Consider the following 54,562-nt stretch of genomic DNA (forward strand, 5'->3'; position numbering starts at 1 on the left):
AACTGTGGTGGCTTCTGGCCCGGTTGCAGCTTCTCCGGTGCGGGCGGCTGGTTGGGCTGCTTTCCGGTGTATGCGGTCGAGCCGTCGCCGATCGGCTTGCCCTTGGCCTTTTCTCCGGGCTTGGTGCCGACCTTGTCGGAGGACGACCCGAAGGGGGTGCAGCCGGCGACGGAAAGGGCGGCTGCGGTTCCTATCCCGAGCCCAAGTATGCCTCGGCGGCTGAATTCGCGCATAACGGTACTCATCGCATTCGTTCGAAGTCTGATATGTGGGGCGTTCCGGAGAAGTGGGATGCCCGCGGTGAGGGGGGAGGGGATGTCGAGGTGCCGTTTCGGCCCGTGAAGGAGAGGCTTAACGGACGGGGTAGGGGGGAGGAGCGGACGGCCCCGCAGCCACTGGCTCCTGAATCCGACTGCGCTTCACGGAGCGGGCGTTGCTGCCCGGCGTGATCTCCAGCACGGTGTATTCCCCCGGTTCGACAGGCGGGCGGAAAGCTGACGGCCACAGCGGCCTCGGCCAATGCCCTTGGACACACCTGAGATTCACAGAGATCGCTAGCGCACCGGTAACGCCTCACTAACAACCTTCGGTTAGCGGTTAGCGGTTAGCGGTGGAACGGTCGTGGGTGTGGAGTAGCGGCATCCGTGGGTGGGCTTCCGGTGGGCCCATGGTTCCGTTTCAGTTCACGGGGGCGAGGGTCAGGTAGGCGAGACCCATGACGCCGCGATAGCCCCGTAGCCACATACTGCGGTGACGATCGACGCGGTCGCAGGTCTCCTTCGCCAAGGGGTGATCGGGATACGCGGCGAGCCATTCCTCGACGTCGGACTGGTAGGCGGACTCGAAGTCCTCCCATTCGTCGTTGCTCGCGGTCTCGATCCAGGCGGGTCGGAAGCCCGCGGCGATGGCGAGGTCGACGAGGCCGGCAAGGTCGTGGAACTCAGCGGCGGAGGCGTCCGGCCACATGGCCGACAACTCGACTGAGGTGGGCGGGCGCTGCCAGAATCCCTCGCCGAGTACGACACGGCCGCCCGGGGTGACCAGGCGGCGGAGAGCGTGCAAGGCGGTTGCGGTGTGCTCGGGCGGCCGGGCATCGCTGAGGGCGTGGCTGGCGCCGAGGCAGAGAACGAGGTCGGCGGGGCCGTGGGCGGTGTCGCCGGCGGGCTCCTGGACGAAGCGGACACGCTCGGCCAACCCGCGGGTCTGGGCGTTGGCGCGCCCACGGGCAAGGTCGTCCTCATTGAGATCGATGCCGACACCGGTCGCGCCGGGTGCCGCCTCCAGGACGCGGAGCATGAACTCTCCCCAGCCACAGCCGATGTCCAGCACAGACATCGGAGCGGTGGGGTCGGCGGCTGGAGCGGTCAGCCGGTGGATCATCCTGGCGGCCCGGCCCTCGGAGAGGGGGCCGTGGAACGTCAATCGGGTCAGCCGCGGCGGGCCGGTGGTGGCATCCATGAGCCTGAACACTAGGGATGGCCCGGATGTCCGCGGTACCGGATTTCATGACGGGGCGCCGGGCGCAGCTGGTCGACGGCTGTCCCGCCCGCACCGGCCCGGTCGGCCCCGGCGTCGGCAGGCGACCGCCCCATGAAAGGGTGCCGCACATCAAGCGCGCAGTCCTCCGGCGGCTTCGGGCCTCATTTCAGGACGCTCAGCGGTGGCAGAACGGCGGAAGCCCCGCGGCCGGCCCGAGCGGTGCGCTCGAACCACGCCGGTGCCGCGGGGCTTCCGGGACGGTTCGGCTGCCGATTACCCCGTGGCGGACGGCTGGGCGGCCGGGGGAGTCGGCCGGTCGGGGGTGTAGCCCTCGGCACCGGGATAGATGTCCCGGTATATGGCGCGGGAAAGGGTCTCTATCGACTCGATGCCGTAGTCCCAGCCTTCCTCGGACGGCCGGCCTTCGGGAACCCTGTTGTTCTCGGTGAGTACGACCAGCCCGGCGTCGTAGGAGTTCCCCGTGAGGGCGGCCATGCTGTTCACCTTCCAGTCCCCCCTGTCGAAGGCTTCGACATCGGGGTTCTGGCTGCGCTGCAGCCAGCCGTTCTTCACATGGGTCATCGAGTCGAGCGGAGCGCCTGCCGTGGCTCCCCACCGCTGGGTGCTCTGGACGCGATTCATCAGGTCCATCGCGTAGGAGCGGGACGTGCTCCCGAGAACCGAGTCGTCGTTGCCCGAGAAGATGCGCAACAGCTTGGCCAGGTCGTCAGCCGTGACCTGACTGATGCCCCAGGAACCCTCCTTGTCGAGGACGGTGTTCCCCATGCCGGCCTTGTCGAGGAATTCCTGAATCCTGACCGGGTTCGGCTTCTCGGGGTCCTGCTGATCGGACAGCTCTTTCCAGAGGGTGGTCGCGGAGCCGTTGTCCGACTCGGTGATCATTTTGCGCGCGAGAGAGTCTTCCGTTTCGGTGAGGTTGCCACCCTTCTGGTACAGCAGGGCTCCGAGGATTATCGCCTTCACAATGCTGGCCGAGTCGTACTGCTTGTCTGCGTCGGCCGTGCATGTCGTTCCGGTGGGCCGGTCGTAGAAGGACACCGATGCCGCGCTGTTCCGGCTGGCCAGGGCGTTGGAGATAGCGCGTGACAGTTTATCGGCCAGCGCTTGGTCCGTGGAGGTGCAGTGCACCGCTGGGCTGGGCGCTCCGGCTTGCTGTCCGGCTGCGACGGAGGGCGTAGCCGCCGCGAGGGGGCCTGTGATCGCTCCGACGCCTATCGCCGCAGCGGTGACCGTGGAGACCCACCGCATATCTGATCACTGTCCTTTCGGGATGCCTGAATCATCGAGGGGAGGGGATCGGGACCGGTGCTAGGGAGGGGGACATTCCGCTGTTCAGCCGTACGGCTGAGGGCCTGTCGAAAGGCGGCAGTGCGGTAAAAGCCGGGTAGGTCTACTTCACTGTGTCTCCTGGTACTTGACGTAGATGACCGGTGTGCTCGACTGGGGAGACCGGACGAAAACCCGGGCAGGGACCGTGAACAGGCGCTCCTTGTTCGCTGCACCGGACGCCGGGTCCCCGACGCTGCCGACGACGAGGTAGCCGACGCAGTACGCGCTGACGCGCCGGCCCTGGCTGGCAACGGGACGGGACCGGCAAGAAAGGCTCCTGGAGCGTGATTGCGCGCGCCTTGCACGCTGTTCGCCATCGAAACCCGCAGGTGACGCATTGTCGAGTTCACCGGCCACACTCTGCGGTCGACCACGAGGAAGCCGGCGGTCTACCACGAGAACAAGGGAACGCGCCGTAAGGGAAAGCAGGCGGACGAGTAGGTCGACGAGCAGGCGTGGCGCGTCAGCCATACGCTGCGGGGATACCCAGGCTCCGGACGTTCATCTGCCGGTGGCGGCTGCCCGCCCCGGATCAATACGGCTCACCGACTGAACCGAACTCCAGAGCCTTCCGTCTTCCTCCCTGAAGGCAGGAGAGTCACCGGCCTGGTGGATTCCACGCACTGAACCGCACTTATCCGTGCGTTGAGCACCCCACCTGCCGAAGCTTCCTGAGCGCCCGCACGCCGGACGAGGTATGGGAGTTCGGCATGACACGATGAGACGATGCCGCGCCAAAGCACCACCGAGATAAGCCATGATGCTCCGAGCGCATCACTCGGGCGCCCCAGACTCCATGTGCTGGACGGGCTGCGGTTCGTGGCATCGCTGATGGTCCTGGGTTATCACTACCTCGCCCTTCGCGACGGGTGGGGCAACGATCCCGAGGCGTTCTCACCGGCGCTGTACCGCGTCGCGCAGTTCGGCTGGCTGGGCGTGGAAGTCTTCTTCCTCATCAGCGGATTCGTGATCTGCATGAGCGCTTGGGGGCGGCCGCTCGGAGATTTCGTGAAATCCCGGGTCTCCCGTCTCTATCCCGCGTACTGGGTCGCCGTTCTCCTGACGGCCGCCGTCCTGGCGCTGTGGCCCCGAGTACGCAGTGTGGACAGTCCGGAGACGGTGCTGACCAATCTCACCATGCTGCAGCAAGGCGTGGGAGTGTCCGATCTCGACGATGTCTACTGGTCGTTGTTCGTCGAGCTGAAGTTTTACCTGCTCTTCGCGCTGGTCGTCTACAAGGGTGTCACCTACCGCAGATGCGTGATGTTCTGCGGGCTCTGGACCGTCGCCGGTGTGGTCGCTTTCAAGGCCGACAGCGACTTCCTTTCGGTATGGGCCGTCGCCCCGTACTCTCCCTACTTCATCGCGGGGATCGCCTTCTATCTGATGTACCGCTTCCGGCCCACTCTGCTGCTGTGGGCGATCGTGGCGGGCGAATTCCTGCTGGCCCAGCACTACGTACGGGGCCGCGTGGTGATGAACCTCGGGGAGAAGGCCGCGTCCGCGCACGACTGGCCGGCGCGCCTCGGAATCCTGCTGGCCTTCGCCGTCATGGCGGCCATCGCACTGGGCCTGTTCGACGGGGTGGGGTGGCGCCGGCTGAGCCAGATCGGCTCGCTGACGTATCCGCTCTATCTGCTGCACATGTACATCGGTTTCACGCTCATCGACCTCCTGCGAAATCGCCTGCCGGCCCCTGTGCTGCTCATGTTGGTCACCGGACTCATGCTGGTGCTCTCGTACGCCGTCAACAGGTGGGTGGAACGGTATGTGGGGGCCTGGCTGCGCAACGGGATCGACAAGGGATTGCGGGAGATGCGTCGGGGAACGCGGAGCGAGCCGACGGCGGAGCGCTCCGTGGTCTGCCGCCCGCGGCGAGCGGGCCGGCCGTACGGAGAAGGAGCGGGACCGGGTGGGGACACTCCGCTGATCCCAGCCGCCCGTGGCCCCGCCCGACGCCGACTATCCATCCTGGTCGGCCGAGGGCGAGGGCGGGAGGCGGAGTTCGGCGAGGGCTCCGCCGTCGGGGGCGTTGGTGAAGCGGAGGGTGGCGCCGAGGACTTCGGCCTGACCGGCGGCGATGGTCAGACCCAGGCCGTGGCCGGTCCGCCGGCCGGAGTCGGCCCCGCCCGACTGGCTGCGGAAGCGCTGGGGTCCCTGGTCGAGGAGGTAGGCGGGGTAGCCGTCGCCGTGGTCCCGGACGGTGATGGCGGGGGCGTCGACGGTGACCACTACGGGCGCACGGCCATGCTTGTGCGCGTTCGCGACGAGGTTTCCCAGCACTCGTTCGAGCCTGCGGCGGTCGGTCTCGACACGGTCGTCCCCGACGACGCGGACCTCGGTGGCCGTTCCGGTGGCCCGTACCGCGCGCTCGGTCAGTGGTCCCAGTTGGTGCATATCGAGGTCGGCGCTTTCGACCCGGGCGTCGAGCCGGGAGATTTCCAGCAGGTCTTCGGTCAGCCCGCGCAGGGCCTGGACGCGGTCGCGCACCATCTCGGTCGGGCGTCCGGGCGGCAGCAGCTCGGCCGCGGAGTGCAGCCCGGCGAGGGGGGTACGCAGCTCGTGGGAGACGTCGGCGGTGAAGCGCTGTTCGCTGTGGAGCCGGGTCTGGAGGCTGGCGGCCATCGCGTCGAGCGCGGTTGCGACGGCGGCGGCCTCGTCCGGGGGCCGGTCGGTGCGCCGGGCGCGGGGGTCGTTCACGCGGGCATCGAGGTCGCCGGTGCTGATGCGCCGGGCGACGCGGGCGGTGTGGTGCAGCCGGCGGGTGATGCGGGAGACGGAGACCAGCCCGGCCGCCAGGGTGAGGCCGATCGCGGCCGCCGAGGAGCCGATGATGGCCCGGTCCAGCCCGTGGAGGGAGGCGGCCTGTTCGCTGTAGTCCAGCCGCAGGGCGAGCACGTTGCCCCCGGCGACCGGGGTGGTCGCCCACATCACCGGCCGGCCCTGGTGGGAGCCGAGTTGGGTTCCGCGCTCGTGCTGTCGCACGGTCATCTGGCGGAGCGGAGCGGGGAGGTCGGGCGGATTCACCGAGACGTTGCGTTCGACGGGGTCCCCGGCGACGTACGCGGACGTGCTGCGGTCCAGTTCGGCCAGCGCCGTGTGGCGCGCACGGTCCTGGGTCTGCCGGTCGACCAGGACGTGCACCAGGCCGCCGAGCACGGTGGCGAGCAGGCAGCACATGACGGTGATGAAGACGGCGGCCTTCCAGTGGAGCGTCGCCGTCCAGGCGCGCAGCCACCGTGGCGGACGAAGCGGGGGAGTGCTCATGCTCACCTGCCCGAAGGGTTCGCAGAAGCCGGGGCCCGACGGCCGAAGCCCACGTCCTGGATCGTCATGACCTGGTTCCGCGCACTCCACGCGTAGACCGTGCGGCTCTCGTAACCGGCCGCGTCCCCGGGCTCGTGGATGATCAACTTGTGGTCGGCGACCTCCACCGACTGGGGGGAGCTGGTGGAATCCAGGATGGAGGTCACCACCCCGTGTCTGAGCGTGTAGGCATAGATGATCAGGAGGTTGGTTCCGCTGGGAACGCCGACGATCAGCTCGTCCTTCCCGTCGCCGGTCAGGTCGTGGTACTCGGGGGCCCGCACGGGGCAGGAGCCCGTGCCCGGCCGGTCGGCACAGGAGCGGATCCGGCGCTCCTCGTCCTCCTCGAAGACCGGCTGGCCGCGGCGCTTGTCCGCGTCGATCTGCGCCAGGAGGACGGAGCCCGCGGACACCTTCCGGATGTCCCCGGAGGACACCCGCGGCAGCGCGGTCAGCGGCCGCGGTCCCTCCTCCCTTCCCGTGGCCGGCGGAGCTGCCGGCCAGGGCTTACTGCTGGGCCACAGCTCTGCCGGACCGGTCACGGGATCGGCGCGCCCCGCGCTTGTGGGCCCGTCGGTCCCGGCGCATCCGCCCAGGAGCGCCGCCGTGCCCGCCGCCACTACGGCCAGCGCCACCGCTCGTACGACGGCGCGGGGTGAGCGCAGGCCACGGACAGGGGACACGGCACCACTCCCGGGAGGCCCGGAAGGCGCAGGGTCCGAGACGTGAGGAGTCAAAAAGCGTTCACTCCGCGTAGCGCTGCGTTGGTCCGACAAGTCTGGAAACAGTACCTCATTGGCTGTGTGAACAGGATTGTGCGGGATGTGACGGTGCGGGGTGCTGTCCTGGTGCTGTCCTGGTGCTGTCCTGGTGGGGGGGGAGGGATGGGGCGGTGGTGGCGAGACGACCGGCCTCAGGGTGGGCAGCAGGGTCACCCCGCAGCAGAAGCAGCACGGCAAGTGGGTCACGCTGCCCGCCTCCGCCCCCATGGCGCGCAATCACTCCTGTTCGCTCGACGTCAAGCCCGGCCTGAAGGGCAGGAGCGACCTGCGCATCGTCAACCACGACACGTCCTCGGCTGTGTTCCACGTGAGTATGCGGTAACTGTGCTTGTGGCAGCGGTATGTGAGCGATGCGCCGACACCCGAGAGAGGTCCCTTCAGGCACCCCCATAGGTGTCGGAGCACTGCTTCCGGCTGCCTACTGCTTCACGTTGACCGCGGTCCAGGCCTGTTCGACGGTCCGGTACTCGGTGCTGTTCTTGCCGTACAGGGCGGCTGAGGCTTTCAGGGTTCCGGCTCGGGCGCTCTTGTAGTTGGTGGTCGAGCTGAATTGGGTGGTCAGGGCCTTGTACCAGATCCGGGCCGCCTTGGACCGGCCTATGCCGGTGATTTTCGAGCCGTTGTGGGTGGGGCTGTTGTAGGCGGTGCCGTTGATGACCTTTTTGCCGCTCCCTTCGGCCAGAAGGTAGAAGAAGTGGTTGGCGACACCGGCTGCGTAGTGGACGTTGTCGGGACGGCCGATGCCGGGCTTGTAATAGTCGGGGGACTTGCCGTCCCTGGACGGTTTGTCCATGTAGCGGAGCGGCTTGCCGTCACCGTAGAAGTTGGCCTTCTCGCCGATGAGGTAGTCGGGAGCGTCTGCGGGGGTGTTGGCGTAGAACTCGACCATGGTGCCGAAGATGTCCGAGGTCGCCTCGTTGAGTCCGGCGCCTTCGCCGCTGGATGCGAGTCGGGCGGTGGCCTGATTGATGGCGTGGGTGTATTCGTGCGCCACGACGTCCACCGAGGTGGTCGGGTTCTTGCCGTCCTTGCCGTCGCCGAAAGATGCGCCGTTGTGGTCCGCGAAGGCGTCGGCCCGGTTTCTGTCGTAATGGACGGTCATGGAAGGGCCCTTGCCGTCATTGTGCACCCCGCGGCGGCCGAAGGTGTTCTGGAAGTAGTCCCAGGTCTTCTCGGCAGCGAAGTGTGCGTCGACCGCCGCGGACTGACGGCTCTTCATGGTGCCGTCGCCCCACACGTTGTCGCGGTCGCTGAGGGGTTTCTTGTTGTCGTCCGCGAAGAAGTCGTGGGTGGACAGGCCGCCCCGGGTCGGATCGACCAGCTCGTAGGTTCCGTTGCGCTCCCTCGTGGTGATGGTGACCTTGCCGACGCGGACGCCGTGGCCCACTCCGGTCCGGGCGGTCGCGGGTGGTGCTGTGTGCGCCACCTGCGCCGGGACTGTCACGGCTCTCTCGCCCTGGGCCGCATGGCGCTGCGGGTCCCCCAGGCCGCCACCCGCGGCGGAACCTCCCTGCGCCCCGGCGATCAGCGCCGTTGACGCGCCGACCAAAGCAATGAGGGCTGAGGCCTTGTGCATCATGCACGCCTCCCTCCTCTGGTAGTACTCGCTGCCTTCGGACACAGGTGAAGAGCGCCGAACCAGGGCGGGCGTGCTGCGGCATCTCACCGCTGTTGCGAAACCGGGACAATGCCGGGCTCCGGGGGCTGCCCGGGAAGCATGTTGCGGCTGAGCACGACCCGGTGCGGGGCGCTGCCGGGCAGGACCCGGTGCGCGGTGCTGCCGTGGTCCTTTGTGATGCGCAGCCTGGCCGGTCGTGCCCCGAAGACGCTCTGGAGGCTCTCCGCGAGGGAAGCCGTTCGTCCTCGTCGGCGGTCCGCAGCTCCACCAGCGCGGTGACCGCGATATCGGTGGCGGCCCGCCGGGCGGCACCGTCCTCCCGCGTACGGCTGCCCAGGGCGCCGAGCAGGGGAATTCCCCTACCGCCTCGGACGTCGCGTCACGAGGCGCGCGGTAGCGCGAGCCAGTCCTGCCAGGTGATGTCGTGGCCCGGATAACGAGGCTGCTGGAAAGGCCAGTCGGCGGCGATCCACTGCGGTACCAGCGCGTCGAGCGCGCGCTCCATCTCGCCGCCGACGAGGTCGTCCACCACCCACCAGGAGATCTCTCCGTCCGAGCCGGTGCGCTCGGGCGGATCGATGTAGACGCAGCCGAGGATCGCCGTCTCCTTCTCATCCAGCAGCGCGTAGTTGAACGACTGGTGCGCGGCTATCTCCTTCTCGTGCCGCAGCAAGTCGACGCGGTCCTCTTCATAGGTCATTGTCTCCATCGGCCAACCCCAGGCCGGGCCGAAGATCTCCCACAAGCGCTCTCGGGAGCCCATCACGGCGGGGTAGTCGATCGCGGTGTCCGCCTCCCGGATCGGCCGCAGATGAAGCGCGGTGTCGGGCACGGGCACGTACACGGGGTGGACGAAGTCGTCCGGCAGCCAACTCATAAGGGCCGAGGCTATAGGACCGCCTGCGTCGCCGATCCGCTCTGTGCACGGCAGCGATCCTCCTCTGGACCAAGGTCCAGCAGGCAGGCTCCAGTACGGCAATGGCGACTCGCTGCCTTCGACTGGTCGACTGCCCCCTGACGTCAACGGAGGACGGAGGCGGCCAGCAGCAGGCCGCCGCCGAGGCCGGCGGCCAGAGGTCCAACGGGTCAGCCCTTCGCCGGAGCGAGGTCCGCGGCGCCGAAGGAGACCGAGAACCGCTCGCACCAGATCACGGCGCTGCGGAACTTGGACAGGTCAGTACCGGCCGGGACGGAGTAGTTCTGGTTGCCCCGGTTGCCCTTGAGCTTCCCGAGCTGGACCGCTCCGTCCCCGAGCCCCGCCTTCACCGCATCGGCGCCCCTGGGCGAAAGGTAGACCCGGACGTCCGGCCCCTCGCTGGTCTTGAGGTCCTCCAGCCTCAGCACCTGGCCGCCGTCCGCGAGCCGGACGGTGCGCGCCATGCCGCTGGTGCCGTGCTCATGGCTGACGAAATTGCCCTCGGCGACTTCTCTCGGACCCATGTCCTTCGCCGACGGCTCGCCGCTCTTCATGCCGTTCTTGCCCTTCATCTCCTGTCCGGCCATGGACTGGGAGGCGGTCGGCAGAGCCTCGTTCACCGTCGTGTCGGTGAACGCCTTCCAGGGCTGGAAGAAAGAGAGCCCGATGCCGGCGACGATCACCAGCACCAGAAGGGCGGGCACGACAGTACGGCGGGAAAGGCGGGACACGGAGACCTCCGGAACGGGACGCGCGGGCGGCTGCGATCGGCCACCCGTCATGCCCCCAGCAAACCCGCTCCCGGCCCCGCCCGGGTACCGGAGAGGCACCCCTGTAAGACACCGGTAATCAGCCCGACCAGCGGCTTCTCTCCCGAGAGGGCGGAGCCGGTGGGGCGAAGTCCGCCACCGGCCGGGCCCAGGGAATCAGCGGCCGGCCTGATGCCCGGTCGGCGGGCGGTCCGCCGGTCCGGTTTCATCGCGACCTCGGACGGGGCTGCGCCGGCTCCTTGTTTTCTGCATGATTTGCCGGGGGCCTGCGTGGCACGTACGCACTGTTCGGCGGCGGGCAGCAGGTCCTCTCGGCACCCATCAGCACCTGTCACCGCCCAGGAGGCGAGAATCCGTGTTCTTCGCGATTGCCAGTGTCGTCATCGCCTTGTGGCTGCTCCTCTTCACTTGGGCCGGCTGGCAGCGCCGCAAGCATGGCGGCGGCGGAGCAACAGCTGCCGGGGCGTGGGGTGAGCTTTTCCAGCCCTCACAGCGACACGTCCAACAGGAGCGGGAACGCCAACTCGCCCTTCGGGACGACACCGCATCCGGTGCACCACCCAACTCGGTTGACCTCGACTCAGGCAAGGCGGTCATCCGTCCCGTGCGGAGCCCCGCGAGCAAGCACGACGCGCCATAGCGGCGTTTACGTCACGTCCGCCGCGCGGAGTGCTGACGGGAGGTGCTCCCGGCTTCCGCAACGCCCCTGCGCGGCTGCCGGCCCCACACGTTGCTCAGCCTCGATGCGCGCCCACCCGCCGTACGGCCGTACGCCCCGGCGCACCGCTTCCGCAAGAACGCCTTCCGCCCGGCCCACCCGCAACAGATCAGCACCAAAAGAAAAGGGCAAGGAAAAAGGACTCCCTGCCACTCTCAACGTATAACGCACCGGGGGGCTTGCGGCAAGCCCCTGGCACTACCGCACAATCAGCGACCGCAAATCAAAGCCTGCCGAAATGGGAGTCGCGAATGCGTGTGTTGTTGACGACGTGGGGATCGCGCGGAGATGTCGAACCACTTGCCGGCTTGGCGCTGGGATTGCGCGAACTCGGCGCGCAGGTGCGGGTGTGCGCGCCGCCGGACGAGGAATTCGCCGCGCTGCTGGCGCGCGTTGGCGTGCCGTTGGTGCCGCTCGGCCCGTCGGTGCGCTCGGTGGTGGCCGGTGAGAAGCCGCCGTCGGCTGCGGACGCGTTCCGGCTCGCCCCCGAGCTGGTCGCCGCGCGGTTCGACACGCTCACCGCAGCGGCGGAAGGGTGTGACGCGCTACTGGCAACCGGCCTGATGCCGGCCGGCGCGAGGGACGTGGCCGAGAAGCTGGGCATCCGCTACGTGCTCGCCTGCTTTCATATCGCCGGGCTGCCGTCGCGGCACTTCCGTCCCGGGGCGCGGCCGGGCAAGCCGTCCCCGCAGGACGAGACCGACAACCGGGTGCTGTGGGAGCAGGACGCCCAGCGGGTGAACGCGCTGTACGGCGAGGCGCTCAACAGCCATCGGGCGGCGTTCGGCCTGCCGCCGGTGGACAACGTCCGCGACCACGTCTTGACCGGCCGGCCGTGGCTGGCGGCAGACGCGACGCTGTGTCCGTCGCAGGGCATGACGGACCTCGACCTCGTGCAGACCGGGGCGTGGATCCTGCCCGACGACCGCCCCCTCCCAGCAGGGCTGGAGGCCTTCCTGGACGCCGGCGAACCGCCGGTCTACGTGGGCTTCGGCAGCATGGCCGCGCACGCCCCGAAGGACATCGCCGAGGTGGCCATCGAAGCGAGCCGCGCGCTCGGGCGCCGCGTACTCCTCGCCCGCGGCTGGGCCGGCCTGGCCCCGATCGACGACGCCGATGACTGCTTCGTCGTCGGCGAGGTCAACCAGCAGGCCCTCTTCCGCCGGGTGGGCGCCGTCGTGCACCACGGCGGCGCGGGCACCACGACCACGGCGGCCCTGGCGGGGGCGCCTCAGGTGGTGGTACCCCAGATCGCCGACCAGCCGTACTGGGCCTCACGGGTGGCCAAGCTGGGCATCGGCTCAGCTCACAACGGCCCGACACCGACCTTCGACTCCCTGTCCGCCGCGCTCACAGCGGCCCTGACACCCGAGACCCGCGCACGAGCGAGGGCCCTGGCCGGCACCATGCGTACTGACGGAGCGACGGTGGCCGCGAAGCTGCTGCTGGACGGAGCCGGTGGGTAGTGGCCGCCTGTGTCCGGCTGGGGTTGCCGGTGGGCCGATCCGGTGTCGGCTGCCGTCCCTCGTGGCTCGATCGCGGTTCGCTCGTGCCGGGGCGGCAGGGGATGACCCCGTACGACCCCACCTCAGGTGTGACCCGCAGCCGGACCGAGTCGATCTGCTGCAGGTGCGCAGCGCACCGCACCGGACTGCCCTGTGACCTGGCCCGGTCGCCCCCTCAGCCTGAAGCCGGTTTCCCGGGCTCCGCCGCTCGCGCCGTTTGCCTCCGGCGACGCCAGGCCATGATCGGCACCGCGCCTGCGAGGCCCAGCGCCGCCGGAGCCGCCGCGACGGCCTTGTTGAGGGCGGGCTGGTCGAAGGTGTCCGGCACCGGCAGCCACGACCAGCGGTTGATCGGCCAGGCGATCGTGAAGGCACGACCCACGACCTGCTTGGTCTCGACGGTGCCGTTGCCCTGGAGGTTCGTGTGGTAGCGGGAGTCCCGGGAGTTCTGGCGGTGGTCACCCATGACCCAGATGCTGCCCTTGGGCACCTTGATGGGTCCGAATGCTCTGTCACCGCAGGGGGTGTTGCCGGGGAAGAGGTACGAACCCTCCTTCAACGCCTTGCCGTTGACCTCGACCGGGCCCTTGCCGTGGCATTCGACCGTGTCGCCGCCGACCGCGATGACCCGCTTGATCAGGTCCCTCTCCTCGGCCGAGGGCATCAGGCCGACGAAGCTGAGGGCCTTTTGAAGAGCGTTGGGCTCAGGGGGAGGTGTCTCGTCCAGCCAGCCGCCCGGGTCGTGGAACACCACGACCTCGCCGCGCTTCGGCTCGGAGCCGAACCACGGTGTCAGTTTGTCGACGAGGACCCGGTCCCCGCGCTGCAGGGTGTTCTGCATCGAGTCGGACGGGATCAGGAACGCCTGTACCAGGAAGGTCTTGATCAGCAGGGCGAGGAGAAGGGCGATACCGATGAGCATCGGCAGCTCTTTCCAGAAGCTACGCCGCTGTTTGGCCTTCTTCACGCTGCCGCTCTCTTCCTCGTCCCATGGTCGTCCCATGGCCGCTCTTGCTCTGTCGACGTTCCCGGACTGGTCGGCCGCCCCTCGCCCGCCGGCCATCCTTGGGCCGCCGCCTGTGCCGTTCCTACCGGTCGCACCCGTCCTCCGGACGCCGCGGGCTGTGAGGATTCACAGTTTTCCCCGGCTACACGACCTCTCCTTTACGGATGCGCGTGACATTCGGCTGACCGGAGCTGTTCCGGTTTGTCGAAGACGCGCGCATCCCGCACGCTAAGCGGCCCCTGTTTCGATCGTCCCGAGGCCATGTATCAGCCATGTCTCGATCTTTCTCCGGGACCGTGATAGTCGCGCCGGGAATGGGGTCCGACCCTTATGCGATTCCTACGCGGTTCTTGGATGGAGGGCTTGGGCGGGGCTCAGGCGGCTCCTACCCAGTAGATGCCGGGCCACGGCGACACGCCGCGGCCGGGCCGCCCAACTCACTCCATCTGACCGGCGGAGGTGCGCATATCGAGGTCCCAGTCCAACTGGTGGTTCAGCGTGTCGTCGCCGGGGCGCTGGGAGGGCGGTGCCCCGCCGGCGCGTGAAGGGGCGCGGGTGCCGCGGGAGATCTCACCGCTGGCGGTGATGTTGTGTTCCACGCGTGGGCGGCGGCAGGCCTCGTAGAGGGAGAGTGCGCTGTCCAGTTCGGGCGTGTCCCGCAGGGACTTGGCGAGGATGACGGCGTCCTCCAGCGCCATCGAGGCCCCTTGCCCCGTCGCCGGTGAGGCGGCGTGCGCGGCGTCGCCGATGATCAGCGTCCGCCCGGAGCGCCAGGCGGTGCCGAGCGGAATTTCGGTGGCGTTGGTGGCCATGAGGTCGTCGGTGGAGGCCGCGACGATGTTCGCGGCGGGGGTGGCGTCCTTGCCCAGCATCTCCACGAGTTGCTCCCGCCAGCGGGACGGAGTGGGATGGGCGAGTTCATCGGCGGGGACGGCGTCGCCGGCGACGCGGGCGAACCAGTACGTCTCCCCGTCCGGCGAGACCGCATAGCCGAAGGCGGCGGTGCTGCCGCGCACCATGGTGATGTGGCCGGTGTCCTCTGCGGCCGGGGTGCTGCGCGTGTAGCCGTAGAAGACGCTCTGTCCCGCGTAGACGGCCGCTGCGCCGAGCGCGAGCGAGCGACGGACGGTCGAGTTCAGGCCGTCGGCGCCGATGAGCAGATCGGCGGTCGCGATGCTGCCGTCGGCGAAACGCGCGGTCACCGAATCCGGACCGTTCTCGATGGACACCAGCCGAGCCCCGTGCGACAGCCGGATTCCACGGCGGTGGACCTCGGCCTGCAGGGCGGCGTTCAACTCGCCGCGGCGCAGGCACCGGTACCGCAGCAGCTCGTCGTCGGCCTCGCCCAGCGGCACATGGGCCATCTCACCACCCTGGCTGTCGAGCACCCGCATCGACCGCAGTGGAAAGCCGAGTGCGGTGACCACATCCGAGGCGTCGAGCTGCGCCAGTGCGCGCATACCGTTGCTCGCCAAGGTCAGGAACGCCCCGATGTCCTCGGCCGTGTCGGGATGCGCCTCGTGCACGGTGACGTCGAAGCCTGCCTTGTGCAGGGCCAGCGCGGTCGCCGTACCGGCGATCCCGCCGCCGATGACCAGTATGCGTGTCATGCCACTCCGCTCTTCCGCCCAGGTTCCCTTGCCTTGGGTGTGGAGACCCATGATGTACTCGGTCGGCTGGATCTGCGGTGAATTCGGAGTACGTGGGTGCCGCGGCTACGCGACTGAGCCGTTGCCGACCGGGGCTCGGGTGTGGCGGGTCGGACCGGCTGTTGGCTACGGTCCATTCATGGCCGACTCCGACTCCGAATCACATTCATCCTCAGACGCACACTCAGGTTCCGGCTCCGGCTCACTCGACGTCATCAGCGCACGCAACGCCGAGGCAGTCCGTCGCTACCTCCGGGTCTTTGAGACGAAGAATGTGGCTGAGTTCGAAGAACTCGTCGCGGAGGACGTCTTGGTGCACGGTGCGGGCTTTCATGGACAGGGGCGGCAGTACCCCGAAGGTTCGGTGCTGACTCCGGGGCTGTCGAACTGCCGCGTGCAGGTGGACGATCTCTTCGCCGCGGGAGACCGGGTCACCGTCGCCTTTACCCTCACCTACACGCACGACCGCAGCGGCCGGGATCTCACCATGACCGGGGTCAAGTCCTACCGACTGCGGAACGGCAAGATCGTCGAGTTCTGGGGTGAGACCGACCTGTACGGCCTTCTTCGCCAGGCCGGACTTGTCCCGGAGCGGATTCCGCCCTTGTAGTTGAGCGGTGGGCGAGACGGGCCCGAACCGTTCAGACGGGTCCCTCCACGGCACTTCGGTCCGCACAACGAGCATCCCAAGACGCGGAGTTCCGGCGTCTACCCCCGAGGGGAGCGATGCGGGAGCGCGGGCAAGCACGAGTGCTCCGGACGTCGAGCTGAACGCCGTGCCGGGTGGGTGTCGGTGCTCCGTAGGGGGCTGTCGGACCGATGTCGCTGCTCACGTGCGTGAGCGCGGGCCCCGTACGGCGGGGTTTCGCTGTTGCCGCGCCGATGCAGTATGATCATTACGCAGCTTCGGCCAGCGGGCCGGAGTCGCGCGTCTGTGGTCCAAGGAAAGACGCCCACCAGCCGGTGGGAAATGCAGGTGCAAGGCCTGCCGGGCGCTCCGCCGAGGGGCCCTTCCTGATACGGGAAGGGCCCCTTTTGTGCGCGGTCGGGCCCGCTCGGCGTGGCCGAGAAGAGCACAAGTCGGGCCCGTAGCGGAGCCGGCTCCTTGGGCTGCGGTCAGTGGACGATGCGCACGGCACCGGCCCCGTGGACGTACGCGGAGCCTGAACGCAGGGACGAAGTCCCGAACAGGGGCTAAACCTTGTCGAGTTGGCCGGCCAGGTCGGCCAAGTCGTCGGCGTACAGGTCGAACCGGTCGGAGCAGGTGGGCGGATCGCCGACGGGGCGGGCGGCATGGGCGGTGCGCAGGCCGAGATCCGGCCGGGGGGCGGACCCCCACCTCTGCTCCTGCGGGGAGGGCGAGGTGGGTGTACGGCGTCGCCGGCCTCGACCGGCTATCGGCCTCCAGGGCGGCGGTTCACATGGACAGGCTCCAGGGGCCTGGGCAGGTGTCATCCAACGGGGTTGCCGCGCGGGGTGTCGAGGATGATGTCGGCGGCGCGGGCGATGACCGGGGTGCGGGTGTGGCCAGGGTGGTCGGCGGCGAGGAAGTGGCTGCCGATGGCCACGCAAAAGGCGAGCAGGGCGCGGGCCTCGACCTCGTCGGGGTCGGCGCAGAAGGTGCCGATCGCGTCTCGCGCCAACTGAATGCGCTTGTTGTCGACGCGGCGCAGGCGGTCGGCCACCGCGTGGTCGCGGCGGGCCCATTCGCGGACGGCCAGGTCGACCGGGAGCAGGCGGTCGCTGGAGAAGGTGAGCTGCCCGGCCAAGCGGACCTTGTCCCGTGCGTCGCCGCCCTCCCGCTCGACCCGGTCGATGATGTCGTCAACGCACTCGCGTTCCCAGGTGTCCAGCATCTCGGCCAGCAGCGCGTCGCGGTCGGCGAAGTACCCGTAGAAGCCGCCCTTGGTCACCCCCAGCGCCTTGGCGAGTGCCTCGACCCGTACCGTCTCCACCCCGCCTGTGGCCAGTGCCTGCAGCCCGGCCTCGACCCACTTCTCCCGCGGTGTGCGCAATGCGCCCATCAGTGGCCCACCTCACCCTGTGAAACCTGTTGTACGGAGCCGTATAACGGCCTAACCTCGCGTTGTACGGCATCGTATAACCCGGGAGAGGACACCTCATGTCGTTCGGTTTCGTTGCCTTCCACTACCCCGCCCCCGAGCACCTCGACGCGTTCGTTCGCGACTGCCACCAGGTTGCCGAGGCGGCGCGGCGCCGGCCCGGCTTCCTGTCCGTCGGGGTCTGGGTCACCCCGGACGGCGGCGCCGTCGTCACCACCGGCGCGTACGAGTCCGAGGAGGACTTCTTGGCGGCCGCCGAAGTCGGCCGTGAGATGGGCGCGACCCCCGACGGCCTGAGCGACTTGGAGGTCAGGCCCCGCGAGGTCCACTTCCTCGTGTCGCGGTAGCGGATCGACCAGGAGCGGCAGTTGCCTCGCCGCATCCACTGAGGAACTGAATGCCGTTGAGGCACTGACCGTTGGGGCGCTTGCGCAGCCGATGGTGGTTCGCGGCGAAGGTGGGTGTGCCTGGCGGCGCTGTACCTCCAGGTTCGTCATGTCCGCGCCGCAACTCGCCCGCCAGGCGGGCGAGTTCACGCCGAACGCGCTGGGCCCGGCCGTGCCGCCGGGGTGCCGCTACAGGTCGAGTTCGGCGACGACGGCGGCGTGGTCGGAAGCCTGGTCGCCGGGGCCGGTCACGGTGTCGAACGGGGTGCCGAACTCGAAGATGCCACGCCGCTCCACCTCGACCTTGTCCACCTTGGCGAACAGCTCCGGCGAGAACATCAGGTAGTCGATCTTGTCGCTGGGGCTTGTGCACTTCCCATGGGTGCCGGGCGGTCCCTCGTAACTGTCGTGCGTCATCGCGTCCTTGAGGCTGGTGGCCTCGAGGAACGCGAGCGGCGGGCTGCCCGGGGTGTCATTGAGGTCCCCGGCGACCACGACATGGGCCGAGCGCTTGAGCGCGTCCCGGTAGAGCTGGGCGACGCGCTCGCCCTGGAGCTTGCGCTTGTCGGCTCCGCCGCCGAGCTTGCTCTTGAAGTGGTTCCCGAGGAGCCAGAGCGGTTCGCCATCGATGTCGATCTCGAATTCCGGGCAGTCCCGGCTGAAGATTTCCTGGGCATTCTTCTTGTCGAAGATGTGCGAGCGTATGGAGGTGATCGGGTGCCGGCTGAACAGCCCCACGTCGATGCCGCGGAGGTCGTTTCCGTCGATCAGCATGTTGAACGGATACGGTTCCGCGTCGAACTGGCCCGCCAGCACCTGCTTGTTGAAGCGGTGCAGGGTGAGCCGGTCCTCGACTTCGACCGTGAGCAGTATGTCGGCGTTCACCTCGGCGATGACCCTGGCGGTGTTCGTGACGGCGTCCCAGCTGAGGTCGTCCTTGACGAGTTCGACCCAGCCGACCCAGGCGGACCGTCCCGTCACATCGGCCCTGACCTCGATGTTCTGGCCTTCGCCCTTGAGCAGCTTGGCCTGTCCGCGCGGCTGGTTCACCAGGATCGTCTGGGTGGAGATTTTCTGGGAGACATCGACGCTGTGCTTCTTGAGAAGCTCGATGATCTTTGCCTTGTCATTGGTTGTATACGTATCGTGATCGAGGATCCCGACAAGTTTCCTGAACTCCTTGAGTACGTCGTCGCGTATGGGGTCGTTCCCTTCACCGAAGACGACGGGCCTCCGGAAGAGGTTTTCGCAGTTGAAAGTGGCTATGCGGATTGTCATGGCCCCTCCTCACACACATTCAATTCTCCGGCGGCATGCCGTGGCTGTCGAATGGAGCGGGGCGATGACGATCACCGAGGCGGCATCCGCCACAGCGGCCGCCACCGATTCGTCTGACCCGGACAGGCTCGTCGTCAGTGAAGCCGTTCAAGGTGCCGTTGGAGTGGATCGCCCTGGCATGCTGGGCGGCATGGTGACTCTCGATGGGAATCCCGTATCCGCAGACGACTTGCTGCCGTTGGCCCTGACCAACGTCGGGCACTTCACGACCATGCGTGTCGACGCCGACGGCAGCATCCGCGGCCTGGGGCTGCACATGGAGCGTCTCGTGCGGGACAGCAAGATCGTGTGGGGCGTCGACCTGGACACCGGCCGTGTCCGCGAATACGTCCGGCAAAGCCTGGAGGGACACGCGCCGCCCTGCGTCGTCCGCGTCACGATCTACGACCCGAAGGTCGACATGGGGCACCCGGCAGACGCCGACGAGCCGCGCGTCCTGGTGTCCGTGCGTGGCGCCGGCGCGCTGCCCCCCGAGCCGCTGCGGGCCATGAGCGTGCAGTTCGAGCGGGATCTGCCGCAGGTGAAGCACTGCGGGCTGTTCGGTGCTCTGCACGCGCGTCGCGCGGCGCAGCTCGCCGGGTTCGGCGACGCGCTGTTCGTCGGCCGTGACGGGCTCGTCAGCGAGGGCAGCACCTGGAACGTGACGTTCGTCGACCGGGACGGCACTCTCGTGTGGCCGCAGGCCCCTGTGCTGCCCGGCGTCACCATGGCTCTGCTCCAGCAGCACGCCGCACACCGCACCGCCACCGTCACCCTCGATCAGGCCAAGGCCATGGCCGCCGCCTTCGCGACGAACGCCTCCATCGGTGTCAGGCCCCTGTCCGCGATCGACGACACCCAATTCCCCGTCGACCACGCGGTCTTGAGGCAGCTGCAGGAGACCTACCTGGCCATCCCCGGCGAGAGCCTGTAGAGCGCCATGGCGGGGGAATCCGGTGGACCGGCCGCGAGGTGGAGTCGCCCGCCGGCCGGCCCCGGAAGCCTGCCGGCGCGCACCGGTTGACCTGCTACAGCGGCTCCGGGGCCGCCGTTGCCGGGGTGCCAGCCGCCGGTGATTCCCCGGTGTCCGGGGTGTCTTTCCAGCCTCCCCGCAAGGCCGACACGGCCAGCAGGCACGACACCAACGCGGCCGTCCCGCAGACCACGTACCCGAGCGAGTAGCCCTGGCCCAGCGCGTCCCGGGCCAGGGACACCGCCTGTCCGGGCGCGGAGTCCGGCGGAACCGAGTTGACCGCCAGAGGACCACCGGACCGGGCCACCTCCGTGGCAGCGGATTTCACCGCCGGGGCAAGCGAGGAGGACGACAGGTGGGACTGGAACGCCGAGGAGGCATGGCCGAGGGCGACCGCGCCGATGAGCGCCGGGCCGAGCGTGAAACCGAGGTCCCGGAGCAGGCTGGTCGATGCGCTGGCCATACCGGTGTAGCGGATCGGCACGGTGTTCACGGCGACGGCGGTGACCGACGCGACGCTGAACGCATAGCCGATGCCCGCCAGTCCCAACGGGGCGAAGAGCGCACCGAGCGAGGTCTCTCGTACGTCCAGGGTCGCCATCCAGAAGTCACCCGTGGCCATCAGCAGCAGGCCCCCGGACAGCAGCCAGCGCGGATTCGCCCGCTCCAGGAGCCGTGAGATGAGCGGAGTGAGCACCAGTGAGAACCCGCCGAGCAGGACAAAGGCCACCGAGGTCCGCAGGGGGCTCTGGTGCTGTATTACCCCGATGCGGATGCTGGTCGCATAGGCGGTGCCGAGGAAGCTGAACATTCCGACGACGGTGATGACCGAGACGATGGTGAAGGCGCGGTTGCGGAACAGGCCGAGGCGCAGCAGGGGCGTGCCGGCCCGCTGCTCCGCGAAGCCGAACAGTACGAGGAACACCGCGGCGACGGCGAAGGCACCGATCACCGAGGGGGAGCCCCAGCCGTCGGTCGGACCCTGGATCACTGCGTAGAGCAGGGCGAACAGGCCGATGAGGATGGTGATCTGGCCGCCCCAGTCCAGTGAGCGGCCCTCTGGTGAGCTGGAGTCCTCGGCAAGCAGCCAGCAGATCAGCGCGGTGATCACGGCCAGTACGGCGACGATCACGAAGGAAAGCTTCCATGACCCGTACGTTCCGGATATGCCGCCGAGAACGGGGGCGACGAAGCCGCCGGTGGAGAGCGAGGCGGTCCAGACCGCGATGCCCCGGGCCCGGTCGCGCGCCGTGTGGGTGCCGGCCGCAACCATCGCGAGCGTGGTGGGGAACAGTGCCGCGGCGCCGAGGCCGCCGAGGAGCTGGCCTGCCCACAACTGGGGGACACCGCCGGCAGTTGCGGCCACCACCTCGCCGACGGCGAGCAGGACGGTGCCGCCGACCAGCAGCCGTTTGCGGCCGAAGAGGTCACCCAGCACACCGAAGGTCAGCTCCAGTACCGTCACGGGCAACAGGAACGCGTCGGAGATCCAGGTGAGCTGGGAGCCGACCGGATGCAGGCTCTCCTGGAACAGCCCGTTCAGGGTTGCGGGCATGGCCAGCGCGATCTGGGCGAGACACACGGCCAGGCAGCTCGTGATCAGCGTTGCCTTACGGGTGGCGCGGGCGTGCCCGCGCCGGGCCTCAACGGCCTTGATTCCGGGGCTGGTCATCATCTCACTCGCTTCCGCATGTCGTCGGCCTGGCCGGCCTGCCGTCCTGATCCCGGAGCACGGCCCGCACCGCACCCAGCCGCCCGGCGGTCCGCGAAGGCGCCGGCCACCTGTCCGGCCAGCTTCGCCGTGCTGGTCAGCACGGCGCGGCTCGCCGCCGCACTCCGTCCCCCGGTCGCCGCGGATACGGCCGCCAGCAGGTACGGGGTGATCGCCGCGCCGTGCACACCGTCGCGTTCGGCCTGCCGCACGGCGCCCTGGACCGCCCGCTCGATGCGGTCGCCGTCCAGCGCGTGCTCGGCTTCGATGGGGGAGGTGACGACCACCGATCCCGTCGCCCCGGCCTGCCAGTGCAGGTCGATGGCCGAGGCCAGGGCCGTGAGCTCATCGGTCCGCTGCGGGTTGGGGAACCCGCTGGAGGTGCAGTAATACGCCGGGAAGTCGGCACACCGATAGCCGATGACCGGCACCCCCAGCGTCTCCAGATATTCCAGGGTGAGCCCCACATCGAGAATGCTTTTGGCCCCCGCGCACACCACAGCAACCTGATGGCGTGTCAATTCCGGTAGATCAGCGGAGACATCGAAAGTGACCGAGGCGTTGCGGTGGACCCCTCCGATGCCTCCGGTCGAGAGCACCGGAATCCCGGCGAGGCCGGCGATGAGCAAGGAGGAGGCAACGGTGGTGGCCCCGAGGCCACCGGAGGCCAGGATCAGCCCGAGGTCTGGCGTACTGGCCTTGGGAATGTGCTCGGTGGCGGCGAACCGCTCAAGATCGCTCTCGCTCATGCCGACGACGAAGCGTCCGTCGGCAATACCGATCAGAGCGGGGGTTGCACCTCCCTCGCGCACCGCCCGGCCGATGGCCAGTGCCCATTCCAGGTTCCCCGGATACGGCGGCCCGTGGTTGATGGCGGTGGTCTCCAGCGCCACCACCGGCCACCCTTCCCGCAGGGCCTGTTCGACCTCGTCACTGAGGCGTAGCAACTGGTGCACATCTCCTCCTTCTTGACGCGGGACGCCACGGCCACCTCATGGGATTCCGTCCATGGCCGCTGCTCGCGTCGAGGTGGCGACAAGGGTCGGCCCCCTGGCTGAGGTGCGCCTGACGGCGGGCTGATACCCCCGGGCACACGGTCGCCCCGCTGCGTCAGCGCCGCGTCAGACCGGCAACAGAGCCGGGAAGCAGGGTGTGGACGTCCGGTGTCGACCCGTGAACCCGGGCAAGCCAGGGAAATGCCGAAAGGGGCCCTCAGCATGCTTACGAGCACTGATGACGACGGCATCGCGGAAGCGGCGCAGCGGCTCTGGAACGCGCGGGTGAGCAGCGTTCCGTGTGAACCGGTCCGCGCACTGCTGGGTGCCGGCGATATCGACGCCGCGTATGCGGTCCAGGAGGCGAATACGCGGCGCTCACTGTCCGAGGGACGACGGCTCGTCGGGCGCAAGATCGGACTGACCTCACCGGCAGTTCAGCAGCAGCTGGGCGTCGAGCAGCCGGATTTCGGGGTGCTGTTCGGGGATATGGCGGTGTGCGACACCGAGGAAATCGATCTCACCGGGCTGATCGACCCGCGTATCGAGGTGGAGGTCGCCTTCGTCCTGGAGAGCGGCCTCGCCGAGGAGTGGACGACGACGGCCGACGTGCTGCGTGCGACCGCCTATGTGGTCACGGCGATCGAGGTGGTCGACTCACGGGTCGCGGCCTGGGACATCGACATCGTCGACACGGTCGCCGACAACGCCTCCAGCGGCCGGTTCCTTCTGGGCGGGACCCCGCGGCGTCTGGAGGGACTGGACCTGCGGGAGAGCGGAGCGGTCCTGACGGCCGGTGGCGAGCCCCTGTCCGTCGGAGCCGGCGCGGCGTGCCTGGGACACCCGGTGAACGCCGTGACCTGGCTCGCCCGCCGACTGGCCAGGACCGACCACCCGCTCGCCGCCGGTGATGTGGTCCTCTCCGGCGCCCTCGGCCCCATGGTCCGCGTGGCGCCCGGGACCGTCTACGAAGCACATGTCTCCGGGCTCGGTTCGGTACGCGCGGCGTTCGCGAAGGGAAAGCACTCATGACAGTACCGGTCGCCGTTCTCGGGTCCGGCAACATCGGCACCGACCTGATGTTCAAGATCCTTCGGCAGTCGAGCAGTCTGCGGATGGCCGCCATGGCAGGGATCGACCCCGCGTCGGAGGGGCTGGCGCGCGCTCGCCGGCTGGGCATACCGACCACCACATCGGGTGCCGAGGGACTGATCGGGCTGCCCGGGGCCGAGGAGATCGAGATCGTCTTCGATGCGACATCCGCCCGCGCGCACCTGCACAACGCGGCGGTGCTGAGCCCCCATGGAAAGACCCTCATCGATCTCACACCCGCCGCACTGGGCCCGTATGTGGTGCCGAACGTCAATCTCGACCAACTCGACGCCCAGAACCTCAACATGGTGACCTGCGGCGGCCAGGCCACGATTCCCCTCGTGGCCGCGGTAAATGCTGTGGCACCCGTGGCGTACGCCGAAATCGTGGCCACCATCGCCTCACGGTCAGCCGGCCCCGGCACCCGGGCGAACATCGACGAATTCACGGAGACGACCGCGCGCGCCATCGAGCAGGTGGGCGGTGCCCGCCGGGGGAAAGCGATCATCATCCTCAACCCGGCCGAACCGCCGATGATCATGCGGGACACCGTGCACTGCCTGTGCCCGGACGGCGATCCGGAGGCGATCAGCGCCTCGGTGGAGGCCGCCGTGTCCGCCGTCCGCGCGTATGTGCCCGGCTATCGGCTGAAACAGGCCGTGCAGTTCGAGCGCGTCGGCACGCCCCGACACGTTCCCGCACTCGGAGGCTCCTTCACGGGCCTCCAGGTATCCGTCTTCCTCGAAGTTTCCGGAGCCGGTCATTTCCTGCCGGAGTACGCCGGAAACCTGGACATCATGACCTCCGCCGCGGTGCGAACGGCCGAGCGCCTGGTGGAACTCCGGAGAAAGGCAGCGGCCAGGTGACCACGGTGAATTCAGTCGCAGCGCAGGACACGACCACGGGCCCGGCGGAGCAGAGCGGCCCGAACCTCTACATCCAGGACGTGACGCTCCGCGACGGCATGCATGCCATCGCACACCGGTACAGCCTGGATCAAGTACGTCTGATCGCCAGGGCGTTGGACCGGGCGGGGGTCGACGCGATCGAGATCGCCCACGGCGACGGCCTGGCCGGCTCCAGTGTGAACTACGGTCACGGCGCGCACACCGACGCCGAGTGGATCGAGGCCGTCGCCGAGACGCTCACCCGGGCACGGCTGACGACGCTGCTGCTGCCGGGCATCGGCACCATCGCCGATCTCAAACGGGCCCACGATCTGGGGGTGCGCAGCGTCCGCGTCGCCACGCACTGCACCGAGGCGGACATCGCCGCCCAGCACATCTCCTGGGCACGGGAACACGGTATGGACGTGGCCGGATTCCTGATGATGGCGCACCAGGCGCCGCCGGCGGTCCTCGCGGAGCAGGCCCGGCTGATGGAGTCGTACGGCGCGCACTGTGTCTATGTCACCGATTCCGCGGGACGGCTGACGATGGACGAGGTCGCCGCGCGGGTCGGTGCTTACCGTGAGGTGCTGCGACCGGAGACCGAGATCGGCATCCACGCCCATCACAACCTCTCCCTCGGCGTCGCCAACAGCGTGGTGGCCGTCGAGCACGGTGCCCGGCGGGTGGACGCCGCGCTGGCGGGCCAGGGCGCGGGAGCGGGCAACGCCCCGCTCGAGGTCTTCGTCGCCACGGCCACCCTGATGGGCTGGCGGCACGGCTGCCGGCTCTTCCCGCTCATGGACGCCGCGGACGAACTCGTCCGCCCACTGCAGGACCGTCCGGTCCGAGTGGACCGGGAGACCCTGGCGGTCGGCTATGCCGGCGTCTATTCGAGCTTCCTCCGCCACGCCGAACGCGCCGCGAGCCGGTACGGGGTGGACGCCCGCTCGATCCTCGTCGAGGTGGGCCGCCGGGCGATGGTGGGCGGCCAGGAGGACATGATCGTGGACGTGGCGCTCGACCTGGCGCGCGACCGCGGCAAGCAGGCAGATACCGCAGACGAGGCGTGAGAGGTTGCCATGAGTGGAGTGACTCCCGGAGAACGGCTCGCCGCGCGGCTCGATGAGGCGGCCCGGCGGGGTGAGGTCATCCCGCAGCCCTCACAAGAGGCTGCGCTGAGCGTCGCGGACGCCTACGCGGTGCAGGAACTGGCCGTCGCCCGGCGGCTGGACCGCGGCGAACGTCTGGTGGGCGTGAAGATGGGCTTCACCAGTCGGCAGAAGATGGCGCAGATGGGCGTGGACGAGGTCATCTGGGGCCGTCTGACCAGCGCCATGCTGGTACCGGAGGGCGAGCGGATCGCACCGGACCACTACATCCATCCGCGGGTCGAGCCCGAAGTCGCGTTCCTGATCGGCCAGGACCTGCCTGTCGGCGCACCGCCGGAGACGATCACCTCGGCGGTGACCGCGGTCGCCCCCGCCCTGGAGATCATCGACTCTCGCTACGCGGACTTCCGCTTCACCCTGGCGGACGTGGTGGCCGACAACGCGTCCGCCGCCGGGTTCGTCCTGGGGGCCTGGCGGCCCGTGCCGCCGTCGCTGGATCGCCTCGGCGTGCTCCTGGAGGTCGACGGCAGGATGGCCGAGGCCGGGGCCACCGCGGCGATCCTGGGGGACCCGTGGCGTTCGCTGGTGGCCGCGGCACAGCTGACCGGACGGGCCGGGATGCCGCTGCGGGCGGGGTGGGTGGTACTCGCCGGCGCTGCTACTGCGGCGGTTCCCCTGTGCCCGGGGGAGCAGGTGCGTGCGGTGATCGAGTCACTGGGTTCGGCGTCGGTGGGGGTGACAGCGGGCTCTCCACGGCCCTGAGGGTGCGGTTCACGTCGTCGGCCAGCCAGGCCGGGGTGGGCATACCCGTCTCGTCGCGGATCTGCCGTGCCCTGGCCAGCAAGCCGGCGGCGCCCTGCCGGTCGGTCCGGCAGACCGTCCGGGCCAGGGCTTCGAGGCCCATGGCCAGCATCCAGGGGTCGTGCACGGACTCGCCGGCCGCTACGGCGCGCTCGAAGCACTCCCGCGCCTGCGCCGTCTTCCCGAGATCGGCCAGCACCAGGCCCAGGCAGATACGGGACATCCCCGATTCCCTGGACAGGGCCATCCGTTCGTAGGACTCCAGGGCACTGGTGTGCAGGGCACCGGCCCGCTCCAGGTCCTTCTCGGCGCGCACGAGGATGCCCAGACTGTTGCGGGCACTGGCCGCGGGCTCCTCGGCGCCGATCCAGGCAGCGGTGTTCAACGACTCGTGCAACAGGTCACGGGCGGCGTCCGGCTCGCCGCGGAGCACCGCCAGCCGCCCCAGGTCGGCCAGCCGCGCCGCGACCATCTCGGCCAGCCCGAGGTGCCGGGCCAGGGCGAGCCCCTCGTCGGCGAGCGCCGTCGCCTCCTCGTAGCGGCCGCGGCATTCGCTGACCGCACCGAGGCGGAACAGCGCGCGCAGGACTCCCCATTGGTCGCCGCTGCGGCGGTAGTGCGTCAGCGCGTTGGTGAACAGCTCCGTGGCGCGTTCCACATGGCCCTGCCAGAAGGCACCGAGACCGGCGACGAGGTACGAACTCGCCAGTACCCAGTGGTCGGTGTCCTCGTCCAGTCCGTCGAAGGCGCGGGCGATATGGGGTGCGGCCTCGGCGTGCTCCCCTTGGCGCATCAGCGCGTGCGCCAGAAAAGCCGAGGCGAGGGCGAGATCGGAGTCGGAGCTGCCGGCTTCGGACCCGACGTCCAGGGCCCGTCGGCCGAGGCGCACGGCGGCACCGAGGTCATGTGCGTTCTGTGCGAGATGGGACGCCCAGGCGAGCGCGAGGGCATGGACGGTGGGCGAGATGTCGCTGCCGTCCAGCTCCAGCGCGGCGAGGAGCCGCCGGATGCCGCTCTGCTGCTCGGCGCGGATCCACCAGTACCAGGCGAGCGCGCCGGCCATCCGCTGCGCCGGCTCGGCTTCCTCCCGTCCCAGCAGCCAGTCCAGCGCGGTGTCGAGATTTCCCGTCTCACGTTGCAGGGTGGCCAGCCACGCGGGCTGTTCGGGCCCGCGGACCCGCCGGCCGCCCTCCTCACCCACCTGGAGGAAGTACGCGGCGTGCAGGTCGCGTGCCTTTGTGTAGTCGCCGGTGGCGTGCAGCCGCGCGGTGCCGTACTCCCGGATCGTCTCCAGCATTTCGTAACGCGCCTGGTCGCCCGTGGCCACCTCGGCGGTCACCAGGGACTTGTTGACCAGGCGGTCGAGGCAGTCCCGCACGGCCGCCGGAGCCATCTCCGGCAGGTCGGCGCATACGGCCGCCGCCGCGTCCACGGTGAATCCGCCCGAGAACACCGAGAGCCGGTCGAGGACCGCCCGCTCCGCCGGGGACAGCAGCTCATAGCTCCAGTCGACCATCGCCGCCAGAGTGCGGTGGCGCGCGGTCGCGGTGCGGGAACCTCCCGTCAGCAGGCTGAAGCGGTCGGCCAGGTCGCGGGTGATCTCCGTGGGCGACATCGTCTTGGTGCGGGCGGCGGCGAGTTCGATCGCCAGCGGAATGCCGTCCAGCCGGCGGCAGATCTCCCCGGCCTGTACGGCGTTCCCTTCGGACAGGTGGAAGCCGGGGCTGACGGCACGGGCGCGTTCCACGAAGAGCTGTACCGCTTCGTGGCCGGCGATGGCCTCGGGGTCCTCTTCGGCCGGACCCGGGTAGCGCATGGGCGGTACGGGCAGCTGCATCTCGCCGGGGACCCCGAGCGGCTCCCGGCTGGTGGTGACGATGCGCAGCCGGCCGCAGTCCCGCAGCAGCGCTTCCGCCAGCTCGGCGACGGTCTCGACGAGGTGTTCGCAGTTGTCCAGCACCAGCAGCAGCTGCTTTTCCTGGAGGTACTGCAGCAGACGCTCGACGGCGGGCCGCACCGTGCCCGGAGCGGGCGCCGCCTGCATGGTGGTGGACGGCTGCGACCTGACGTCGAGGGCCTGGAGGACCGCGCCGGCGACCCGGTCCGGTTCGGAGACCGGTGCCAGCTCCACCACCCATACGCCGTCGGGCAGTGCCAGGCCGGCGGCGTCGGCCGCTTCCAGGGCCAGGCGGGTCTTCCCGGTCCCGCCGGCCCCGGTCAGGGTGACCAGCCGCCAGGAACGGATGAACTGCCGCACCTGATCGAGCAGGTCATGACGTCCGACGAAGCTCGTCAGGGGCGCACGGAGGTTGCCCGTGGCCCGTGCGGCCGGGGCCGCTGCCGGAGCGGCGGGCGAGGACGCGGGCCCGAGCAGGCCCGCGTCGTGGATCAGGATCCGCTGCTCCAGCCGCTGCAGTTCCTCGCTCGGGTCGACCCCCAGCTCATCGACGAGATGGGCGCGGGTCTGCCGGAACGCGCGCAGGGCTTCGGCCTGGCGGCCGGCGCGGTACAGAGCGGTCATCAGCAGGGCGCAGAAGCGCTCCCGGAGCGGCTGTGCCTCGGTGAGAGCGGACAGCTCCGGGATGACCTCGGCATGGCGGCCCACGGCGAGGTCCGCCTCGATGCGGCTCTCCAGAGCGATGAGCCGCAACTCGTCGAGACGACCGGCTTCGGTCCGGGCGAAGTCCATGTCCAGGACATCGGCCAGGGCGGGGCCGCGCCAGAGGGCGAGCGCCTCGGACAGGGTGGCGGCGGCGGCCGTCGGCTCACCGGACTTCTGCGCCGTGCGGCCGGCCGCCACCAGGGCCTCGAACCGGTAGACATCGACGTCTTCGCGGTCCACGTCCAGCCGGTAGCCGCCGCTCGCGGTCACGATCCGCTTGCTGCCCAGCAGCGCCCGGAGCCGCGAGATCTGAGCCTGGATCGTGTTCGCCGGGTGCGAGGGCGAGTCCTCGCCCCAGACCTCGGCGAGGATGCGGTCGGTCGAGACCACCATCCCGCTGTGCAGCGCCAGCAGGGCCAGCAAGGTCCGCTGACGGGGCCCTTCGAGCGGAACCAGCCGTTCCGCCTCGCGGACTTCCAGCCGGCCGAGCAGCTGAACTCGCATGTGAGAAGGGTAACACCCCCGGTCAGCGGCCTCTTTGTCACGCGGCATGGCTTCCGTCGGCACCGTCCGTGTCGAAGAGCGGCAGGTCGCGGTAGCGGTCCACCCGGCCGGGCGGCGCGAGGAGCGGCGAGGGCGTCAGCTCGCGGAACTCCCGGTCGAAGTACACCAGCGGCAGCCCGTCGTTCACCTGCACGCTTTCGACTTCGCCGACGAGGATGCTGTGGTCACCGGCGTCGTACCGGTCGAAGGCCCGGCAGACCAGGCTGGCCAGCGCGCTGGGCAGGACGGGAACTCCGCCCTCGGTACGGAATCCGGCCCGCGCGAACTTGTCGGCGCCGGGCTTCGCACACCGCAGGGCGAGCGTGCGGTGCTCGGGGCGCAGCACGTTGATCGCGTACCGCTCGGCCCGCCGGAACACGTCGTGGGAGCGGGCGGACACCGCCGGGCAGAACAGCACCAGGGGCGGCGACAGGGACACGGAACAGAAGGCGCTGACCGTGATGCCCCAGGTCTCGCCGTCCGCGTCGGCGGTGGTCGCGATCGTCACGCCGCTGGGGAAGTTGCCCAGCGCGCGGCGGAAGGAGTCAGCGTCCATCGTGGGCCTCCGATACGGTGTCCCGCTGCCCCTCGGCGAGGTCGTCCGGGCGGCTGAGGAAGTCGAAGATCCTCTTGGTGAGGGGTTCCTTGTCGTACGCCTGGAACAGCATGCCCGCCACCCTTTCCGGTGCGCCGAAGAAGAAGCGTTCATAGAGCGCCTGTCGGGCGCCGAAGCCCGATACGGCGACGTCCTGGGCGAGCCGGAACAGCCCGATGCGCTGCGGGGATTCGAGATTCTCCAGCGCGAAGTAGGTCTCGATGTCACCGGCGACCGCCGAGGTCAGATCGGCCTGCGCGGGGGTGGCCATCAGCGAGCTGGAACCGAGGAGCTGGACCAGCTCGACCAACCGCTGGTACTGCTGCGGAAAGACGTTGCGGGCGGCGTCCAGCGGCATCCGGTCGGGCGTCATCGTGCCCCACTGGTCGGGCCCGGCGTTGGCCTCACTCGCGGTCAGGCAGGCCTTCATCATTTCCACCACACACATCGCCTCGGCGATCTGCGCCTGGGTCTGCGGGGCGCGGTCCCGCTGATTGGCCCAGGTCATCGCGCACAGCAGCCCCACCATGAACTCGGCTTTCGCGATGTTCTTGCAGACGACCTGATGCATCATGTGGATCAGTGAATGCGTCGCCGAATGCACCGAGTTGCACGAGGACGGGTCCTCCAGCAGGAAGATCCGCTCCCAGGGGACCTCGACATCGTCGAACACGACGACGGCGTCCATCTCCTCGAACCGCGCGGAGAGCGGGGCGTCGAAGACCGACCGGCCCGTGTCATAGCTGTCCCGGCACAGAAAACGCAGGCCGGGGGTGGCACAGGGCACGGCGAACGCGAAGGCGTAACGGGTCGACGACGGGTCGTCCTTGAGCGAGGTGGACGGGAACACCAGGAGTTCGTCGGCCAGCGGACCGAGCGTGGCGAGGAGCCGTGCCCCGCGCACCACGATGCCGCGGTCGGTGTGGCGGACGATCTGGAGGGCGACCTGGGAGCTGGGGATGCCCTGATCGGTGAGCCGCCGGTTGACCGACGGATTCACCAGGGTGTGGGTGAGCACGACGTCGTTCTCCCGCAGATGGCGGAAGTACGCCTGGATGTTCCGGCCGAACTCGGGATTGACCGCGGTGAAGAACTCCGAGGCCGAAGCCAGCGCCATGATCGACGAATTGAGGTAGTCGGGGGTACGCCCCAGCATTCCGCCACTCCACCGTGCGGATTCCAGAAAGGCGGCGGAACGCTTGCCCAGGTCTTCCTGGGTCACCGGGCGGAGGAAAGACATTCCGACGCGCTCACCCGATTCGGGTGAGGGAAAGGTGAGAACGTCCCGCAGCCCCGCTTCGTGCTGCCGGCCGAGCCAGCCGCCGAGCGAACTCGCCCCGCGGCGCAGGGCGGGGTGGGTCGTGACGTCCTTGACCGATTCCCCGCCGATCCAGACCTCTCTGCCGTCCCTGAGGCCCTCAAGGTATTCCTGTGCAGTGCGCGCACCCATGTGATCGATCCTCCTTCGTTGCTGCGTGGGATGTCTTACCGCGCGCTCTCGACCGGGCTGAAGGCGATGACCTTCATCTCGATCAGGAGGTGCGGGTGCGGGAGTTGATGGACGGCCACGGTGGTACGGGTGGGGCCGTCGAAGTCGAAGAACTCCGCATAGGCGTCGTTGTATCCGGCGAAGTCATTCATGCTGACCAGGAAACTGGTGACATCGACGATGTCGGTGAGCCCCGATCCCTCGGCTCGCAGTATCCGGGCGATGTTCTCGATCACCGCGCGGGTCTGTGCGCGGATGTCCAGCGTCACGGTGCCGAACTCATCGGCTTCCGCGCCGATATGCGTGTTGTCCGCGCGTCGTGAACTGATGCCCGAGACGAAGACGAAGTCGCCGACCCGCCGGACATGCGGATACCTGCCCCGCGGCACCGCCTGATCGGCGATGACGCCCCGGTTTTCCTGACCGTCCTTTCCCTGACTACGCGTCATGGTCGTGCTCTCCGTTCCGGCCAAGGCCGCCTGCCGCGGCGCTTTGGGACATCACGAACGGTCCGGCGACCTCGTGCACGGCACCGCAGTTCGCGCAGGTCCGCATTTCCTCGCTGCCGTTGAACCGGTCGATGGCGGCCTTGACCTGGACCTCGATGTCCGACAGGCCGAACCATGTCTCGTTGAGCCGGTCACCGCAGCCCTTGCAGTACCAGAGGATGCAATCGGGCTCCTGCTCGGTGCGTACTCGCTGGATGACCGCTCCCCAGGTCCCGGCGGGCCGCAACGGACAGTGCGGCACCATCGCGGGCATCAGAAAGACATCGCCTTCGCGGACGGTCACGCTCTCGATGCATCCGTTCTCGTCCCGATAGTCGACACGGATGTCACCGGTGAGCTGATAGAAGATTTCATCGCTCGGGCTGATGTGGAAGTCGTTGCGCGAGTTGGGCCCGCGGGACACCATGAAAATGAATTGGGACCCCTCCTTCCACAACTCCCGGTTGCCCACGGGAGGTTGAAAGTGATCGACGTTGTCGCTTATCCATTGCCGCAGGTTGAGAATGACCGGAGACACCGCCATGTTCGACCTCTCTCTCGGGGTCAGTGGCCCGCCGGCCCACCGGTGACCCGTGTGGGGGGAGCGGGACCTGATATGCCCATCGTCAGGACCGGCCTGAGAAAGCGCTGACGCGGCACTGACACGTGACTGACGACGCGGATTCCGCCGGGCGGCGGGCTCGGGCCCGGTCGTCACGGGTCCAGGAGGCGCAGACCCGCGCGCACACGACGTCCTGCCGTGCTGTGGTGCACCTCGGTCCACTCCGCGAGGCACTCGACGATCGCCAGACCGCGCCCGTGCTCATCGCTGTCCGTGCCGTCCCGGGAACGGGGCACCGCGGCCCCGGAGTCGGTGACCGAGATCAAAAGGATGTCCCCGACCCGGCTCAGGACGACCGTGGTGTCGGCGTGGCCGTGCTGGACGGCATTGACCGCGAGCTCGTCGATGACCAGCACGGCGGAGTCCTGTGCCGCCCCGGAAACGCCCCAGCGGCTGAGCACCTGCGTCGCGAAGGCCCGGCAGGTGCGCACGAACGGCTCGCGCGAGGGCACGGCCAGCACGGCCCGGGGAGCCGTCTTCCCGGCGCGGTCCATGGTCCGCCACGGCCGGGCCGGAGCGCGCTGCACCGGGGGCGCCGCCGGGCCGCTCTCCCAGCGGAGGGCGTCGAGCGCGGACTCGTCCACGCGAAGTGCAGTGTTCACCGCTTCACTCATCTCCCCCGCCTCCCGGTACTCGTGCTTCTTGGTTGCGGACACGAGCCATGCTTCACCGGCGGGCTGATGCGCCCCTTACCGCGCGCTGACATGCGGGCAGCGCGCCCGCGCGCGGCATCACAGCGGCCCCCACATCGCGCCGGCGGCCTGCAAAGGGGAACCACGACGAAGCCGCAGCCCCGGCATCCGCACCCCTCCGACACACATCAGGTTTCCCGAGGCAACTTTTGGGCGTACGCTGATAGTCAGTACACGGACATTGCGTGTACTGACCTTTGGGAGGAGTCTGTATGCGTCACCCTTCGGACCTGCGCGAACACATTGCGGCACTGGAATCCCTCGGCGACCTCGACCGCATCGATACGGAGGTCGACTGGAACCTGGAAGCCGCCGCGCACACGCGCTACAGCGTTGAGCGCCGGCTTCCCGCGCCGCTGTTTCAGAAGGTGAGCGGTGTCGAGGAGGGCTTCCGGCTGATCGGCTCGCCGGCCGCGCTGAGCGCCGCCCCGGACAAGCCGTTCGCCCGCGTCGCGCTGAGCATCGGCCTGCCGCCGGAGGCCACCGGCCGCGATGTGGTGGACCACCTGGCCGACACCTGGAGCCGCCCCGGCATCCCCCCGAAGCCCGTCAGCCGGGAAGAGGCCGAGGTCAAGCAGAACGTGCTGCTCGGCGACGACGCGGACCTGACCCGTTTCCCGGTGCCGTTCCTGCACGACGGGGACGGCAACCGCTACGCCAACACCTACGGCGTGATCATCGCCCAGACCCCGGACGGTTCGTGGACCAACTGGTCCATCGCCCGGATCATGATGGTCGACGGCAAGCACATGACCGGCCTGGTCCTGCACCCTCAGCACATCGCGCAGGTCTGGCAGCAGTGGGTCGACCTCGGCAAGCCCATGCCGTACGCCCTGGTGCAGGGCGGCGACCCGGCCATTCCGTTCATCGGCGGTGTCCCGCTGCCCGACAACGTCAACGAGGCCGACTACATCGGCGCACTGATCGGTGCACCGCTCAAGGTGGTCAAGGCCGAACTGTCGGATCTGCTGGTCCCCGCCAGTGCCGAGATCGTCATCGAGGGCCACCTCTCCGTCGAACGCTCCGGTGTGGAGGGACCGTTCGGCGAATACGCCGGCTACATTCCGACGGAGACCAGCCTCCAGCCGGTCTACAGCGTGGAGGCGATCACCTACCGCGACGACCCGATCTGGCCCATTGTCGCGGAAGGCACACCCGTCGACGAGTGCCACACCTCGCAGGGCATCGGCATGGCCGTCGGCGCAGTGGCCGCGCTGCGCGCAGCGGGCCTTCCGGTCACCACCGCCTGGGGTTCGATGTACAGCGCCGGCCACTGGTATGCGGTGACCGTGCCCGCCGACTGGCGCGACCAACTGCCCGGCACCACCCCCGAGGAGTTCGCCCGCCGGGTCGGCGAGACCGTCTTCTCCACCAAGTTCGGCCACTGCCTGCCGCAGGTGTTCCTGCTCGACGACGACATCGACCCCGCCGACGAGCATGCCCTGATGTGGGCACTGGCCACCCGGGTCCACCCCGTGGACCGCAAGGTCCACTTCGAAGACGGTCCGATCCTGCCGCTGCTCGCCTGCTACACCGAGGAAGAGCGGCACGCCCGACGTGCCACCAAGGTGGTGCACGAGGCGCTGCTCCCCGCACCCGGAGAGCGCCAGGTGACCTCCAATTTCGAGCACTACCCCGCCGAGGTGCGGGCCAAGGTGCTGGCCCGGCACCGGCGTTGACGCCGAGGGGACGCGGGGCGGCCGCGCCCGGCCCAGGTCGCGGACCGGCCGCCCCGTGTCCCCCCGCCACGGCGCCCAGGGCATTCGGTCAAGTTTCAAGCGAAAGGTACGTACATGCGGTTGGTCGTCGCGATGACGGGCGCCACGGGCGCGCTTCTGGGCATCCGGTTGCTGGAGGAACTACGGCGGCAGCCGGACGTGGAGACACACCTGGTCATGAGTCGCTGGGCGCGGGCGACCATTGAGCTGGAGACCTCGTGGACGGCGCGGGAGGTCGCGAAACTGGCGGATGCGGTTCACGGCCCCGAGGACCAAGCGGCCGCCATCTCCAGCGGCTCGTTCCGCACCGACGGCATGGTGATCCTGCCGTGCAGTGCCAAGACACTCGCGGCGATCCGGGCCGGTTACGGAAGTGACCTCGTGTCACGGGCGGCGGATGTCGTGCTCAAGGAGCGGCGCCCCCTGGTGCTCGGCGTGCGGGAGACCCCGCTGTCGGCCATTCACCTGGAAAACATGCTGGCCCTCTCCAGGATGGGAGTGACGATGCTGCCGCCCATGCCGGCCTTCTACAACAAGCCCGAATCGGTGGACGACATCGTGGATCACATAGTCGCCCGTGTCATGGACCAGTTCGGCCTCGACAGTCAACGCGCGGTGCGCTGGCAGGGACCTTCCACTGCGCGCCGCGACAACGCCCCACGCCTCTCAGAGCCCCGCCCCGGTCATGGTCCGATCCGCAGCTGCGATGCCGTAGCAACCGGCAGCTGAGTGGGGCAGGGGCAGGGCGGCGGTCTCCAGGTACCGGTCCACCCGCTCGTGACGCGGTCGGGACCGCCCGGCCTGTGCCAAGATTCATCCGGAGCCCCACCGCGTGGCCCCACTCGCCACCTACCAGCGCTGCCATGATTCGGAGACCCCGCGGCCATGCCCGAGCAGCCCCTCGCCGACACTCCGATGCACCTGCTGCGTCGCGCGCTGCAACAGCTCACCGCGGTCTGGCAAGCAGAGGTTCCCGACCTCACCGCCCCCCAGTACGCCGTCCTCACGGTTCTCGTCGACTCACCCGGCAGCACCCAGGTGGAGCTGTGCAAGGCCACCGCGATCGACCGGTCCACCATGGCCACCATGCTCGACAGGCTCGCCTCCCGTGGCTGGGTCACTCGTGAGGTCGACCCCGCCCACCGCCGCCGTCACCAGGTCCGGCTGACTCCCGAAGGCCGTGACCTCGTGCGCCGTGTCGCCCCGGCGGCCGCCCGCGTCAACAGCTGGCCGGTCGAGCTGCTCGGCGCTCGGCGAATGGAGGAGCTCCTGCCGCTGCTGCGGGAGCTTGCCGGGGTCGACACCGAACGCCGCGGCTGAGCGTCGGCCGGCGACGGCCGTCCGGCCGAGGTCGCGGCGACGGCATGGCGGACACCGTCCGCGGTGCGGAAGGCGGTGCCGGTCGTGGCGCTGTCGCCCTGGTCTGTCCGTCCCCGTGTGCCTACGACAGATGACGTAGACGGAATGTGCCGCGCGTCCGATGATGGCGGTGTGCGGCCGGGAGCATGCTGGCCGGACAGCCGCATCCGGGAGGAGGGCCGATGTCCAGCCGAGATCGCGGAGCACACGTCGCGGAGTTGCCCGACGGGGAAGCCGGGTCCGCCGGCCCGCCGGTTGCGTGGGCGAAGCTGGCCGAGCACGCTCCCGACGGCATGGCCGTGATCGACCCCGACGGGCTGTTCGTCCAGCTGAATGCGGCGGGGGCCGCGTTGTGCGCACGCCCCGCGGAAGACCTGGTCGGGACGCCTGCGCCGTTCGAGCTTGGGCGGCGCTTCCCGGCCGACACCCTGGGGCTTCTTGACGACGGTGCGGCCGAACAGGTCTGCGTGTGGGCCCCGGCCGCCGGGCAGCGCCGCGAGTTCGCCTATCGGACCCGCCCGCTGCCGGGAGACCCGTCGACGGCCGTGGTGGCCTTCCGCGACGTCACTGCCGAGCGGCAACGGCAGCGTCGGGTGGCCGCCATCGCGCGCTCGTCCGTCAAGCTGGCGTCGGAGGGTTCGATCACGGCGACGCTCGACGCCCTCGCCGGAGAGGTGCTCCAGGCTGACGCCTTGGCCGGGGTGCAGATCATGACGCTGGACGAGTCGGGCCAGGCCTTGCAGATCATGGGCTCGGCCGGGTTCCGCCGCTGGCCGGACTTCTTTCACCGGCTCATGGAGTGCCGCGAGCGCGGGGCCGTCCTGACGATGATGGACGCCTTCGAGCAGGGCCAGCCGGTCGTGGTGCCCGACCGCTGGGCATCCATCCGGCACGACCCGTCATGGGAACCGTTGCACGAGTACCTCGGCGAGCTGAAATGGGACTGGTTCGCCAGCGTGCCCTTGATCATCCGCGGCCGCTCGGCCGGCATCCTCAACGCGTTCTTCGCACCCGGACAGGTCGTCGGCCGCCCGACCATGGAGTTCCTGCTGGCCATGGCCGAACAGGCCGCCGTCGCGGTCGACTACGCCTCGTTGCTGCAGAACGAGCGTGAACTCGCGCGTCGGGAGGAGCGGCAGCGGCTGGCCCGGGACCTGCACGACTCGATCGTGCAGCAGGTGTTCTCCATCGGGATGCAGGCCAAGTCGATGGGCGTACTGGGAGCTCGCGGCGACAGCGTCCCGGCCGAGAGGGTGCGGCGCATCGCCGAAGAGGTCGGGGTGTTGTCCAAGACCGTCCTGGCGGACCTCCGTGCCATGGTTCACGAACTCCGGCCGGCGACATCGGCCCAGCTGGGGCTCGAGGAGGCCGTCCGGGCCCTGGTCGAGAGCACCAGGAACCGCACCGGGCTGCGGTTCGGTGTCACGGCCGGGGCCGGGCTGGACCGCGTCCCCCCGGAGATGGCCGAGGACGTGTACCGGATCGTCGCCGAGGCCATCCACAACGTCGTCAAGCATGCTGAGGCCAAGGGCGTCACCATCTGCTTGCGGGTGCGCGAGCATGTGCTCGCGGTGACCGTGGCGGATGACGGCAGGGGCGTCCGTGGGGACAGTGCCGAAGGCCAGGACCCGGCAAGCGGATACGGCTTGGTCAGCATGCGGGAGAGGGCGGAGCGATGGGGCGGCACGGTGCGGGTCCGACCACTCCCGGCCGGGGGCACCTCGGTGCGGGCCGTGATCCCGCTGCCGGCTCTCGTGCCACACGCCGCGCTCTCGCGGCCCGAGAGGCTTGCTGGACCGACGGAGGAGCCGACACCATGAACGCCCCCGCAGCACCGACTCCGACCAACGCAGAACTCCGGGTCGTGATCGTCGATGACCACGCCGTCGTGCGCCGCGGCATCCGCGCCTACCTTGAGGTGCTCGATGACCTGGAAGTGGCGGCGGAAGCCGGCAACGGTCTGGAGGCCCTCGAACTGCTGGAGGCCATGGCCGCTTACGGTGAACTGCCGGACGTCGTCCTCATCGACCTGCTGATGCCCAAGATGGACGGGGTGGCGGCATCGGCGCGCATCACCCAGCTGTACCCGGACGTGCGGGTCGTGGTCCTGACCAGCTTCGGCGAGATGGAGCGGGTGCACGCCGCGTTGGCCAACGGCGCGGCGGGCTACCTGCTCAAGGATGCCGAACCCGGCGAGGTCGTTGCCGCGATCCGTGCGGCAGCGGCGGGGGACGTGTTCCTCGACCCGGCGGTGGCCCGTCAGCTCACCCAGGAGATCGTGGCGCCGCCGACCGGCATCGGTGCGCTCACCGGCCGGGAACGCGACGTCCTGATCCTCGTTGCCCAGGGGTGTTCCAACCAGGAGATCGCCGACGAGCTCGTGATCAGCGAGCGCACCGCCCGGACACACGTCAGCAACGTGTTGCGCAAGCTCCAGCTCACGTCCCGCACCCAGGCCGCGCTGGTGGCGGTGCGGCAGGGCCTCGTGCCGCCACAGAGCTGAAGCGGGCCGGCCGGCCCGTCGCACCGGGACGTCAAGTGCGGCGGGATCACTGCTCGTTCGTGCTGACGACCGTCCTGGCCCAGGACATCTCCAACTTGCCGGTGGGGGTCCTGGCCAGCCTGTCGACGAGCACGATGGTGCGGGGGACCTTGTATCCGGCGAGGGACTCACGAACCCGGTCCTGCAGCTCCGACTCGAAGCCTGAACGGGGCGAGGACGTGGCGACGACCGCGGCGACCCGCTCGCCCCAGACCTCGTCAGGGGCACCGATGACGACACAGTCGGTGACGTCCGGATGCGCGAGGAGGACGTTTTCGACCTCCTGCGGGTGGACCTTCTCGCCGCCGGTGTTGATGACACCCGAGCCGCGGCCGAGGAAGCGGATCGATCCATCGGCCTCCAGTTGTGCGAGGTCGCCGGGGATGGCGTAGCGGACGCCGTCGACGGTGCGGAAGGTGGTCGCCGTCCTGGCGCTGTCCTTGTAGTAGCCGAGCGGCATCGGGCCGCCGTAGGCGAGCATCCCCAACTCGTCGCTCCCGGGCTCGAGGATGCGCTCGTCCTGGGTGATGACCTTGGCCGTCGGCACGGGGAAGAAGCGGGCCGGGAGGTCGTCCACGGACCGGGTCACCGCGAAGGCGAACGGACCGCCCTCACTGGAGGCGATCGCATCGGTGATGGTGAGGTCCGCCCGCTCGTGCAGGGCCTGCTTGAGGCGGTCGCTGAGGGCGGTGCCCGAGCTCAGGACGGCACGGAGGGAGGAAAGGTCGTGTGGCGAGCCGGCGTTCTCCGCCCGTATCAGCTCGTCGACGAGCGGCTGGCAGACCGCGTTGCCGGCCACGATCAGCGTGCCCGCGCGCTGCGCCACTGCGGTCTCCCAGACGTGGTGGGGAACGAGGGCGCCGGGTCGCGCGGTAATGGCCCGGCCGCCGACCAGCAGGGCGCCGAGCGTGTTGAAGAGGCCGGTGCCGTGCATCAGCGGGACGACCGGCATCACCGCCGGCGCCAGGCCGTTGGTGTGGGCGCTGACCGCCACCTCGACCGCCTCCTCCAGCGAGCGGGGCAGTCCGTCCAGACCGAGCGGCCGGAAGATCGGCACGGTGAGGCTGTGCAGCAGGTCGGACTGCCGCCAGATGACGCCCTTCGGCTTGCCGGTCGTGCCGCCGGTGTACATGAAGAGCTGATCCGAACCGGGCCGGGCGGTGTGCGGGCGCGGATCGGTGGAGGCGAGCAGGTCGTCGAGCTCGCGTGCCTTGGGTCCTGCGGGCCACCCGGGGTTGTTGCCGACCTGTATGAGAAGGCGCAGCGACGACACATTGGCCGCGGCGTGGCTGACGTTGGCCGCCAGTTCCCCGCTGAAGACCAAGGCGGCGGCGTCGGCATCGTCGAGCAGGGAGGAGAGTTCCTCCTCGGTGTAGCGGTAGTTCGCATTGACCGGGATCGCGCCGATCTTGAAGGCGGCGAACACCGTCTCCAGGTAAGGCGCACCGTTGTACAGGTAGCAGGCAACGGTGTCACCGGCCCCGACACCCGCGCCCGCGAGCGCCGCTGCCAGACGGGACGCGCGGTCGTCGAACTCGGCGTAGGTGACGTTGCGGCCCGGTTCGGATATCGCGACCGCGTCCGGGAGGCGGGAGGCCACGGCTTCCCAGACCGTGCCGAAGGAGACGTCCATGATCAGGCCTCCTGATCCTTCGCCGAGTCGTCCAGGCCGAGCAGGCGCACCGCGTTCTCCTTGAGGATCAGGGGACGCACCTCGGCCTTGATGTCGAGCTCGGCGAAGTCGGCGAGCCAGCGGTCGGGGGAGAGGGCGGGGAAGTCCGACCCGAAGAGGATTTTCTTCTTCAGGAGCGAGTTCGCCTGTGCGATCAGCTGCGGTGGGAAGTACGTGGGGGACCAGCCGGAGAGGTCGATGTACACCTGCGGCTTGTGACCGGCGACCGCCAGCGCCTCGTCCTGCCAGGGCACCGAGGGGTGCGCGATGATGATCGGCATGTCCGGGAAGTCGACCGCGACGTCATCGAGGTGCATCGGGTTGGAGTACTTGAGCCGGATTCCGCCCCCGCCTCGCCGGCCGGCCCCGACACCCGTCTGTCCACTGTGGAACAGGGCCGGCAGGCCCGCCTCGGCGATCACCTCGTACAGCGGGTAGGCCGCCGTGTCGTTGGGAAAGAAGCCCTGGTCGCTCGGGTGGAACTTGAACCCCCGGACCCGGTGCTCGGTGATCAGGCGGCGTGCGGTCCGCACGGCGGCCGCGCCGCGGCCCGGGTCGACGCTGGCGAACGGGATCAGGGTGTCCGGGTACGCGGCGGCGTGCTCGGCGATCTCCTCGTTGCTGACCCGGGGCTCCTGACCGGTCCGGGTGACGGAGTCGACGGTGAAGACGATCGCGGCCATGGACCGCTCGCGGTAGTACTCGGCGAGCTCGGGAACCGTCAGCTCGGGAATCGGGCCGAAGACCCCGGCAAGGGCGTCGGAACCGGCTCCGGAACGCTCCTTTTCGGTGACGGACGCGAGGACGTGGGTGTGTACGTCGATCGCGGTCAGCCTGCTGACGTCCATGCGGGCTCCTCGGTGACTCGGCGTTCGGCACGGGGCGGAAGGCGGGCCGTGCTCGCTCGGAGCCTCACGGTAAGGAAGCGGGAGGGAGCCCGCCACCGTGGAATGACCGATGGGCGCCTGTGCTCCTCGTCCCTGTGGGCCCGGGACGGATGACGTAGACGGAGACGACGCCGGCCGGCGGATGACCGCGCGGCGCGGCCGGGGACAAGCCGATGGCGGCAAGAGCGCGTTCACGGGCCGGCGGCTCGCGACGAATGACGTAGGCCCGGCGCGACGGAAGCGGCTGCGGATGCCGTCATCGGCCGCATCCACGACGGTGGTTGCTCTTCTAGCGTCGAGCACAACGCGCGGTGGACGCCCCGGTCGCCGGCTGCGTGGGGGACGCCGCGCAGGAGACGCCGACGGCGCCCGTCGGGGGCGCACGAGGAGGACACATGCTGGATGGCAGGGTTGCCGTGGTCACCGGATCGGGCCGCGGCCTGGGCCGGTCCTATGCCCGGGCGCTGGCCGCCGCGGGGGCGTCGGTCGTGGTCAACGACCTTGACGGAGACGTTGCCGAGGAGACGGTCCGGTCGATCGTCGACGCCGGCGGGTCCGCGGTCGCCGAAATCGGCGCGGTGGGCGGCTCGGAAATGGCGGAAGCGTTGGTCGCACGGGCCGTGCACGAGTTCGGCCGGCTGGATGTGATGGTGACCAACGCGGGTGCGCTGCGGGACAAAACGCTGCGCAACACCACGGATGAGGACTTCGACCTGGTCGTCCGCAGCCATCTGCGAGGGACCTTCACCTGCGGCCGCGCCGCGGTGGCACGCTTCCGCGAGCAGGGCGACGGCGGCCGGCTCGTCCTCGTCGGGTCGCCGGCGGGGCAGCGCGCGAGCTTCGGCCAGACCGCCTACTCGGCGTCCAAGGGCGCGATCGTGGCGATGATGCGGACCTGGGCCGTCGAGAACGCCAAGATCGGCGTGACCGTCAACGCGATCGTGCCGACGGCCCTGACCCGGATGGTGGCCACGGTCCCGGGACTCGCGGAGCTGGTAGAGCAGGCCGACCGTGGCGAACCCGTTCCGGAACACGTGCGCCGGCTCGGTCTCGGTACGCCCGACGACGTCGCCCCGGTGATCGTCTACCTGGCCTCGGCCGACTCGGCCCACGTCACCGGCCAGGCCATCGCGGCCGGTGGCGACCGGATCGCCCTGTGGACCCACCCTGCGGAGGTGGCTGAGCGGCTGCACGGCGGTGGCTGGACATCCGCCGGCGTCGCCGAGGCCTTCGCCGGCCCGCTCAAGGGCGAGCTTGAGGACTACCTGCCCACCCCGCTCGACTTCGGAGGTAACTGACGTGCCATGCGTCGCACACGGCATCGAGGGCGTGCGGGCCCTCCCCATCGGTGAGGTGCTCGGACAGAGCGACCTCTACGAGATCACGCAGGAGGCCGTCGACAAGTTCGCCGACGCCACCGGCGATTACCAGTGGATCCACGTCGACGCGGAGCGGGCGAAAGACGGGCCGTTCGGCGGGACGATCGCCCACGGCTACCTCACCCTCTCCCTCGTGCCGCGGCTCCTGCCGGAGATCCTGGAGATCACCGGCTTCGCACTGGTCGTGAACTACGGCTGCGAAAGGGTGCGCTTCCCGTCGCCCGTCCCCGTGGGCGGCAAGGTGCGTGCCACCGCTGTCCTCGACGAGGTCAGCGAGGTCAGGGGCGGCCTTCAGCTCTCCATCACCATGACGATCACGGTCGAGGGCGCTGCCAAGCCCGCCTGCGTCGTCACCTTCCTGACCCGTCAGCTGGTCTGAGACCTGCCAGAACCGTGCCGGGGCCCCATCGGGGTCCCGGCACCGTGGCATGCACGGCCGTCGTGCGCACCCGCAGGGGCAGCCGGTCCGCATGGGGACGAGCGGTGCCGGCCCCCCCAACGGGGGAGACCGGCACCGCGGCAGCTGATACGGCTCAGACGGAGGCGGCGGTGCGCCATCCCTGCTGGTAGGTCTCGCGGGCCATCGCCGCGTAGGGGGCCGGGCTCACGATGGCGCGGACCGCGAACTGCTGGTGCGGCTGCACGGTGGTCTTCTCCGAGCCGCCGTTCGGCTCGCCCCAGATGACCTTGACCTCGGCGCCCAGCGGGACATCGGGGTTGACCGTGGCCAGTGACAGCGCCTTGCGCTCGTTGGGGCTGTAGCCGGTGAACACCGACAGACCGACGACATTGCCGTCGGCGTCCTGCACCGCGTCGAAGTTGGACGAACCGTAGTTGGCGTTGGGCAGGTCGAAGAACTGATAGCCGGGGCCTTCGGGATCGACCGGAGAGGCGAGGAGCCTGGCGACGTCGTCGGCGTTCCAGGCGAGGGTGACCTTGCGGCGCTGGGTGCTCGGGTCGATGGCCTCGAGCGCGCTGCGGCCCACGAAGTCGTGGTCGAACTTGACGAATCCGCCGTAGCCGAGCTCCCACGGGTTGAGGTAATAGTCCTCGATGTTGCCGGAGACGAAGCTGCCGGCGAGCGCGTTGAGCGCCTCGTAGCTGTCGGCGCCGAGCCACTGGCGGTACGGACGCAGTTCCTCCGAGGTGTAGATCGCGGGCAGCGGCGAGGGGATCCAGCCGGACTCGAACGTGTTGCAGGAGTAGGCCCGGCATCCGGCCGGCTCCAGCCCGAATTCCCGTCCGGCCTCAAGGATGGCGTCGCGGACCTTGTCGTACGTCCCGTACGGGCCCCAGATCTCCAGTCCGGGCGCTCCGGCCATGCCGTGGCGCAGAGTCCGAATGCGCTCACCGGCGATGTTCAGGTAGCCCATCTTGAAGAACTTGACCTGCTCGACAGGGCCGCCGTTGACCTTCTCGATCACGTCCCAGGCGCGCGGCCCCTGAATCTGGAACCGCCAGACATCACGGGTGACCTGCTTGCCGTAGGGACGCGACGGGGAGCGGTCGTCGTATCGGATGTCGACGTGGTAGCCCCGCTCCGCGGTGAACGTCAGCCAGTTGGCGACGGGAGCCCGCCCGACGAAGACGAACTCCTCCTCGGCGAGCCGGAACAGGATGCCGTCGCCGATCACCCCGCCCTCGGGGGAGACCGGGACGAACTGCTTGGCCGAGTCGACCGGGAACTTCGCGGTGCTGTTGATGCCGGTGTCGGTGAACAGCTTCAGGGCGTCGGGGCCGGACACCCACAGGTTGACCATGTGGTGCGACTGGTCGAACAGCACCGCGGTCTCCTGCCAGGCGGTCGCCTCCCGGCGGAAGTTGCTGAACTCGGCCGGCACGACTGGGTAGATGTAGGCCCCGAGCCGAGAGTTCCGGAGCAGTTCCACGGTGTTTCCTGCCTGGTCCAACACGTCCTGAAGGTTTTTGGCGGTCATGGGGCTACCCGTTCTGAAGTGGCGGTTGTTCCGTCGTTCGACGCTAGGGAGTGATCCGCTGCGTCGGCAGCGAGAAATGGCGCAAGTGGCACCGTCAGGACGGCCGGTGCCCGCGGGTCATTTGACGTAGGCGGGCCGCGGTACGTCATTTGTCCCGCACCGCCTTCGCCGGCTCGCCGCCTGGAAGTCGCGACAACTGTGCAATGGACGGCGGGGACGAGCGCTCTACCGTCGGAGCAGACCGCCGGCGGCATGTCGCGCGGCCCGAGCCAGGGAGTACACCACATGACGAGCCGGAGCAGGCCGGACCTGCCGGGGACGTACGTTTTCGACGGTCCGACGAGCCGCCGAGGGCACCACATGAACAAGCTGTTCATGTCCCTCCGGCACGGGAACGCCCGTCGGGAATTCCGCGCAGACGAAGCCGCGTACTGCCGGAAGTTCGGACTCTCCGCGGAGCAGACCACTGCGACTCTCGGCCGTGACTGGCAGGCCATGCTCGACCTCGGCGGGAGCATCTTCTACATCTACAAGCTCGCCATGATGGACGGGCTGTCCTTGCAGTACCTCGGCGGTGTCTTCACCGGGATGTCCGAGGCGGAGTTCAAGGCCGCGATGCTGGCGGGAGGGCGTACCGATGTCTGAGGTGATCTGGGGTCTGGCGACGTCGCATGTGCCGTCCATCGGTGCGGCGATGGACCGGGGCCTGACCGCGGAGCCGGTGTGGGGGCCGCTGTTCGAGGGGTACCAGCCGGCGAGGGAGTGGCTAGCGGAGCACACACCGGATGTCGCGATCCTCGTTTACAACGATCACGCCAACGCGGTCGACCTCGACATCGTCCCGACATTCGCCATCGGCACCGCAGAGACGTACCGGGTGGCCGACGAGGGCTTCGGCCGCCGCCCGGTCCCGGACGTCGTCGGAGATCCCGAGTTCTCCTTTCACCTTGTGCAGAAGCTGATGGACGAGGGCTTCGACCTGACGGTCTTCTCGGAGCTCGACGTCGACCACGGCTTCACGGTGCCCCTGTCGGTCTGGACGCCGGAGCCCGGCGACGCCTGGCCGTGTCCGGTCATCCCGCTCATGGTCAACGTCATCCGATACCCGCAGCCGACCGCGGCGCGCTGCTACGCGCTCGGCAAGGCCCTCGGTCGCGCCATCGCCGGCTACGGCGGCGCGAGGACGGTCGGCATCCTCGGCACCGGTGGCATGTCGCACCAACTCGCAGGCGCACGGGCCGGGTTCATCAACCCCACCTTCGACCACATGTTTCTCGAAGCGATCGAGAAGGACCCGGAGAAGCTGGCCGCGCTGAGCCGGGAGGACTACATCCGCCAGGCCGGCTCGGAGGGTATCGAGCTCATCATGTGGCTGGTCATGCGCGGAGCGCTGAACGCCGAGGTCCGCAAGGTCCATTCGGCCTACCACGTGCCCGCATCCAACACCGCGGCCGGTCTCGCGCTCTTCGACAACCGGACCGCACGGCCGACCTGATCGGTCCGACACCCCCAAGCATGAAGGAAGCCGGCCGATGACCATGGAAAGTCCTGAGCGGCTGCGGGGCACCGCCGGAGAAGGGCACGTCCCCACCGAACGATGCCGAGTGATGGGGGTCGTCAACGTCACCCCCGATTCGTTCTCCGACGGCGGTCTGTACTCCACGACGGATGCGGCGGTGACACACGGGCTTGCGCTCCGGGACGCCGGCGCCGACTACGTCGATGTCGGCGGGGAGTCCACTCGCCCGGGAGCCGGCCGCGTGGATGCCGCGGAGGAACTGCGACGGGTGATTCCCGTCGTGCGTGAACTGGCGGCGGCCAAGGTGCCGGTCAGCATCGACACCACGCGGGCCGCGGTCGCCGAGGCAGCCGTGGCCGCGGGTGCGGTACTGGTCAACGATGTCAGCGGCGGCCTGGCCGACCCCGCCATGGCCCGGATCGTGGCGGCCGCCGGGGTGCCGTGGGTGCTCAACCACTCAAGGGGACCGAGCCGGGACATGTACGCGACGGCCGGGTACGACGACATCGTGCGCGAGGTCGCGGCTGAGCTGCTCCTGCGGGTGGACGATGCCGTCGAGGCCGGAGTTCCCCCGGACCGGCTGATTCTCGATCCGGGGCTCGGCTTCGCAAAGCGGGGCGCGCAGAACTGGGTCCTGCTCGCCCACCTCGACGATCTGCTCCGTCTGGGCTTCCCGGTGCTCGTCGGTGCGTCCAGGAAGCGTTTTCTGAGCGAAGCCCTGTACGGCGACGGACCCCGCCGGCCTGTGCCGGGCCGGGACGCCGCGACGCTCGCCACGAGCGTGGTCGCTGCCCGGGCCGGCGCATGGGGGGTCCGCGTGCATGATGTGGCAGCCTCCGCCGACGCGGTCCGTGTGGTCTCCGTCCTGTGTCAGGCCCGGCCGGCCGGCAGCGAACGTGCCTGACCGGCTGTGGCGACGTGGTCCGTGACCAGCACGGCGGTCCGGGGCGTACGTCATGCGAGTCCCCTGTGCTCGGGTGGACCGGCGAGCAGGGCGCCGCCGGACAGGACCGTCGCGGGCCGCCACCCGCGCAGGGAGCTGACCAGGGCTATCCCCTCGGCTCGGAACAAGTCGGCCGGACGGAGAGTCCGTTCGCGCAGGCAGCCCGTCTCGACCAGCCGTCCGCGTTCGACTCCGGGGAGACAGCCGCCGCCGAGCGGGGGAGTCCACCAGACGCCGTCGAGCCGGACGGCGAGGCTGGCCGTGCACGCCTCGGTGAGCTCACCCCGTTCATTGACCAGCAGCACGTCGTCGGCCTGCGGATGACGCGCGAGCCGGGAGGTGTAGGGCTGCCGCCGGCTCGTCTTGTGGTGTGGCCAGCACTGCGTCGAGTCCACGGGCTCCGCATCGAGGGCGAGCCGGACCGGGTGGCGGTCCGCGGCGGGCAGTTCCGCGACATCGACGGCCACACCGCCCTCGCGGAACAGCATCAGCCGCACCCGCGCGTCCCCTTCTCCGGCGAGGCGTGCGGCCACTGCTTCGCGCACCGCCGCCGCGTCGAAGGCGAAGCCGAAGTAGGCAGCCGAGTCCGCGGCGCGGGCGAGATGCCTGTCGAACGAGCGTGGCCCGCTGCCGGCCCGGTGGCGGAGTGTCTCGATCAGATGGAACTCCTCCGGGCGGGCCCCGAGCACGCGGGCCTTCGCCAACAGTTCGCGGTACTCCGCAGCAGGTTCGGAGCCCCAGGTGATGCCGCCTCCCGTTCCGTAACCAGCGACGCCGGTCCCACGGTCGAGCAGCAAGGTGCGGATCGCCACGGAGAAACGGGCCGAGAAGCGCGCACCGGGCCGGTCCGGCGGTGCGACGACGCCGATCGCCCCGCAGTAGACCCCGCGCGGGCCGTCCTCGACCTCGGCGATGAGGTCCATGGTCCGCGCCTTCGGTGCCCCGGTGACCGATCCGCACGGGAACAGGGCACGGAAGACATCGGTCAGCCCGACGTCAGCGCCCAGTTCAGCGGTGACGTCGGAGGTGAGCTGGTGGACGGTCTCATAGCGCTCGGCGCGCACCAGAGACGGCACCGTCACCGAGCCCGGCACGGCGATGCGGGCGAGGTCGTTCCGGACGAGGTCGACGATCATGACGTTCTCGGCCCGTTCCTTGGGGCTCGACAGCAGCCGTTCCACGACGTCGGCGTCCTCACCGGTGGTCCGTCCCCGGGCGGCGGTTCCCTTCATCGGGCGCATCAGAATCCGGGTGCCTCGGGTCTCGAAGAACAGCTCGGGACTCGCGCCGGCCACCACGAAGCGGCCGGTGTCCAGATAGGCGTTGTACGCACCACGCTGCCCCAGCGCGAGGCTCCGGTACAGCTGCACCGGCTCGCCCCGTACGGGGCCGGTCAGCCGGGTCGTCAGGTTGCACTGGTAGGTCTCGCCCGCCGCGATGCGGTCCTTGACCACCTGAACGGCACGCGCATGCGTGGGCTCGTCCCACTCCGGCTGCCACGGTCCGGCCAGGGCAGCCGGCCCGGCCTCGTGGCCCACGGCCGGAACGTTCCGCGGGGCCTTTGTGATGCCGAACCAGGCGAGCGGCAGGCCCTCGACGGGTTCGCGCACGGCAAGCCCCGCATCCAGGCCCGGCGCGGCCTCGTAGGCGACGAATCCGAAGGCCCACCGACCCGCTGCCGCCAGGCGCCCGACGGCGTCGAGCACCTCGATGACTTCTCCTGGGCGCACCGCGACCAGTTCCTGCTCGACCGGTCCGAAGAGCTGGGCGGTGCCCGAGACCAGGTCGTCGAACCGGGCCCACGGGCCGGGGACGTGTCGCATCGGGCCGCCTTCCACCGTCGGGATCCGCCTTCTCACAAGGCCGGATACGGCGTCGCCGCGCCTTCGATGCTGCTTGATCCGCAGCCGCACCGGATCGGCGTATCGCGCAGGGGCCCCCGGTCCTCCGTCGGCATCGGACAGAGTCATCTGTCGTGGTCGGGCCCCCGGGTGCGCGACTACGTCACTTGTCCTGCTGGGGGCGCGACGCTCGCCGAGCCCATGTCCGGTCATCCGGGTGATCTCTGATCAAGGCCGTGTTCCTAGCGTCGTAGTAGGCCCGGAGCCAAGCCCGGCGACGCTGTCACAGCGGCCTCGCGGGCGGTGCGCCCCGACCCACACCACCCCGAGGAAAGGTACTTCTGCATCATGACTGCTGAGAGTCTGGCGGCGGCCCTCGCCCGCGTCGGGAATCCGGTCGAGTTGCTGCGCCACACCGCCGCGCGCGCCCACACCTTCCCCGTCACACCGGAGTTCACCAACTGGCGCTCCGAACAGCGTGCCTGGGCGGAGTCCTGCGCGCTCCTCGACCAGTCGCACCACATGACCGACCTGTTCCTCAAGGGCCCCGGTGCGCTGAAGCTGCTCAGTGACCTGGGCGTGAACAGCTTCGCCCGTTTCGGGGTGAACAAGGCCAAGCAGTTCGTGGCAGTGAACCCGGACGGCCAGCTGATCGGCGACGCGATCCTGTTCCACCTGGAGGAGGAGCTGTTCGACCTCGTCGGGCACCCGATGGTGATCGACTGGGTGCAGTTCCACGTCGAGCGCGGGGACTACGAGGTCACGGCCGAGCGCGACGAGAACTCCGCCGTCCGGCCCTCCGGCCCGCCGAAGTTCTACCGCTACGAACTCCAGGGCCCGACCGCCGTGGCGGTCCTCGAACAGGCCACCGGACAGCCGCTGCCGCAGACCAAGTTCTTCCACATGGCTGACTTCTCCCTCGCCGGCCGCACCGTCCGCGGCCTGCGCCACGGCATGGCCGGCCAACCGGGCTTCGAGCTGTTCGGGCCCTGGGAGGAAGGCGAGGCCGTCCTTGAGGCCCTGCTGGAGGCCGGGAAGGACCACGGGCTCGTCCGCGCGGGAGCGAAGGCGTACTCGAACGCCAATCTCGAATCGGGCTGGGTGCCGGCGCCGATTCCCGCGGTCTTCGGAGACGACCCGCTGCTCAAGGAGTACCGGGAGTGGCTGCCGGTCGGCGCCGTCGGTGCCATCGGCGGCAGCCTGGACTCGGACGACATCGCCGACTACTACCTCACCCCCTACGACATCGGCTACGACCGCAACGTCAAGTTCGACCACGACTTCATCGGCCGCGCGGCGCTTGAGGAACTCGCCGGGAATCCGCCGCGTACCAAGGTCACCCTCGTCTGGAACACCGACGACGTCACCGCCGCGATGGGCTCGCTGCTCGGCGAGGGCCCGGGAGCCAAGTACATCGACCTTCCCAAGGCTCGCTACGCGCTGCATCAGGAGGACAAGGTCCTGCTGAACGGCGAGCAGATCGGCATCTCACTGGACTGCGGCTACCTCGCCAACGAGCGGGCCATGGTCTCCCTGGCCACCCTCGCCAAGGAGCACGCCACGCCCGGGACCGCGGTCACCGTCGTCTGGGGCGAGCAGCCGAACTCGACGAAGCCGCAGGTCGAAGAGCACATGCTCTGGGAGATCCGGGCCACCGTCGCCCCCGCCCCCTTCGTCCAGTTCGCTCGCACCAACTACCGGGGCAAGTGACATGACGCTGGCAACGGAGAAGGGCACCCTCCCGCGGAACGCCAAGGCGGGCCTGGCCCACGCGCTGCGCACCGCCACCTACGAGGTCCTGCCCTTCAAGAGCGCCGAGGAGAAGGTTCTCGCCCACGTGCCCACGGACGTGGCGCTCACGGTGACGACCACCGAGGCGAAGGGACTGGGCCCGACCATCGCCCTGGCCGCCTCGCTGACACAGCAGGGGTATCACGTCGCGCCCCATATCGCCGCTCGGCTGGTGCGCGACCAGGCGCACCTGGTGGACATCGTGCAGCAGTTGAGCGACAGCGGTATCGACCGTCTCTTCTGCATCGGCGGCGACGCCGCCGAGCCGGCCGGGGACTTCCCGGATGCGCTGAGTCTGCTCCAGGGATTCCAGGCCGCCGGTCATTCCTTCTCGTGGGTCGGTGTCGGTGGCTACCCCGAGGGGCACGGCCTCATCGGTGACGCACTGATCGAGCAGGCCCTGAAGGACAAGGCGCCCTATGCCACCCAGGCCATCACCCAGCTCTGCTTCGATGCCGACACCACCGTCCAATGGGCCCGCTCGGTGCACTCGCGCGGCATCACACTGCCGATCCGGGTCGGTATTCCCGGGGCCATCAGCCGGCAGAAGCTGATCCGGGTGTCGGCGAGTCTCGGGCTCGGACAGTCCGCACGGTTCCTGAAGAAGCAACAGAACATGTTCTGGCGCTTCTTCCTGCCCGGCGGCTACAGCCCGAACAAGCTGATCGAGAAGCTGATACCGGCGTTCGCACAAGGCGACAACAACCTCCAAGGCTTCCACGTGTTCACCTTCAACGACCTGGACAGCACCGAAGCCTGGCGCCAGGCCTGGCTCGCCCGTCTTTCCTGACAGCACGCCGCTGCCCGGCGTTCCCCTCGTCCCATGGGCCGGCCGTGTCACCGCAGCGCCGCACCGGCCGGCCCATGGGCTTCCACCCCGAGGAGTTGCACCACCCATGAGTGCCCAGGTGATCGACGGGCGTGCCTGCGCCCGCGAGCTCAAAGAGAACCTGTCGGCGGACGTGTCCGGTCTGCGGGAGGACGGACTCACCATCGGTCTGGCCACGATCCTCGTCGGCGACGAGTACGGCTCAGCGGCCTACGAACGCCGGCTGCGCCGTCTCGCCGAAGAACTCGGCGTGCCCTACCAGCCGCATCCACTGCCCGCCGGCACTTCCCAGAACGACCTGATCGCCCTGGTCGAGCGGCTGAACGGCGACCCCGCGGTGTCCGGCATCCTCGTCCTGCGCCCCCTCCCGGCACATATCGACGAGGCCGCGGTGTTCCGGGCGATCGACCCCCGCAAGGACATCGAGGCCGTACACCCGGAGAACGCGGGGCTGCTCGCCCTCGGCGTGCCCCGCTTCGTCCCCTCCACCGCAGCCTCGATGTTCCATCTGCTCGACACCTGGCTGGACTCGGTGGGCGAAGACCGTGCCGACTTCTACCACCGCGCGCTGATCGTCGTCGTCGGCCGCTCCAACAATGTGGGCAAGCCGGCGATTTCCCTGGGCTACGAGCGGCAGGCCGCCGTCGAGTCCATCGACGAGTGGGCCGACCGGACGACCGGGATCGGGCGTCATACGCGTGCGGCCGACGTTCTGATCGTCGCCGCCGGCAAGGCCGGGCTGATCAAGGCGGAGCACGTCAACGAGAAGGCGGTGGTGATCGATGTCGGGATCAACCCCCGGACCGGCGCCGACGGACGGGTGCACATGGTCGGCGACGTCGACCACGCCTCCGTCGCACCGCGGGTGAGAGCGCTCACCCCGGTCCCTGGAGGCGTGGGCCCCGTGACCGATGTGTGGCTGCTGCGCAACACCGTGCACGCCGCCCGGTTCCTCGCCGGCCGTCCGGCCCCCGACGACGCGCGCGCCCTGCCCGAACCGACCGACTCGCTCCTGGAGGCGTCATGAATCCGCCCGCCGGCGCCCAGCACGGCGTCCTGCTGCTCTCCTGCCCGGATGCCCCGGGCATCGTCCATGCGGTCACCGAGCTGCTGGTGCAGGAGAAGTGCACCATCGTGCAGAGCCAGCAGTTCGGCAGTACCACCAGCGAAACCTTCTTCATGCGGGTGGAGTTCGCGCACATCGACGGCTCGCCGCTGGACTTCGACGCGATCGGCCTCGGGGTCCGGGTTCTCGCCGACAGGTTCGACATGACCTGGCAACTGGCCGACACCGCACGGCGTGTGCGCACGGTCATCATGGTGAGCAGGTTCGCCCACTGCCTCAACGACCTGCTCTTCCGCAACTCCATCGGTGAGCTGAACCTCGACATCGTCGCCGTCGTGTCCAACCACCCCGACCTCGGCCGTATCGCCGACGGCTACGGCGTGCCGTTCCGGCACATCCCCCTGGCCAAGGACACCAAACCGCAGGCCGAGGCCGCCCTACTGGACCTGATCCGGGAGGAGCGGGTCGACCTCGTCGTCCTGGCCCGCTATATGCAGATTCTCTCCGACGGCCTGTGCAGGGAGCTGGAAGGCCGGGCCATCAACATCCACCACTCGATACTGCCGAGCTTCAAGGGCGCCAAGCCCTACCACCAGGCCCACGCGCGCGGCGTCAAGTTCATCGGGGCGACCGCGCACTACGTCACTGCCGACCTGGACGAGGGGCCGATCATCGAGCAGGAACACCTCCGCGTCGACCACTCGCTCAGCCCCGACCAGCTCGCTGCCCGCGGCCGCGAGGCGGAGAGCCGAGCACTGGCACGCGCCGTCCGCTGGCACAGCGAGAACCGGATCGCGGTCATCGGCAACCGGGCCGTCGTCTTCCCATGACCGCCCACGACACCGAAACCGGAGACCTCGCACGGCAGCCGATCCGGCAGTTCCTCGACGACCTCGCCTCCCGGACCCCCGCGCCGGGAGGCGGGGCCACTGCTGCCCTGCACGCGGCACAGGCCGCGGCGCTGCTCACCATGGTCGCCCGGTACACGACGGGCGAGAAGTACGCCGATTCAGCAGAACTCGTCGCCCGCCTCATCGAAGGAGCGGAGGCGGAACGCGCTGCCGCGCTGCGGCTCGCCGCCGAAGACGCAGCGGCGTTCACCGCGGTGACCCAGGCGTACGGACTGCCGCGTGCCACGCCACAGGACAAGGAACGACGGTCCGCGGCGATCGCCGCCGCGCTCGCGGCAGCCGCGGGCCCGCCGGCCGAGGTGATCCGGGTCGCGCACTCGCTGATGACGCTTGCCGAGACCCTCTTGCCGGTGGCGAACCGTAACGTCATCACCGACGTTGCCGCGGCCGGCGAGGCGGCACGGGCCGCCGCCACCACGGCCCGGCTCAATGTCGAGATCAACCTCGGTGGCATCCGCGACGCGAAGACCCACTCCGGCCTTCTTGACGTGCTTGAGCAGGTCGAGCCACTCATCCGCCGTGCCGCCGAGGTGGAGCGCTCAGTGCGCTCGGACCTGGCAGTGAAGCCCGCGCCGTCACGTCCGAAGTCCCGGACAACGCCATGACGGTCGGCCCGGGCCCCGGCCCCCCGCCCCCCCCCCCCCCCCCCCCAACCCCCCCCCCCCCCCCATGCACCCCCACCGCCACCAACACCAAAAAAA

The 54,562-nt window shown here is 69.5% G+C and carries 48 protein-coding genes and 3 pseudogenes; 26 read left to right on the plus strand and 25 right to left on the minus strand.

All coding sequences use genetic code 11. The features are described 5' to 3' along the window. From ACFW5B_RS29015 to ACFW5B_RS29025, 3 genes and pseudogenes are all read right to left on the minus strand, one after another. Positions 1 to 233 (minus strand): annotated as a pseudogene (locus tag ACFW5B_RS29015) (hypothetical protein); the annotation flags it as partial. Positions 234 to 678: 445 nt separating this feature from the next. Further along, the gene (locus ACFW5B_RS29020) at positions 679 to 1,458 is read right to left on the minus strand and encodes an SAM-dependent methyltransferase (protein WP_386445816.1); all 780 of its coding nucleotides are present in this window, start codon (positions 1,456 to 1,458) and stop codon (positions 679 to 681) included. A gap of 294 nt (positions 1,459 to 1,752) precedes the next feature. Continuing rightward, a complete protein-coding gene (locus ACFW5B_RS29025; protein ID WP_386445819.1) occupies positions 1,753 to 2,538 on the minus strand; it encodes a serine hydrolase in 786 nt (261 codons plus the stop codon). A gap of 1,122 nt (positions 2,539 to 3,660) precedes the next feature. On the opposite strand from ACFW5B_RS29025, the pseudogene ACFW5B_RS29030 reads away from it, so the two are divergent. Next, a pseudogene (locus tag ACFW5B_RS29030) lies at positions 3,661 to 4,521 on the plus strand (acyltransferase family protein); the annotation flags it as partial. 270 nt (positions 4,522 to 4,791) lie between these two features. Here ACFW5B_RS29030 and ACFW5B_RS29035 read toward each other — a convergent pair. Together ACFW5B_RS29035 and ACFW5B_RS29040 are read right to left on the minus strand one after the other, a co-directional pair. Further along, positions 4,792 to 6,096: a sensor histidine kinase gene (locus ACFW5B_RS29035; RefSeq protein WP_386445822.1), complete on the minus strand. Its 1,305-nt coding sequence runs from the start codon at positions 6,094 to 6,096 to the stop codon at positions 4,792 to 4,794. A 2-nt stretch (positions 6,097 to 6,098) separates the two neighbouring features. After that, the gene (locus ACFW5B_RS29040) at positions 6,099 to 6,818 is read right to left on the minus strand and encodes a hypothetical protein (protein ID WP_386445825.1); all 720 of its coding nucleotides are present in this window, start codon (positions 6,816 to 6,818) and stop codon (positions 6,099 to 6,101) included. A 235-nt stretch (positions 6,819 to 7,053) separates the two neighbouring features. Here ACFW5B_RS29040 and ACFW5B_RS29045 point away from each other — a divergent pair, with 235 nt between their 5' ends. Further along, positions 7,054 to 7,239, plus strand: a complete 186-nt coding sequence (locus ACFW5B_RS29045; RefSeq protein ID WP_386445828.1) for a hypothetical protein — start codon at positions 7,054 to 7,056, stop codon at positions 7,237 to 7,239. 96 nt (positions 7,240 to 7,335) lie between these two features. Here the strand turns inward: ACFW5B_RS29045 and ACFW5B_RS29050 are convergent, their stop codons facing one another. The 3 genes from ACFW5B_RS29050 to ACFW5B_RS29060 all read right to left on the minus strand — a co-directional run bounded on the left by ACFW5B_RS29050 (position 7,336) and on the right by ACFW5B_RS29060 (position 10,182). After that, the gene (locus ACFW5B_RS29050) at positions 7,336 to 8,496 is read right to left on the minus strand and encodes a M4 family metallopeptidase (protein WP_386445831.1); all 1,161 of its coding nucleotides are present in this window, start codon (positions 8,494 to 8,496) and stop codon (positions 7,336 to 7,338) included. Positions 8,497 to 8,914: 418 nt separating this feature from the next. Then, positions 8,915 to 9,412, minus strand: a complete 498-nt coding sequence (locus ACFW5B_RS29055) for a GNAT family N-acetyltransferase (RefSeq protein WP_386445833.1) — start codon at positions 9,410 to 9,412, stop codon at positions 8,915 to 8,917. A gap of 209 nt (positions 9,413 to 9,621) precedes the next feature. Beyond that, a complete protein-coding gene (locus ACFW5B_RS29060) occupies positions 9,622 to 10,182 on the minus strand; it encodes a DM13 domain-containing protein (RefSeq protein ID WP_386445836.1) in 561 nt (186 codons plus the stop codon). 289 nt (positions 10,183 to 10,471) lie between these two features. Here ACFW5B_RS29060 and ACFW5B_RS29065 point away from each other — a divergent pair, with 289 nt between their 5' ends. Together ACFW5B_RS29065 and ACFW5B_RS29070 are read left to right on the plus strand one after the other, a co-directional pair. Next, positions 10,472 to 10,861 (plus strand): DUF6191 domain-containing protein, encoded by a 390-nt coding sequence (locus ACFW5B_RS29065; RefSeq protein WP_386445839.1) that lies wholly within the window; start codon positions 10,472 to 10,474, stop codon positions 10,859 to 10,861. A 329-nt stretch (positions 10,862 to 11,190) separates the two neighbouring features. Beyond that, positions 11,191 to 12,405: a glycosyltransferase gene (locus tag ACFW5B_RS29070; RefSeq protein ID WP_386445842.1), complete on the plus strand. Its 1,215-nt coding sequence runs from the start codon at positions 11,191 to 11,193 to the stop codon at positions 12,403 to 12,405. A gap of 214 nt (positions 12,406 to 12,619) precedes the next feature. Here ACFW5B_RS29070 and lepB read toward each other — a convergent pair whose 3' ends face one another. Both lepB and ACFW5B_RS29080 read right to left on the minus strand, forming a co-directional pair. Beyond that, positions 12,620 to 13,447, minus strand: coding sequence for a signal peptidase I (gene lepB / locus ACFW5B_RS29075; RefSeq protein WP_386445845.1), 828 nt, complete (start codon positions 13,445 to 13,447; stop codon positions 12,620 to 12,622). A 440-nt stretch (positions 13,448 to 13,887) separates the two neighbouring features. Continuing rightward, the gene (locus ACFW5B_RS29080) at positions 13,888 to 15,060 is read right to left on the minus strand and encodes an FAD-dependent oxidoreductase (RefSeq protein WP_386445848.1); all 1,173 of its coding nucleotides are present in this window, start codon (positions 15,058 to 15,060) and stop codon (positions 13,888 to 13,890) included. A 178-nt stretch (positions 15,061 to 15,238) separates the two neighbouring features. On the opposite strand from ACFW5B_RS29080, the gene ACFW5B_RS29085 reads away from it, so the two are divergent. Next, complete coding sequence (locus ACFW5B_RS29085; protein ID WP_386445851.1) at positions 15,239 to 15,709, plus strand: ester cyclase; 471 nt, start codon at positions 15,239 to 15,241, stop codon at positions 15,707 to 15,709. Between the two features lie 584 nt (positions 15,710 to 16,293). Here the strand turns inward: ACFW5B_RS29085 and ACFW5B_RS29090 are convergent. After that, positions 16,294 to 16,413: pseudogene (locus ACFW5B_RS29090) on the minus strand (haloacid dehalogenase type II); the annotation flags it as partial. A 137-nt stretch (positions 16,414 to 16,550) separates the two neighbouring features. Beyond that, on the minus strand, positions 16,551 to 17,123 hold the full coding sequence (locus ACFW5B_RS29095; RefSeq protein ID WP_386445854.1) for a TetR/AcrR family transcriptional regulator: 573 nt from the start codon (positions 17,121 to 17,123) through the stop codon (positions 16,551 to 16,553). Positions 17,124 to 17,221: 98 nt separating this feature from the next. Here ACFW5B_RS29095 and ACFW5B_RS29100 point away from each other — a divergent pair, with 98 nt between their 5' ends. After that, positions 17,222 to 17,509 (plus strand): putative quinol monooxygenase, encoded by a 288-nt coding sequence (locus ACFW5B_RS29100; protein ID WP_386445857.1) that lies wholly within the window; start codon positions 17,222 to 17,224, stop codon positions 17,507 to 17,509. Positions 17,510 to 17,737: 228 nt separating this feature from the next. Here the strand turns inward: ACFW5B_RS29100 and ACFW5B_RS29105 are convergent, their stop codons facing one another. Next, complete coding sequence (locus tag ACFW5B_RS29105; protein WP_386445860.1) at positions 17,738 to 18,826, minus strand: endonuclease/exonuclease/phosphatase family protein; 1,089 nt, start codon at positions 18,824 to 18,826, stop codon at positions 17,738 to 17,740. Between the two features lie 190 nt (positions 18,827 to 19,016). Between ACFW5B_RS29105 and ACFW5B_RS29110 the strand changes: the two genes are divergently transcribed. After that, positions 19,017 to 19,799: an aminotransferase class IV family protein gene (locus ACFW5B_RS29110; RefSeq protein ID WP_386445952.1), complete on the plus strand. Its 783-nt coding sequence runs from the start codon at positions 19,017 to 19,019 to the stop codon at positions 19,797 to 19,799. Positions 19,800 to 19,893: 94 nt separating this feature from the next. Here ACFW5B_RS29110 and ACFW5B_RS29115 read toward each other — a convergent pair whose 3' ends face one another. Both ACFW5B_RS29115 and ACFW5B_RS29120 read right to left on the minus strand, forming a co-directional pair. Beyond that, positions 19,894 to 21,510: an MFS transporter gene (locus tag ACFW5B_RS29115; protein WP_386445863.1), complete on the minus strand. Its 1,617-nt coding sequence runs from the start codon at positions 21,508 to 21,510 to the stop codon at positions 19,894 to 19,896. Beyond that, a complete protein-coding gene (locus ACFW5B_RS29120; RefSeq protein ID WP_386445866.1) occupies positions 21,510 to 22,505 on the minus strand; it encodes a pseudouridine-5'-phosphate glycosidase in 996 nt (331 codons plus the stop codon). Before ACFW5B_RS29120 ends, ACFW5B_RS29115 begins: the two co-directional genes overlap by 1 nt. A 261-nt stretch (positions 22,506 to 22,766) precedes the next feature. Here ACFW5B_RS29120 and ACFW5B_RS29125 point away from each other — a divergent pair, with 261 nt between their 5' ends. The 4 genes from ACFW5B_RS29125 to ACFW5B_RS29140 are packed head-to-tail and all read left to right on the plus strand — an operon-like array spanning position 22,767 to position 26,397. Further along, positions 22,767 to 23,576, plus strand: a complete 810-nt coding sequence (locus tag ACFW5B_RS29125; protein ID WP_386445868.1) for a 2-keto-4-pentenoate hydratase — start codon at positions 22,767 to 22,769, stop codon at positions 23,574 to 23,576. After that, complete coding sequence (locus tag ACFW5B_RS29130; protein ID WP_386445871.1) at positions 23,573 to 24,502, plus strand: acetaldehyde dehydrogenase (acetylating); 930 nt, start codon at positions 23,573 to 23,575, stop codon at positions 24,500 to 24,502. The genes ACFW5B_RS29125 and ACFW5B_RS29130 overlap by 4 nt, the downstream gene beginning before the upstream one ends. Before the next feature lie 5 nt (positions 24,503 to 24,507). Then, on the plus strand, positions 24,508 to 25,596 hold the full coding sequence (gene dmpG, locus ACFW5B_RS29135) for a 4-hydroxy-2-oxovalerate aldolase (protein WP_386445874.1): 1,089 nt from the start codon (positions 24,508 to 24,510) through the stop codon (positions 25,594 to 25,596). A gap of 9 nt (positions 25,597 to 25,605) precedes the next feature. Next, positions 25,606 to 26,397, plus strand: coding sequence for a 2-keto-4-pentenoate hydratase (locus tag ACFW5B_RS29140; RefSeq protein ID WP_386445877.1), 792 nt, complete (start codon positions 25,606 to 25,608; stop codon positions 26,395 to 26,397). Here ACFW5B_RS29140 and ACFW5B_RS29145 read toward each other — a convergent pair. The 6 genes from ACFW5B_RS29145 to ACFW5B_RS29170 form a co-directional block, all read right to left on the minus strand. Next, positions 26,294 to 29,542 carry a BTAD domain-containing putative transcriptional regulator gene (locus ACFW5B_RS29145; protein ID WP_386445880.1) on the minus strand — a complete coding sequence of 1,083 codons (3,249 nt, stop codon included), beginning with the start codon at positions 29,540 to 29,542 and terminating at the stop codon, positions 26,294 to 26,296. The genes ACFW5B_RS29140 and ACFW5B_RS29145 overlap by 104 nt on opposite strands. Before the next feature lie 37 nt (positions 29,543 to 29,579). Beyond that, the gene (locus ACFW5B_RS29150) at positions 29,580 to 30,137 is read right to left on the minus strand and encodes a flavin reductase family protein (RefSeq protein ID WP_386445883.1); all 558 of its coding nucleotides are present in this window, start codon (positions 30,135 to 30,137) and stop codon (positions 29,580 to 29,582) included. After that, positions 30,127 to 31,626: a 4-hydroxyphenylacetate 3-monooxygenase, oxygenase component gene (gene hpaB, locus ACFW5B_RS29155; protein WP_386445886.1), complete on the minus strand. Its 1,500-nt coding sequence runs from the start codon at positions 31,624 to 31,626 to the stop codon at positions 30,127 to 30,129. Before hpaB ends, ACFW5B_RS29150 begins: the two co-directional genes overlap by 11 nt. 35 nt (positions 31,627 to 31,661) lie before the next feature. Then, entirely contained in the window at positions 31,662 to 32,114 is a 453-nt protein-coding gene (locus tag ACFW5B_RS29160; RefSeq protein ID WP_386445888.1) for a RidA family protein, read from the minus strand. Next, entirely contained in the window at positions 32,104 to 32,697 is a 594-nt protein-coding gene (gene nbaC / locus ACFW5B_RS29165; RefSeq protein ID WP_386445891.1) for a 3-hydroxyanthranilate 3,4-dioxygenase, read from the minus strand. Before nbaC ends, ACFW5B_RS29160 begins: the two co-directional genes overlap by 11 nt. Before the next feature lie 170 nt (positions 32,698 to 32,867). Further along, positions 32,868 to 33,377: an ATP-binding protein gene (locus ACFW5B_RS29170; RefSeq protein ID WP_386445894.1), complete on the minus strand. Its 510-nt coding sequence runs from the start codon at positions 33,375 to 33,377 to the stop codon at positions 32,868 to 32,870. Positions 33,378 to 33,679: 302 nt separating this feature from the next. On the opposite strand from ACFW5B_RS29170, the gene ACFW5B_RS29175 reads away from it, so the two are divergent. From ACFW5B_RS29175 to ACFW5B_RS29195, 5 genes are all read left to right on the plus strand, one after another. Then, entirely contained in the window at positions 33,680 to 35,146 is a 1,467-nt protein-coding gene (locus ACFW5B_RS29175) for a UbiD family decarboxylase (RefSeq protein WP_386445897.1), read from the plus strand. A 114-nt stretch (positions 35,147 to 35,260) separates the two neighbouring features. Further along, positions 35,261 to 35,914 carry a non-oxidative hydroxyarylic acid decarboxylases subunit B gene (locus ACFW5B_RS29180; protein WP_386445899.1) on the plus strand — a complete coding sequence of 218 codons (654 nt, stop codon included), beginning with the start codon at positions 35,261 to 35,263 and terminating at the stop codon, positions 35,912 to 35,914. 156 nt (positions 35,915 to 36,070) lie between these two features. Then, entirely contained in the window at positions 36,071 to 36,505 is a 435-nt protein-coding gene (locus ACFW5B_RS29185; RefSeq protein ID WP_386445902.1) for a MarR family winged helix-turn-helix transcriptional regulator, read from the plus strand. A gap of 221 nt (positions 36,506 to 36,726) precedes the next feature. Continuing rightward, entirely contained in the window at positions 36,727 to 38,364 is a 1,638-nt protein-coding gene (locus tag ACFW5B_RS29190) for a histidine kinase (protein ID WP_386445905.1), read from the plus strand. After that, the gene (locus ACFW5B_RS29195; RefSeq protein WP_386445908.1) at positions 38,361 to 39,047 is read left to right on the plus strand and encodes a response regulator; all 687 of its coding nucleotides are present in this window, start codon (positions 38,361 to 38,363) and stop codon (positions 39,045 to 39,047) included. Before ACFW5B_RS29190 ends, ACFW5B_RS29195 begins: the two co-directional genes overlap by 4 nt. 46 nt (positions 39,048 to 39,093) lie before the next feature. On the opposite strand, the gene ACFW5B_RS29200 is transcribed toward ACFW5B_RS29195, so the two are convergent. Next, positions 39,094 to 40,719 carry an AMP-binding protein gene (locus ACFW5B_RS29200; protein ID WP_386445910.1) on the minus strand — a complete coding sequence of 542 codons (1,626 nt, stop codon included), beginning with the start codon at positions 40,717 to 40,719 and terminating at the stop codon, positions 39,094 to 39,096. Positions 40,720 to 40,721: 2 nt separating this feature from the next. Continuing rightward, a complete protein-coding gene (locus ACFW5B_RS29205; RefSeq protein ID WP_386445913.1) occupies positions 40,722 to 41,606 on the minus strand; it encodes an amidohydrolase family protein in 885 nt (294 codons plus the stop codon). Between the two features lie 434 nt (positions 41,607 to 42,040). On the opposite strand from ACFW5B_RS29205, the gene ACFW5B_RS29210 reads away from it, so the two are divergent. Continuing rightward, positions 42,041 to 42,943, plus strand: coding sequence for an SDR family NAD(P)-dependent oxidoreductase (locus ACFW5B_RS29210; RefSeq protein ID WP_386445916.1), 903 nt, complete (start codon positions 42,041 to 42,043; stop codon positions 42,941 to 42,943). A 1-nt stretch (position 42,944) separates the two neighbouring features. Further along, positions 42,945 to 43,403, plus strand: a complete 459-nt coding sequence (locus ACFW5B_RS29215) for a MaoC family dehydratase (protein WP_386445919.1) — start codon at positions 42,945 to 42,947, stop codon at positions 43,401 to 43,403. 154 nt (positions 43,404 to 43,557) lie between these two features. On the opposite strand, the gene ACFW5B_RS29220 is transcribed toward ACFW5B_RS29215, so the two are convergent. Next, a complete protein-coding gene (locus tag ACFW5B_RS29220) occupies positions 43,558 to 44,913 on the minus strand; it encodes an aminomethyl transferase family protein (protein ID WP_386445922.1) in 1,356 nt (451 codons plus the stop codon). 408 nt (positions 44,914 to 45,321) lie between these two features. On the opposite strand from ACFW5B_RS29220, the gene ACFW5B_RS29225 reads away from it, so the two are divergent. From ACFW5B_RS29225 to folP, 3 genes are read left to right on the plus strand one after another with little or no spacing between them, the layout of a single operon-like run. Beyond that, positions 45,322 to 45,606: a protocatechuate 3,4-dioxygenase gene (locus ACFW5B_RS29225; protein ID WP_386445925.1), complete on the plus strand. Its 285-nt coding sequence runs from the start codon at positions 45,322 to 45,324 to the stop codon at positions 45,604 to 45,606. Next, on the plus strand, positions 45,599 to 46,456 hold the full coding sequence (locus tag ACFW5B_RS29230) for a class III extradiol dioxygenase subunit beta (protein WP_386445928.1): 858 nt from the start codon (positions 45,599 to 45,601) through the stop codon (positions 46,454 to 46,456). The genes ACFW5B_RS29225 and ACFW5B_RS29230 overlap by 8 nt, the downstream gene beginning before the upstream one ends. Before the next feature lie 37 nt (positions 46,457 to 46,493). After that, entirely contained in the window at positions 46,494 to 47,384 is an 891-nt protein-coding gene (gene folP, locus ACFW5B_RS29235; protein ID WP_386445931.1) for a dihydropteroate synthase, read from the plus strand. Between the two features lie 50 nt (positions 47,385 to 47,434). Here the strand turns inward: folP and pabB are convergent, their stop codons facing one another. Next, on the minus strand, positions 47,435 to 49,246 hold the full coding sequence (pabB, locus tag ACFW5B_RS29240; RefSeq protein ID WP_386445934.1) for an aminodeoxychorismate synthase component I: 1,812 nt from the start codon (positions 49,244 to 49,246) through the stop codon (positions 47,435 to 47,437). 366 nt (positions 49,247 to 49,612) lie between these two features. Between pabB and ACFW5B_RS29245 the strand changes: the two genes are divergently transcribed. The 5 genes from ACFW5B_RS29245 to ACFW5B_RS29265 all read left to right on the plus strand — a co-directional run bounded on the left by ACFW5B_RS29245 (position 49,613) and on the right by ACFW5B_RS29265 (position 54,466). Beyond that, positions 49,613 to 50,974 (plus strand): aminomethyl transferase family protein, encoded by a 1,362-nt coding sequence (locus tag ACFW5B_RS29245; protein WP_386445937.1) that lies wholly within the window; start codon positions 49,613 to 49,615, stop codon positions 50,972 to 50,974. A 1-nt stretch (position 50,975) separates the two neighbouring features. Continuing rightward, positions 50,976 to 51,845, plus strand: a complete 870-nt coding sequence (locus ACFW5B_RS29250; protein WP_386445940.1) for a methylenetetrahydrofolate reductase — start codon at positions 50,976 to 50,978, stop codon at positions 51,843 to 51,845. 106 nt (positions 51,846 to 51,951) lie between these two features. Beyond that, complete coding sequence (locus ACFW5B_RS29255) at positions 51,952 to 52,911, plus strand: bifunctional 5,10-methylenetetrahydrofolate dehydrogenase/5,10-methenyltetrahydrofolate cyclohydrolase (protein ID WP_386445943.1); 960 nt, start codon at positions 51,952 to 51,954, stop codon at positions 52,909 to 52,911. Beyond that, positions 52,908 to 53,780 (plus strand): formyltetrahydrofolate deformylase, encoded by an 873-nt coding sequence (gene purU / locus ACFW5B_RS29260; RefSeq protein ID WP_386445946.1) that lies wholly within the window; start codon positions 52,908 to 52,910, stop codon positions 53,778 to 53,780. Before ACFW5B_RS29255 ends, purU begins: the two co-directional genes overlap by 4 nt. Next, complete coding sequence (locus ACFW5B_RS29265; protein WP_386445949.1) at positions 53,777 to 54,466, plus strand: cyclodeaminase/cyclohydrolase family protein; 690 nt, start codon at positions 53,777 to 53,779, stop codon at positions 54,464 to 54,466. Before purU ends, ACFW5B_RS29265 begins: the two co-directional genes overlap by 4 nt. Positions 54,467 to 54,562: the final 96 nt, after the last annotated feature.

This window comes from Streptomyces sp. NPDC058773, assembly GCF_042746015.1.
GTDB lineage: Bacteria > Actinomycetota > Actinomycetes > Streptomycetales > Streptomycetaceae > Streptomyces.

Bases quoted from the DNA above. Each gene is read 5' to 3' on its own strand.
- ACFW5B_RS29080 (WP_386445848.1), bottom strand. From the start codon at position 15,060: ATGACACGCATACTGGTCATCGGCGGCGGGATCGCCGGTACGGCGACC.
- hpaB (WP_386445886.1), bottom strand. From the start codon at position 31,626: ATGGGTGCGCGCACTGCACAGGAATACCTTGAGGGCCTCAGGGACGGC.
- ACFW5B_RS29175 (WP_386445897.1), top strand. From the start codon at position 33,680: ATGCGTCACCCTTCGGACCTGCGCGAACACATTGCGGCACTGGAATCC.
- ACFW5B_RS29095 (WP_386445854.1), bottom strand. From the start codon at position 17,123: ATGGGCGCATTGCGCACACCGCGGGAGAAGTGGGTCGAGGCCGGGCTG.
- ACFW5B_RS29200 (WP_386445910.1), bottom strand. From the start codon at position 40,719: ATGGACGTCTCCTTCGGCACGGTCTGGGAAGCCGTGGCCTCCCGCCTC.
- ACFW5B_RS29065 (WP_386445839.1), top strand. From the start codon at position 10,472: ATGATTTGCCGGGGGCCTGCGTGGCACGTACGCACTGTTCGGCGGCGG.
- ACFW5B_RS29035 (WP_386445822.1), bottom strand. From the start codon at position 6,096: ATGAGCACTCCCCCGCTTCGTCCGCCACGGTGGCTGCGCGCCTGGACG.
- ACFW5B_RS29110 (WP_386445952.1), top strand. From the start codon at position 19,017: ATGGTGACTCTCGATGGGAATCCCGTATCCGCAGACGACTTGCTGCCG.
- ACFW5B_RS29210 (WP_386445916.1), top strand. From the start codon at position 42,041: ATGCTGGATGGCAGGGTTGCCGTGGTCACCGGATCGGGCCGCGGCCTG.
- ACFW5B_RS29195 (WP_386445908.1), top strand. From the start codon at position 38,361: ATGAACGCCCCCGCAGCACCGACTCCGACCAACGCAGAACTCCGGGTC.
- pabB (WP_386445934.1), bottom strand. From the start codon at position 49,246: ATGCGACACGTCCCCGGCCCGTGGGCCCGGTTCGACGACCTGGTCTCG.
- ACFW5B_RS29125 (WP_386445868.1), top strand. From the start codon at position 22,767: ATGCTTACGAGCACTGATGACGACGGCATCGCGGAAGCGGCGCAGCGG.
- ACFW5B_RS29105 (WP_386445860.1), bottom strand. From the start codon at position 18,826: ATGACAATCCGCATAGCCACTTTCAACTGCGAAAACCTCTTCCGGAGG.
- ACFW5B_RS29250 (WP_386445940.1), top strand. From the start codon at position 50,976: ATGACGCTGGCAACGGAGAAGGGCACCCTCCCGCGGAACGCCAAGGCG.
- ACFW5B_RS29115 (WP_386445863.1), bottom strand. From the start codon at position 21,510: ATGACCAGCCCCGGAATCAAGGCCGTTGAGGCCCGGCGCGGGCACGCC.
- ACFW5B_RS29100 (WP_386445857.1), top strand. From the start codon at position 17,222: ATGTCGTTCGGTTTCGTTGCCTTCCACTACCCCGCCCCCGAGCACCTC.
- ACFW5B_RS29070 (WP_386445842.1), top strand. From the start codon at position 11,191: ATGCGTGTGTTGTTGACGACGTGGGGATCGCGCGGAGATGTCGAACCA.
- ACFW5B_RS29230 (WP_386445928.1), top strand. From the start codon at position 45,599: ATGTCTGAGGTGATCTGGGGTCTGGCGACGTCGCATGTGCCGTCCATC.
- ACFW5B_RS29055 (WP_386445833.1), bottom strand. From the start codon at position 9,412: ATGAGTTGGCTGCCGGACGACTTCGTCCACCCCGTGTACGTGCCCGTG.
- ACFW5B_RS29255 (WP_386445943.1), top strand. From the start codon at position 51,952: ATGAGTGCCCAGGTGATCGACGGGCGTGCCTGCGCCCGCGAGCTCAAA.
- purU (WP_386445946.1), top strand. From the start codon at position 52,908: ATGAATCCGCCCGCCGGCGCCCAGCACGGCGTCCTGCTGCTCTCCTGC.
- ACFW5B_RS29160 (WP_386445888.1), bottom strand. From the start codon at position 32,114: ATGACGCGTAGTCAGGGAAAGGACGGTCAGGAAAACCGGGGCGTCATC.
- ACFW5B_RS29150 (WP_386445883.1), bottom strand. From the start codon at position 30,137: ATGGACGCTGACTCCTTCCGCCGCGCGCTGGGCAACTTCCCCAGCGGC.
- ACFW5B_RS29190 (WP_386445905.1), top strand. From the start codon at position 36,727: ATGTCCAGCCGAGATCGCGGAGCACACGTCGCGGAGTTGCCCGACGGG.
- ACFW5B_RS29245 (WP_386445937.1), top strand. From the start codon at position 49,613: ATGACTGCTGAGAGTCTGGCGGCGGCCCTCGCCCGCGTCGGGAATCCG.
- folP (WP_386445931.1), top strand. From the start codon at position 46,494: ATGACCATGGAAAGTCCTGAGCGGCTGCGGGGCACCGCCGGAGAAGGG.
- ACFW5B_RS29205 (WP_386445913.1), bottom strand. From the start codon at position 41,606: ATGGACGTCAGCAGGCTGACCGCGATCGACGTACACACCCACGTCCTC.
- nbaC (WP_386445891.1), bottom strand. From the start codon at position 32,697: ATGGCGGTGTCTCCGGTCATTCTCAACCTGCGGCAATGGATAAGCGAC.
- ACFW5B_RS29020 (WP_386445816.1), bottom strand. From the start codon at position 1,458: ATGGATGCCACCACCGGCCCGCCGCGGCTGACCCGATTGACGTTCCAC.
- ACFW5B_RS29140 (WP_386445877.1), top strand. From the start codon at position 25,606: ATGAGTGGAGTGACTCCCGGAGAACGGCTCGCCGCGCGGCTCGATGAG.
- ACFW5B_RS29145 (WP_386445880.1), bottom strand. From the start codon at position 29,542: ATGCGAGTTCAGCTGCTCGGCCGGCTGGAAGTCCGCGAGGCGGAACGG.
- ACFW5B_RS29265 (WP_386445949.1), top strand. From the start codon at position 53,777: ATGACCGCCCACGACACCGAAACCGGAGACCTCGCACGGCAGCCGATC.
- ACFW5B_RS29085 (WP_386445851.1), top strand. From the start codon at position 15,239: ATGGCCGACTCCGACTCCGAATCACATTCATCCTCAGACGCACACTCA.
- ACFW5B_RS29130 (WP_386445871.1), top strand. From the start codon at position 23,573: ATGACAGTACCGGTCGCCGTTCTCGGGTCCGGCAACATCGGCACCGAC.
- ACFW5B_RS29050 (WP_386445831.1), bottom strand. From the start codon at position 8,496: ATGATGCACAAGGCCTCAGCCCTCATTGCTTTGGTCGGCGCGTCAACG.
- ACFW5B_RS29225 (WP_386445925.1), top strand. From the start codon at position 45,322: ATGAACAAGCTGTTCATGTCCCTCCGGCACGGGAACGCCCGTCGGGAA.
- ACFW5B_RS29180 (WP_386445899.1), top strand. From the start codon at position 35,261: ATGCGGTTGGTCGTCGCGATGACGGGCGCCACGGGCGCGCTTCTGGGC.
- lepB (WP_386445845.1), bottom strand. From the start codon at position 13,447: ATGGGACGACCATGGGACGAGGAAGAGAGCGGCAGCGTGAAGAAGGCC.
- ACFW5B_RS29185 (WP_386445902.1), top strand. From the start codon at position 36,071: ATGCCCGAGCAGCCCCTCGCCGACACTCCGATGCACCTGCTGCGTCGC.